Genomic DNA, 57,671 nt, shown 5'->3' on the forward strand with positions numbered 1-57,671 from the left:
CTAATAAGCTGCAAAGCACACCGCCGATAAAGCCTTCAATCGTTTTATTCGGACTGATGACAGGCCAAAGTTTATGCTTTCCTAATGTACGGCCGAAAATGTATGCGCCAGTGTCTGTTGTCCATACTACTAAGAACGCAAACAAGATATAAGCTAAACCTTCTTCACGTGTTTCGTAAAGGTACATAAACCCTATTCCTACGTATGCGACAGCCATTAAACAAAAGGCAGCATCTATAAAGCTGAAACGGTTCTTTGATGTCACAGTATAACTTAAAATGACAAAACTCATAATAATGAGCCCTTTTAACTGAACAGCTAATACCCATGAACCTAATCCTTGCGGCAGCATAATAATGACCAGAGCCAATGCACTGATAATCCCGGGTATAGAAATAAAACGGATTTTATTCATATTTAGTAATTCTTTTAATGCGATAAATGCTAGTAAAAATGAAAAGTACATGAGTACTTGTCCGCCGATGATTAAAATCGGTAAAAAGATGATTAGGGCAATAATTGCCGTGACCGTTCTAACTCTCATATTTTACTCCTACCTTAAAATTATAATAGCCCGCCGAAACGACGTTGTCTCTTTTGATAAATCTTAATACAATCATACAATTCATTTTCATCAAAATCAGGCCATAGTTTCTGATTGAAAATAAATTCACTGTACGAAATCTGCCAGATTAAGAAGTTGCTGATACGTTGTTCGCCTGATGTACGAATTAATAATTCAGGATCAGGATAGTTGCTTGTCATCAGATAATCGTGAATTGTTGCTTCAGTGATATCCTCGCTATTATATCCTTGTTTGACCATATCATCAAACATTCGACGCACACTATCGACAATTTCTGCTCTGCCGCCGTAGTTGATCGCGAAAATCAATTTCAAACCTTTATTATCAGCTGTCTTTTCTTTAGCGTGGTTGATTGCTTTCAACGTTGATTCTGGTAAATCATCCGTAAAACCGATTGTTTCCACTTTCACATCTTTCTCTATCAACTCAGGTAAAAAGGTTTTTAAGAAATTGACAGGCAGATTCATGATATAGTTTACTTCTTGTTCAGGACGGGACCAATTTTCTGTAGAAAAGGCATATAAAGTTAAATACTTTACGCCTATATCACTTGCTGCTCTTGTAATTTTCTTGATGGTTTGCATTCCCTCATAATGCCCTTTAATTCTTGGCATCTTACGTTTTTTTGCCCAACGGCCATTACCATCCATGATAATCGCTATATGTTCGGGTATATTATGTAAATCTAATTCTGAATGATAATTCTCGCTTTCAGATTGATTTTTATTTCTTAGCTTTTTAAACATGGTCTATCCTCCGAGCTCAATCTATCTCTGTTACATTATAATAGATTATTCATGCAATTATCTATCATTTTATCACACTCGTTAAACGCAATGAATAGAACAATTAAAAAACTGTACCAAAGTCTGAGTTGGTACAGTTTTTGTCACATTATTTTTAACTTTTCCAGTTAAGATAATTTCAATGAATTAAACAGACATAATGTCTTTTTCTTTATCTTCTAATACTTGTTCGATTTCTTTGATAGAATCGTCAGTAATTTTTTGAACTTTATCTGTTAATGTACGTAATTCATCTTCAGAAATGTCGCCGTTCTTTTCATCTTTTTTCAATTCGTCGTTGCTGTCGCGGCGAATGTTGCGGATAGAAACTTTAGCGTTTTCACCCATTTTTTTAACGTCTTTAACTAATTCTTTACGACGTTCTTCTGTTAAAGCTGGAACAGTAATGCGGATTACTTCTCCGTCGCTTGTAGGGTTTACACCTAAGTTAGCTGCGTTGATCGCACGTTCAATATCAGATAATGAAGTTTTATCATATGGTGAAACTACTAATAAACGCGGTTCAGGTACGTTGATGCTCGCTAATTGTTGTACTGGTGTTGGTGCACCGTAGTAATCAACATTAACGCCTGCTAATAAGTTAGAGTTAGCACGACCTGCGTTAATTGTAGCTAATTCACGTGATAAACTTTCAACTGATTTCTTCATTCTTGATTTCGTTTCGCTTAAAATGTCACTCATCTTTCTTACACCTCAAATTTATTTAGTTATTGTTGTTCCGATTTCTTCTCCCATTACTGCACGTTTAATATTACCCTCTTCAGTAATTGAGAACACATTCAACGGAATATTGTTATCCATACAGAATGATGCAGCTGTAGAGTCCATGATTTGAAGACCTTCTTGCAGCATTTGAATATATGTCAAATGCTCATATTTTACAGCATTTTCATCAACTTTAGGGTCAGCTGAATAAACACCGTCAACATTATTTTTACCCATTAAAATTACATCAGCTTCTACTTCAGCTGCACGCAATGCAGCTGTTGTATCTGTTGAGAAGTAAGGGTTGCCAATACCTGCAGCAAAAATTACAACACGTTTTTTCTCTAGGTGTCTGATTGCACGACGTCGAATATAAGGTTCTGCAACTTGTTTCATTTCGATTGATGTTAATACACGTGTATCACAGTCAAGTTGTTCTAAACTATCTTGAAGTGCTAATGCATTCATTACTGTTGCTAACATACCCATGTAGTCAGCAGTTCCGCGATCCATACCTAAATCGCTGCCAGTTTTACCTCTCCAAATATTGCCGCCGCCGACAATGACTGCGATTTCACAGTCTAATTCTACGACTTCTGCAATTTGTTTTGCAACACTTTTAATAATAATCGGATTAATACCGAATCCTTTATCTCCTGCTAGTGCTTCTCCGCTTAATTTCAAGACAACGCGATTGTATTTAGAAGTTTCAGCCATTTTCTTATCCTCTCTATAGTAAAAATATGTATGTGATACAAGTAAAGAAGACACATAGCGGTACGTCCAATACAAATGTGTGCATTTATATAGATATACAAGGGTGTCTTCTTTCTTGTTCAACATTTTAATAGATTATTATTTCATTTGTCCTTTAACTTCATCAGCAAAGTCTTCGCTACGTTTTTCCATACCTTCGCCAACTTCATAGCGTACAAAGTCAGTTAATTTACCGCCTTTTGATTTAAGGAATTGTTCAACTGTAACGTCTGGATCTTTAACGAAGTCTTGGTCAACTGCACAAATTTCTTGTAAATATTTGCGTAAACGGCCTTCAACCATTTTTTCAACGATTTTTTCTGGTTTGCCTTCGTTTAATGCTTGTTGTTTTAATACTTCTTTTTCGTGAGCAAGTTCTTCTTCGTTTACTTGGTCAGAAGAAACATATTTAGGATTGATAGCAGCGATGTGCATTGCAACGTCTTTAGCAGCTTCAGCATCAGTAGTACCTTCTACTACAGTTAATACGCTGATACGGCCACCCATGTGTTCGTATGCACCGAATGCATCGTTGTCGCCTTTAGTTCTGATAGCGAAACGACGTAAGCTTAATTTTTCACCGATAGTTGAGATTGCTTTGTTGATACGTTCAGAAACAGTGTCGCCTGTAGCTAATTTTGTTTCTAACAATGCTTCAACTGATTCTGGTTTAGTTTCAAGAATGTGTTGTGCGATTTCTTTAACTAGCTCTTGGAATCCTTCGTTACGTGCTACGAAGTCAGTTTCTGAGTTGATTTCTACGATTACAGCATCGTTGCCTTCAACTCCAACATAAGTGATACCTTCAGCAGCGATACGGTCTGCTTTTTTAGCAGCTTTAGCAATACCTTTTTCACGTAGGTAGTCGATTGCTTTTTCAATGTCGCCATCAGTTTCTACTAATGCTTTTTTACAATCCATCATACCTGCGCCAGTTCTTTCGCGCAATTCTTTAACTAATTTAGCTGTAATTTGTGCCATTCAATTTTCCTCCATTTATATAACATAATATAATCAGTCAAATATAGTATATCAGTTCTCTGTATAAATATAACTCTATTTGCCTTGCTTTAAACTTGCAATATCTGATTATTCTTTTATTTTCAAAATTCATGCTGTACACGTCAAGTGCATCAACATAATCTTCAAATTTTATTAATATTATTTTTAAAAAAAGGTGATAAGCCTCTAGATCTTATCACCCATTTTGAATTATTCTTAGTTTGATTCAACAGAAGTTTCTTCAGTTTCTTTTGCTTCACCTTTGTCATCTTCGTTTAAGTCGATGTTTTGTTCAGCAGCTACTTCTTCGTTAGAAACACCTTGTTGACCTTCTAAGACTGCGTCAGCCATTTTGCCTGTTAATAATTTAACGGCACGGATAGCATCGTCGTTTGCTGGAATTACGTAATCAATTTCATCTGGGTCGCAGTTAGTATCAACGATACCTACGATTGGGATGTGTAATTTACGTGCTTCAGCAATTGCGTTGCGCTCTTTACGAGGGTCAACTACGAATAATGCTTGAGGCATTGATTTCATATCACGAATACCACCTAAGAATTTGATTAAGCGGTCGTATTCTTTTTTGATTTCAACTACTTCTTTTTTAGGTAATACTTCGAATAAGCCGTCTTCTTCCATTTTTTCAATTTCAGAAATACGTTTAACTCGTTTAGAGATTGTTTTGTAGTTAGTCAAGATTCCGCCTAACCATCTTTGGTTAACGTAGAATTGACCAGCGCGCTCAGCTTCATTTTTGATAGATTCTTGCGCTTGTTTTTTAGTACCTACGAATAAGACTTTACCGCCGTCTTCAGATACTTGTTTTAAGAAGTTGTAAGCTTCGTCAACTTTTTTCACTGTTTTTTGTAAGTCGATGATATAAATACCATTTCTTTCAGTGAAAATATATTTTTTCATTTTTGGGTTCCAACGGCGTGTTTGGTGACCGAAGTGAACACCTGCTTCTAGCAATTGTTTCATTGAAATTACTGCCATGATTAAAATCCTCCAATTTGGTTATTTTCCTCCATAAACCGCTCATACAAAAACGACGAAAATCACATCGCACCCTTTGCATTTCAGCAGTTTATGTGCGTTATCGGCTCTATAGCCGTCATTAAATATAACATATTGCTCTGCATAAAGCAATATTTAAAAGTTAAGTTGTCTGTTAATCAACGATTATTTCGTTTTTTCCAATTCATCTAAGAATTGTTCTTTCTTAACTTTGATGAAAGTACCTTTCATACCAAGTGAACGAGACTCGATCACACCAGCACTTTCTAATTTACGCAAGGCATTAACGATTACTGATCTTGTAATGCCGACACGGTCTGCAACTTTAGATGCGATTAATAAACCTTCTTTGCCGCCAAGTTCTTCAAAGATATGCTCGATAGCTTCTCTTTCTGAATAAGACAATGAATTAATCGCCATGTTGATTGCAGCTTTATCGCGTGCTTCTTGCTCAACTTCGCTGTGTTTTTCACGTAAGATTTCCATACCTAATACAGTAGCCGCATATTCGCCTAAGACTAAATCATTATCGTCAAAGCCGTCTGTTACACGTCCAAGTACTAACGTACCTAAACGCTCACCTCCGCCAAGTACTGGGAAGATTGTTGTTTTGCTGTCGATAAATGCATCTCTGTTTTCCGGAGGGAATACAGATAACTCATCATCGATTCCGATATTTGATTCAGTTTGTTTAACATCCATTAATTTGTCAGTATATTCAGCTGGGATATGGCGGTCTTCTAACATTTGATTGATTCGACTGTTTTTAAGCAATTCATTTAAGCTTGCGCCAAGAATTTTACCTCTGCGTGAAACAATAAATACGTTTGTTACAGTAACCTCGCTGATTTTTCGCGCAACGTCTTTAAAGTCAACAGCAATTCCCTTATGTTTTTGCAACAGTGTATTCAATTCTCTTGTTTTTGAAAGTAAACTCATTTTTCTTCTCCTTTTGTATTTATAATTATAAGTTTATAAGATAAATGCACTTAAATCTTTATTCGTAGAAATAGATTTCAACTTGTCATCAACATATTGTGCTGTTATCTCTACTACCGCATTAGGCATTCCAGGTGCTTCGTATGAAAGATCTTCTAACATTTTTTCTAAAATCGTGTGTAAACGTCTTGCTCCGATGTTGTCAGTATCTTGGTTGACTTGGAAAGCAGTTTCAGCGAGACGTGTAATAGCTTCATCTGTAAAGTTGACCGTTACTTCTTCAGTTTGCAATAATGCTTCATATTGCTTGATTAAAGAAAGTTTAGGTTCTTTAAGAATATTCACAAAGTCTTCAACTGATAAACTTTCAAGTTCAACACGAATCGGGAAACGTCCTTGCAATTCAGGAATCAAATCACTTGGTTTTGATACGTGGAACGCACCTGCTCCGATAAAGAGCATGTGTTCAGTGTTCACACTGCCGTATTTCGTTTGTACAACGCTTCCTTCGACAATCGGCAAGATATCTCTTTGTACACCTTGTCTTGAAACATCTTGTCCACCAGCTTGATTATTGCTTGCTACTTTGTCTATTTCATCAATAAAGATAATACCCATTTGCTCAGCTAATTCCAACGCTTCTTGGTTTGCTGTCTCGTGATCGATAAGTTCATCTGCATAGTTATCTGCTAAAATCTTGCGTGCAGTTTTAACCGGAACTTCACGTTCCACTTTCTTCTTAGGCATTAATTGATTCATCATATCTTGAACTTGTTGATTTTGGTTGGTACCAAGCATACCCATTGCGCCAGGGTCTTGGTCCACTTTAATGCGTACTTTTTCTTCTTCTAATTCGCCGTTTAATAATTGTCTGCGAATTTCAGAACGTTTTGTTTTAATATCTTCTGTCGGCGGTTCTTCCTCTTCTTCATCATTATTGCCAAAGTTCGGCATCATGCCTCCGAATAATGATTCGAAAGGATTTCCTGCATTTTGATTCGCTTTTTTCTTCATACTTGGTACAAGTAATTTCACTAATTTATCATTTGCTTTTTTGACCGCTTCATCTTTAACTTGTTCTTTCCTGCCGTCTTTAACAAGTCTTACAGCTACATCAACCAAGTCACGCACCATGCTTTCGACGTCGCGTCCTACATAGCCTACCTCCGTGAACTTCGTTGCTTCGACTTTGATAAACGGTGCACCAACGATTTTAGCCATTCTTCTTGCGATTTCAGTTTTACCCACACCAGTTGGACCAATCATCAAAATGTTCTTAGGAACAATTTCTTGTTTTAATTCTTCGTCCAACTGACTTCGGCGATATCTGTTTCTCAAAGCAATGGCTACTTTTTTCTTAGCGTCATCTTGTCCGACAATGTACTCATTGAGTTGAGATACAATATCTTTAGGGGTAAGTTTAATAGCGCTAGCATCCATTCGTTGATCAACCTCCAATATATATTTTACCTTCTTCCCATGAACTGGAAAAAATAGCGTTGTCTTAATGTTTAATGTATTTATAATTCTTCGACAATAATGTTGTCATTTGTGAAGACACAAATCTCTGAAGCGACTTTCAAACTTGAATAAGCAATGTCTTTTGCTTCCATTTCCGTATGGCGTTTCAAAGCACGTCCAGCACTTAAAGCATAGTTGCCGCCAGAACCGATTGCAATTAAATCGTCATCCGGAGCAATCACTTCGCCTGTACCGCTGACAACTAAAATGGCATCTTTATTCATTACAATCAGCATTGCTTCTAATTGTCTGAGTTGTTTATCGCCTCTCCACTCTTGTGCAAGTTCAACCGCTGCACGTTCTAAATTGCCGCTGAATTCTTGCAACTTCGTTTCGAATTTTTCAAACAATGTAAATGCATCTGCTACACTGCCTGCAAACCCTGCTAAGACTTTGCCGTTATAAAGTCTGCGGACTTTGCGTGCAGTTTGTTTCATAATGACTTGTTGTCCAAGTGTCACTTGACCATCGCCAGCCATTGCCGCATGGCCGTTTTGCCGTACCGCAAATATTGTAGTCGCATGAATTGAATTATTCATTCCTATTTCTCCTTTTTAGCTCGAGGATGTGCATTTAAATACACTTTGCGCAATTGTTGATTAGAAACATGTGTATAGCGGCCAGTCGTCGATAAGTTAACATGGCCGAGCAATGATTGCACCGTTCTTAAATCTGCACCTTCATTCAGCATATGTGTCGCAAAAGTATGGCGCAGCTTATGCGGATGAATATCTGTCACGCCGGCAGTCCGCTTCACTATATCATTCAACACATAGCGTACGCCGCGTTCTGTAATCGGACGTCCATTCATATTAACCAACAGATAATCATGCGCTGCTTTCTTAATCGGCGCAAACTCAGAAAGATAACGTTCAATACTTTCTCTGCACATATTTCCAAAAGGAATAAAGCGCTCTTTATTCCCTTTACCTAATACTTTGACGCCCGGCGAATTTAAATCTAAATCCTCTAACTTGATGTTCACTAATTCTGAAACTCGAATACCAGTACCATATAATAATTCTAAAATGACACGATCTCGCATACCTTTTGTTCCATCTTCTTCTACGGTTTCAAAGAGTGCACTCATTTCTTCTTCATAAAAGAAATGTGGTAAGTATTGTTCTTTTTTCGGATGCACGAGTTGAACAAATGGGTTAATAATTGTGTCATCTTGTGTCATCCAATATTCATAGAAAGACCGTAACGTTGAAATTTTACGAGAAACTGTTGTTCTTTTCAAGCCTTTTGAATATAAATATGATAAATAATTTCTCGCATCTTTATATTCGAAAGATTTTAATTGTAAATGCTCTTGTTCTAAAAAGCTGTTAAATTGAATTAAATCATCATGATATGATTTCAAAGTATGTTTAGAAAAAAAGCGTTCAACTTTCAGCATATATAAAAAATTGTCTTGGATTTTATTCAATAAAAACCCCTCCATCATTTGCATTGTAGCATATCGACAGAGGGAGCTGCAGTGATTTAAGTCTCGAAACCGCAAACGTTTTCTAAACACAAATCCATTTTATCAAAATATTCATAATTTATCACAATGTTTGCTTAAAATTCTCTAAATACGTTAACGCACGATTTGCTTGTTGTTCATATCTCTCTTTTTTGTCTTTAATGCGTTTCTCTAATGAAGGCACTAAACCGAAGTTTGCATTCATAGGTTGGAAGTTCTTATTGTTTTTAGCATGAGAAATGTAATATGCCACGCTGCCGATCATTGTTTCGCGCGGGAAGATGACTTCTGCTTTGTTTTGAAGTTTATGTGCAACGTTGATGCCCGCAACTAAACCGCTTGCGGCACTTTCTACATAACCTTCAACACCAGTCATTTGACCTGCAAAGTATACTTTGTCGTGGCCTTTCAATTGATACGTTTCGCTTAATACATCCGGTGAGTTGATAAAGGTATTTCTGTGCATAACACCATAACGTACAATATCTACATTTTCTAAACCAGGAATCAGACGGATGACATCTTTTTGTGCACCCCATTTTAAATGTGTCTGGAATCCGACAATATTATACAACGTACCTGCTGCGTCGTCTTGACGTAATTGAACGACCGCAAATGGACGTTTGCCTGTCTTAGGATCTTCTAAGCCGACTGGTTTCATTGGACCGAACAATAGTGTTTTGCGTCCGCGTTCTGCCATAACTTCAAACGGCATACAGCCTTCGAAATATTTTTCTTTCTCAAATTCATTCACTGGTGCAGTTTCAGCTTTTAATACTGCATCGTAGAATCTATCGAATTCTTCTTCTGTCATCGGGCAGTTTAAGTAAGCTGCTTCGCCTTTATCATATCTTGATTTCAAATACACTTTATCCATATCGATTGTATCTTTTTCAATGATAGGCGCTGCTGCATCATAGAAGTAAAGCTGATCTTCGCCTGTAATATCTACAATTTCTTTAGCAAGTCCTTCTGTTGTTAAAGGTCCTGTCGCAATAATTGTATAGCCTTCAGGGATTTGTTCGATTTCTTCATTGATAACCGTAATATTCGGATGTGATTTCAACGTATCCGTAATATATCCTGCGAAATCATGTCTGTCTACAGCTAACGCGCCGCCAGCAGGCACACGTGCATTATCTGCCGCTCTGATAATCAATGAATCTAAACGGCGCATTTCTTCTTTCAACACACCTACCGCGTTTGTCAGTGAATTACCGCGTAAAGAGTTTGAACAAACCAATTCCGCAAATTTATCCGTATGATGCGCAGGTGTTTGTTTTACTGGACGCATTTCGATTAAATTCACTTTAATTCCTCTTTGTGCCAGCTGATACGCTGCTTCTGATCCTGCTAGACCAGCACCAACTACATTAACTGTGTCTGTCATTAATAATCCTCCTCAATCAGATGAAAAGAGGCAAGACGCAATTAGCGTAGTGCCGTTTTGTGTCCAACCTCTCAACTCTGGCTTTATTTTTGAACTTCTTCTTTATAATCGCAATTTGAGCAAACCACTTGGCTTGAACGTCCTTTTTTACGTACCACTAAGTGGTGGTCGCATTTAGGGCAATCTCTGCCTACTGGTTTATCCCATGAAATATAGTCGCATTCTGGATAGTTCGAACAACCGTAAAAGATTCTTCCTTTTTTAGATTTGCGTTCAACAACTTCGCCATCTTTACATTTCGGACATTTTACGCCGATTTCTTTAACGATAGCTTTCGTGTTTCTGCAATCAGGGAAGTTGGAACAAGCCATGAACTTGCCGTAACGTCCCATTTTAATGACCATCGGAGCACCGCATTTTTCGCAATCTTCTCCAGCCGGTTCATCTTTGATTTCGATTTTTTCCATTTCTTTTTCAGCACGTTCTACATCATCTTTGAACCCGCCATAGAAATTCGCTACAACATTTCTCCATTTTTCATCGCCGTCTGCGATTTTATCAAGTAATGTTTCCATGTTGACTGTAAATTCGACATCAATGATTTCAGGGAAGTATTCTTTTACTTGTTCATGCACGATTTCACCTAACTCTGTCGGCACAAACCGCTTACTTTCCAATTTAACATAGTTTCGCTTTTGAATGGTGTCAATCGTCGGTGCATAAGTAGATGGTCTTCCGATTTTAAGTTCTTCCAACGTTTTAACCAAGCGCGCTTCAGTATATCTTGGCGGCGGTTGTGTAAAGTGTTGAGAAGGTTCGATGTTTGTCGCTATAACTGTTTCGCCTTCTTCGATAATCGGCAAGCGTTTATTTTGCTCTTCTTCTTCATCTTTTGATTCCACATATAAAGTCATGAAACCTTTGAATTTGATAGATTGGCCATTCGCACGGAATTTAATATCGTTTTGTTCAATGTCCATCGCTACTGTATCAATTACAGCAGGTGCCATTTGACTTGCGACAAAACGTTCCCAAATCAATTTATACAAACGGTATTGATCTTTCGTCAAATACGCTTTCATCTCATCAGGTGTACGCAAAGTTTTCGTAGGACGAATCGCTTCGTGGGCATCTTGATCCCCTTGTTTACCTGATGCCTTGCGATGAGAAATATACTCTTTACCGTATTTTTCAGTAATGTAATCTTTCGTTTCTGCTTTTGCATCTGCAGAGATACGTGTAGAGTCAGTACGCATATAAGTAATCAAACCGACTGTACCTTGGCGTTTTAAATCGATACCTTCATACAGCTGCTGTGCAACCATCATTGTTTTTCTCGTTTTGAAGCCTAGTTTTCTAGAAGCTTCTTGTTGCAATGTAGAAGTTGTGAATGGATTTGCTGGATTACGTTTTTTCTCTTTGCGTGTCACTTTTGTCACTTCAAAGTTCTCACCATCAAGTTGGTCCGTCACAAATTTTACATCATCTTTATTTTTCAATTTATAAGGCTTGTGCTTATAATGAAGGAATTTTGCTGTGAAAATCGATTTTTTATAGCGGAATTTTCCTTCGATTTTCCAATATTCTTCTGGTTTGAAATTACGGATTTCATTTTCACGATCAATCACTAGACGCAATGCGACAGATTGTACACGTCCAGCTGAAAGTCCTTTTTTAACTTTTTTCCATAATACCGGCGAAATATTGTAACCTACTAATCTGTCTACAATACGGCGTGCTTGCTGTGCATCGACTAGATTACGCTCTAAACTTCTTGGCGTTTTAAAACTTTCTTTTACTGCATCCTTAGTAATTTCGTTAAATACAACTCGGTTTTTAGCATTTTCATCTAATTTTAAAATGTTTGCTAAGTGCCATGCAATTGCTTCACCTTCACGGTCGGGGTCACTTGCTAGGAAGATTTTCTTTGCTTTTTTAGCATGTCTCTTTAATTCAGCAACGACCGGTCCTTTACCACGAATCGTAATATATTTGGGTTCAAAATCATCTTCAACATCTACGCCCATTTGGCTTCTCGGCAAATCTCTGACATGCCCCATTGAAGCGATAACTTTATAACGTTTCCCTAAATATTTTTCAATTGTTTTTGCTTTTGCAGGCGACTCAACTATGACTAAATTATCTGCCAAAGTAGGATCCCCCTTTGCTCCAATTAAATGTTCCTTGTTACAAAGATAAATGATAAACGGTTTATTTTACATTTGTCAATATTTTAATTTACATGAATATCAACGATTGACATCAATATTAGTCATAATTCCATCTATTACATCACTCAATCTGTTGATAATCTTCAATAATATCTTGTGCACAAAGTACAATCTTTGCACCTTCTTGTGCACGCTTTAAATTACCGCGTGTCAATGATTGAAAGATACTACCAGGAAGTACATAAACATTGCGGTTTTGTTCCAATGCTAAGTCCACTGTAATTTGTGCTCCGCTTCTTTCTCTCGACTCTGTAATCATCACACCTTGTGCTAATCCGCTGATAATACGATTGCGTTCAGGAAACTTATATTTTTTCGGCGGGTCATTTGGAATATATTCACTGATAGTTAATCCTTTTCTTTCTATTAAAGAACGCATTGCTTTTGTTTCTTTCGGATAATGATGATAATGTCCAAACGCTAAGACACCTATCGTCGGCATATGATGATGCAATGCTGCTTGATGTGCAAAGCAATCTCCGCCTTTTGCTAAGCCGGAGACTATCACAAAAGGATACAAAGATAAATCAGCCATTAATACTTTCAAGGCTTTCTCAGTATATGCGGTCGCTTCTCTGGAACCTACAATACTTAAATAATTCTGTCCGCGCAATAAATCTAAGTTGCCTTTGCAAAACAAAATCAATGGAGGATCATAAATATTTTTGAGCAGTTTCGGATAAAGGGGATTAAAAATTGATATGGTCTCAATGTTTAAGTCAGCTAATTTGCGTCGGATTTGTTCAACATTGAGCGTACAATAGTTGTGATAATAAGTTGCGGCATAACGTGAAGTAGTATGATTTGAAAAATGTCGAAGATTTGTCATTTTTTCTTTAGGCGGCAAATCCAAATAATCAGGGGTACTGCTTAATAATGCATATATCTGCCTAGTGGAATAGCCGGCAAAGCGTAATTTGAGGAGTTCTGAATCGATTGTTTTATGAGGCATATCTTTCCTGCTTTCTATGTTGTTTGATGTCATTATACATAGAAATCAATATTTCAGACAACACTTTTCTAATCAGAACCTAATGTTAGGAGTTTCTACTATTATATGTAGGTAAAACGATAAATTAATCTATAGCTATAGGAATACTCAAGTATGAAAATGAAAAGACACAGATTTGCGAAAAAAGCAAACCTGTGTCTGACTATCTATTCATTTCAACGCAGCTTATGCGTCTTTTTTAACTGTTAATAATTGTTCGTAGATACCTGCTTCTTTTGCCGCTTCAATTAATGTTGAACCGATTTCAGAAGGTGTATCTGCTGTTTTAACACCATTTTCATTTAGTATTTTGATTTTTTCTTTAGCAGTACCTTTACCGCCAGAAATAATCGCACCAGCATGGCCCATACGTTTTCCTGGAGGAGCTGTTTGACCTCCGATGAAGCCTACAACTGGTTTAGTCATGTTAGCTTTAATCCATTCAGCCGCTTCTTCCTCAGCAGTACCGCCGATTTCACCGATCATTACAACAGCTTTTGTATCTTCATCTTTATTGAATGCATCTAACACATCGATGAAGTTTGTACCGTTGACTGGGTCGCCACCGATACCAACAGCTGAAGTTTGTCCGATTCCTTCTTCAGTTAATTGATGCACTGCTTCGTAAGTTAATGTACCAGAACGTGATACAACACCTACATGGCCTTTTTTGTGGATATAGCCAGGCATAATTCCGATTTTGCAATCATCTGGAGAAATAACACCTGGGCAGTTTGGTCCGATTAAACGTGTATGTTTATCTTCTAAATAACGTTTAACTTTAACCATATCAAGAACAGGAATGTGTTCTGTGATACAAATTGCTAAATCTAATTCAGCATCCGCACATTCTAAAATTGCGTCAGCCGCAAATGGAGCTGGAACGTAGATAACTGAAACGTTTGCTCCTGTTTCTTTTTTCGCTTCTTCTACAGTGTTGAATACTGGTACTCCTTCAACTACTTGACCGCCTTTACCAGGTGTAACACCTGCAACGATTTGAGTACCGTATTCAAGCATTTGTTTCGTATGGAAAAGGGCTGTAGACCCAGTGATACCTTGTACAATTACTTTTGTGTTCTTATCAACATATACGCTCATCTTAGTGTCTCATCCTTTCCTTAGACTTCTTTGACAAGTTTGACAATTTTTTGAGCGCCTTCAGCCATTGTTGCTGCCGGCTCAATTGCTAAACCTGAATCTTTTAAGATTTGTTTACCTAACTCAACGTTTGTACCTTCAAGACGTACTACTAAAGGCAATGTTAAGTCTACTTCTTTAACTGCTGCTACGATACCTTCTGCGATAATGTCGCAACGCATGATACCACCGAAGATATTTACAAAGATACCTTTAACATGATCATCGCCTAAGATGATTTTGAATGCTTCAGTAACTTTTTCTTTTGTAGCGCCGCCGCCTACGTCTAAGAAGTTTGCAGGATGGCCTCCGAAGTGATTGATTGTATCCATTGTTGCCATAGCTAAGCCGGCACCGTTAACCATACAACCGATGTCGCCATCTAAAGCAATGTAAGATAAATCGTATTTAGAAGCTTCGATTTCTTTTGGATCTTCTTCTTCTAAATCACGGAATTCTAAAATGTCTTTGTGTCTGAATAATGCGTTATCGTCAAAGTTGATTTTAGCATCTAATGCTAAAACATCTCCGTCGCCTGTAGTTACAAGCGGGTTGATTTCAACGATAGAAGCATCTTTTTCGATAAATACATTGTATAAAGCGATTAAGAATTTAGCCGCTTTGTTGATTGATTCTTTTGGAATATTGATATTGAAAGCAATACGACGTGCTTGGTATGGTGCTAAACCAACAACAGGATCGATAGTTTCTTTGAAGATTTTTTCTGGTGTTGAAGCCGCTACTTCTTCAATTTCAGTACCGCCTTCTTCAGATGCCATTAAAGTAACGCGATCTGTTGCACGGTCAATAACGAAACCTACGTAATATTCTTTTTGAATATCGCAGCCTTCTTCAATATATAAACGTTTAACTTCTTTACCTTGTGGTCCAGTTTGGTGAGTTACAAGAGTTTTACCTAATAATTCTTTAGCGTAAGCTTCCACTTCTGATAATGACTTAGCGATTTTAACACCGCCAGCTTTACCTCTACCCCCAGCGTGGATTTGTGCTTTTACAACATAAACATCAGTGTCTAATTCTTTAGCTTTTTCTACTGCTTCATCAACAGTGAATGCTACACGTCCTTCTGGAACTGGAACGCCCATTGAACGAAAGATTTGTTTTCCTTGATACTCGTGGATATTCATTCTCCATCCTCCTGTTTCTTAGGTTAAGTACACTGTTAATTATAGAAAATGAAAGCGCTATTGTAAACTGAAAGAGGCTTATTTTGTCAATTTTGTTAATTTTTTAATTACCCCTTGAAACCTTGGTAGATATGAGATTGTAACTATTATAGTAGTTTTTCAAATTACTCCGAATATTACACAAGGTTGGCACCAATTTTTACAATTTGCACCAACCTTATTTTTAATCATTTTTAGTTGTAAGTGATTTAATCGGTTCAAAAGTTTTTCTGTGTTCTGGAATTACCCCAAGCTTATCTATTCCTGCTAGATGTGCTTTTGTACCATAGCCTACGTTATGTTCAAAATCATAACCTGGATATTCTGCACTTAATTCACGCATATAAGCATCACGATATTCTTTAGCCATAATACTCGCAGCTGCAATTGAAACACTTTTCGCGTCCCCTTTGATAATTGCAGTTTGCGCAATATCTAAAGGCAGCTCCATAGCATCTATCAAAAGATGCGTCGGTTGTTTTGGCAAAGCTTCTATCGCTCGCATCATTGCGACTTGAGTCGCTTGATAAATATTCAAATCGTCAATCTCTTCAGGTGTTGCCAGACCATAAGCATACGTCGCATGTTGTTCAAGTGCTGTTTTAAGTTCCAGTCTTTTAGCTGATGAAACTTTTTTCGAGTCATCTAATCCATAATAAGCATGACCTGCATTTAAGATCACTGCACATGCGACTACCGGACCAGCTAATGGTCCTCTGCCGACTTCATCAATCCCGCAGATTACAGCTTGTGCATCTTGAGACAATATTTCATTTTCATAAACAGACATTGTTTCATATTTGTCTACCAACGCTTGTGCTTTTAAAAGTTGTTTCCTGCGGCTTAAAAGTGCTTGTTGTACACCTTTTCTAGTATCTTGGTTCCATTCATGTGCATCCAATGCCTCTATACTATCAATAGATTGAAGCAAGGCTTTGATTCCCTTAATCGACTGTCCCATTATTTGATTTCATCTGCCATATCTTTATAAATATCAAAACTTTGTGTACCTAGTTTGGCATTTCTGATGTCATTAATCAGCAATTCAATGACCGCCTCATAATCCACTTCATTTCCGCGCTGCAATAATCCGCGTCTGCGCCCTATCGCATCAAACCATTCTAAATTTTCTGCTTCAGCATCTAAATCCACATTATAATGCTTTTGCAGAGCTTCAATTGCATGTGCTTTATAAAACTCTAAACCATAAATCGCAACATCATCCAAATGCACAATGCTGTCTTTAATTGCACCTGTTAAGCTTAATTTCTTACCGACAATCTGATCTTCGAATTTAGGCCAAAGAATCCCTGGTGTATCTAATAATTGAAGCGACTTGCCGACTTTAATCCATTGCTGCTGCTTAGTAACACCTGGAGTATTACCTGTTTTCGCAATCGCTTTATTTGCTAATTTATTAATCAGAGTAGATTTCCCTACATTCGGAATACCGACAATCATGGCACGAATTGCACGCGGTTTTAAACCTTTTGCTTTATCACGTTCAAACTTTTCTTTTGTTGCTTCAATCGCTGCTTGTTCTACTTGTTTTAAACCTTTGCCATGCTTAGCATCTACGGCCACTGGGAAATAACCTTTACCTCTGAAATATTCTTCCCATTTGGCTAATTCATTTAAATTTGCCATATCTTTTTTATTCATAATCACCACACGCGGCTTATTTTGAATAACTTCATCAATCATCGGGTTTCTTGAGCTGTACGGAATACGTGCGTCTACTAATTCAAAAACAACATCAACTTTCTTTAATTGTTCAGACACTTCACGTTTCGCTTTCGCCATATGCCCTGGATACCATTGAATTACCATGATTCATCACCTTTCATTTATAACGTTCTTATTCATTCGCATTCTCTTTATTATACTATATTTTGAGAGTCATGAAAAAATGAAAATAGGACCTGAAACCATTACAGTTCCAGATCCAATGTTTTTATACAAAGTTACGTTTATATTTTTTACGCCATTCTTTTTCAAAGCATTGTTCACCATTGTTATAAGCAACAAGTTGATTATACAAATAGAAATATTCTTCATCACACCACATATCGCTGATGGTTTCGACTTTAGTATCTATATCGTTATCTTTAACAATGACATCCCATGTACATCTTACGTGTGCTGATAACGGATCATCTTCAATAATAATAAAATCATTATAATTCTCTGTACCATAAGTAATATTAAGGTGCGGTAAATTTCTTAGCCCCTCATCAGAATAATCCGCTAATACCCATTTGTCTTCTGTTAATTTTTTGATGACATCTCTTGTTCTGCTTCCTTCTCTAATCACTTCTTTTTCTAATGGTTCAGCTGTTTCTGAATTCGGATAGTCTAATGAGACAGGTTCAAATGTGTTAACATGCGGCAATTCAACTTTCGAATGTTCCAAATCCACATCTAAGTTCACCATCTCAGGCGAAGGCCAAACTTGCGGCCAGTATGTCGGAGACATAGTTATCTCAAGATGATGTCCCTTCGGCAGCTGATAACCGACAACATCTAACGGAAATTCTACATCCACATATTGATCTGTCGGCAAAGCTTCAGGGAATTCATGACTCTGATAATGATTAATATTAAATTGTCCTCTTGTAATTAATGTTTTCTTGCCGTTAGGGTGTACATCTGAAAGACGAACATGAATATTTGCTTGTTCTTTATCTGATTTTACCCTTAATTTTGCAATAGGCATACCAATTATATTGATTGGTTCATCAAACATTTTACAAGAAATCGTAGTAGCTAATGAATTATCAATTGTTTGATCGTCAGGTAAATCGCCTTCTTGGCCAAATGGACAAAATACACCTGAATAAAGTCCGTGATGTTGGCAATTCAACAATCTGACAGAACCCTCTAAATCTTTCAAAATATTTTGATGTTCCACTTTTTCACGATATAAATCCATCCACTCTCCAGAGCGGTATGCATATGAAGTTTTGGGTTCGACAGAATCTTGCAGATAAACTAAAAACTCATCTTGGTGTGCTTTATAATCTGGATTTTCCATCCATTTATCCAGCCATTCCAACACTTCTTGCAAGTAACCGATTTGAGGTCCAGGAATTGCAAGGTCTGGGAACTCATGCGCCCAAGGCCCAACAATTGCCTTTTTAGGTACATTTAAATTTTCCATCAAGCGAAATAGTGCATTCGGGTATGCATCTGCCCATCCACTCATCGTCAGCACAGGTATGTTGATATCCGAATAATCTTCATTGACTGAACCATGTTTCCAATAACTGTTTCTCGTTTGATTTTCTACCCATCTTTCCACAAATGGCGGTGTTTTATCTAATCTGTCAATCCACATATCATACCAGCGATCGCCTACAAATTTAGGAAACGGCGGACGAGCATTATATGCAAACATTGTTGATGCCCACCAAAGCATATCTGATGCCATCATAGTGCCGCCGCGATAATGCACATCATCAGCATATCTGTCATCAGTAGAACATAATGTAATAATTGTTTTTAACGCTTCAGGACGTCTTGCAGCAATTTGCAGACCATTGAATCCTCCCCAGGATTTTCCGATCATAGCCACTGAACCGTTGGACCAAGGCTGTTTTGCAATCCATTCGATAATCTCTATACCATCATCTTGTTCGACTTTAGGATATTCATCATCGATAATGCCTTCTGAATCGCCAGTCCCTCTTATATCCACTCTGACAGATGTATAACCGTGTCCTGCAAAGTACTTATGTCTTATTTCATCGCGCAAAGCAGTAAAATCATCTTTTCTGTACGGTAAATATTCTAAGACAGTACCTTTATTCTTACCTTCCATCACAGGTGCCCAAATTTTTGCTGAAAGTTTTGTGCCATCTGACATAGTTATCCATGTATGATGTGTAATTTCAACTTCATAAGGCATATCTTTCACAATATTAATTTTGTTATAATCTACATCAAATACTCCCATTGATTATGAGTCCTCCTTTTTAATTGGAAAATCTTGTTTAAACCATCTGAACAACGAAATAATCAATAAAATATAAATCAAAACAATAGGGACAGAAACCACAACTGCTGAAGTTTGAATGACATCAAGCCCTCCTATCAACAGTAAGGAAATAGATAACAAGGCCATCAATACGCCCCAAACGATTGTGTGCCACATAGGCGGTTCTATACCGCCTCCGACTTTTTTAGATGCAGTCGAAGCCAAAATATAAGCAGCTGAATCTAACGACGTTGCGAGGAAAATAAATCCTAATATAACGAAGAAAGGAATCACTAGCCAACTTACCGGCAATGTTTTTAATATTTCAATTACCGTTGCAGCATCACCATTCTCTGCCATAGATTTTACAACGTCAAATTTTTCAGTGATTTGCAAATTAATAGTATATCCGCCAAACACTGCAAAGTACAGCCAGCTTCCTAACGTTCCCCATGCAAGGACATTTAAAATAAGGTTCTTTAATGTACGCCCTTTAGCAATTTTGGCAATGAACAAGCCCATGAAAGGTGCAGTGGTCGCAAACCAAGCAAAGTAGAACACTGTCCAAGATTGCGGGAATCCGCTTTGCTTAATCGCATCTGTATAAAAGCTCATACGTAAAAAGTTGTTAGACATAATACCCAAGCTATCTGTAAAGTACGTCAAAATGAATGATGTAGGTCCGACTATAATGACGAATATGGCTAATGCGAGAGCTAAATAAACGTTGAAGTTACTAAGATTTTTAATACCTTTATGGAGCCCAAGCGAAGCACTCGTAATATAAATCGCTGACCAGATCACAATAATAATAATGTTCAATAAAGTAGATTGTTCTACTCCTAAAACTTCCCCGATACCTGCTGAAATCATCGGTACTCCTAAACCTAGGGATGTCCCAAGACCTCCGACTAAACTCCAGATCACTAGAATATCAATGATTTTGCCAATGACACCGTCAGAGTATTTTCCTAAAGCACCTTTAACAGATTGACTGACTTTTAGAGAAGGATTTTTCTTTATATAGAATGAGTATGCAATGACTATCGTCGGCAATGCATAAATGCACCATGCAGAAATTCCCCAATGGAACATACCATAAGCTAATGACCATTCAGTAGATTCAGGTGATTTCGGTTTCAAACCAAATGGCGGACCTTGGTAATAATACATAGGTTCTATCATTGACCAGAACATTATGCTAGTCCCCATACCAGCACAGAACAACATCGCACCAAAACTAAAGTTGTTGAATTCCGGTTTAGAATCCCCGAGTTTTATTTTTCCATATCTGCTGAACACGATATAAAGCAGAATAATAAATAAACCGAAAACTAAAAACTCAAAGACCCAATCCATACGGTTGTTAATACCAGTTAAAATATGATTTAAAACAACCTCTGCCGAATCTTTTGTAATAATCAAAGTCACGGTTATGATTAACAAAACGATTAGTGACGGCCAAAAAATAACATGATCTAATTTAGCTTTTTTCATATATCAATTTCCCCCTTTGTTTGTAGATATACACCCTTAGCATATAGTGATGAGATTTTTATATCAACTTTTAATAAATAACAAATTATCATTGTTAACACTTTTAAATTTATTCTCATATGTTTTTCTTTATATACAATCTTTTCAAACTTCATACCTGGAGTTGCGATACAAGATGAGACATGTTTAGAAATAGAAAAAGAAACATTCCACGTCTAACCATGAAATGTTTCCTATTACTCTCTGGGTTATTTAAATTTTACTCTTAACTATGCATTTAATGATTCGATTAATCCTGGTAATTCTTCAATACTGTAAATAACATGATCTGCGCCATTGGCTTCGAATTTTGCTTTGACCGCTTTACCGATTTCAGTACGTTCATCTACTGATAGTTGTTGCCAGTCTGATTCGTTATAACCTGATAGTGAACTGCCTTTGATGACACCTACTGTGATTACGCCTGCGTTAACACCTTCTTGTATATCAGAAACTGTATCGCCGACTTTAACGACATGTTGGACATTTTGCAGTTCAAGTACTTCCATATTTTTAAATATCATATAAGGATAAGGTCTGCCATGATTGCCGACTAAGTCTGCAGTTGCTACAAAGTCTGGTTCATAGCCTTGCTGTGCGGCATTAGGTTTTACAACCTCCATCATTTCAGAAGTATAACCTGTAGTAGAACCGACTTTGATACCTTTTGCTTTTAACCAATGTGCTGTATCTACAGCGCCTTGTATCGGTGTAGTGAAATCTTCAAGTGTCTGCATCAATTGTGTTTCGAATTGATTATAAAGCTGATCAATGTCTTGTTCTTCTGGTGATTTGCCGTGTTTTTCTTCCCATAATCCTTTAATACGCGGCATTTCTAACATTGCTTGAATATGATCACGTTTCAGCATTCCCATAGGTTCTCTTGCTTCTTCAATCGTTACATCAATTCCTGCATCTTTAAAGATATTAACGAAAACGTGTACCGGCGCAAAACAGCCGAAATCAATCATTGTACCTGCCCAATCGAAAATGACACCTTCTATTTTATTAATCATGTTGCACTTCCTCCTCTAAAATATATTGACGGATATTACGAATTAATTTACTTAAGTCTTCAACGTTTAAATCTCCAATGTTACCGATTCTGAATGAAGGAATATCCATTAATTTCCCTGGATACAATACAAATCCTTCCGCTTTCATTTGATTATAAAAGTCTTCAAAATCAAATTCTGGATAAGGGTATAAAAATGTTGTGATAATCGGCGATTGATATGCTTGTTTGATATACGGTGTGAAGCCGATATCTGCTAAATGCTTTCTTAAATAGGCATTATTTTCTTGATAGCGTTGATGCCTTGCTTCTATGCCGCCTTCTTCTTCTAGTTCAACTAATGCTTCTAAGAATGCCGCAACTACATGTGTCGGTGATGTATAGCGCCATTTGCCTTCATCTTTGTCCATTACTTGCCATTGATCATATAAATCCAGCACTAAACTATGCGCATTCCCTTTCGTTGCTTTTAATGTATCCTGTTTTGCGATAACAAAACCAAATCCTGGAACACCTTGAATACATTTGTTCGCACTGCTGATAATGTAGTCGATATCTAATGATGCGACATCAATAGGCAAACCGCCGAAACTGCTCATTGCATCTATAATAATTTTCAGATCAAAGGATTGTGCAATTTGTGTTAAAGGTTCAATAGGATTAAGCATTCCGGTTGTCGTTTCGCAGTGTACCATCGCAATATGCGTAATTGTCTTATCTTCTTGTACCAATGCTTTCACATCTTCGAAGTCCGGGACTTTGTCATATGCAAATCTTAAAGCCGTCACACGCTTGCCGATACGTTCTGCCATTTCAATCATACGGTTGCCGTATGCACCGTTGCTGAGGATTAAGATATGATCATCTTGGCTTAATGCTGTCTGCAACACACTTTCTACAACAAAACTTCCGCTTCCTTGTTGTAAAACTGTCGTATATTCATCCGCATCGACACCTGCTAAATCTAATAGGCGCTTGCGAATATCTTGTGTAACTGACTTATAATCATTATCCCATGTACATCTATCCTCTAACATTTGTTCCTTTACTTTCTTTGTTGTCGTCAATGGTCCTGGTGTTAATAATTTATAATCATGTGCCATGATTATTTGCCCCCTTTTTGTTCTTTTTTAATATCCGCTTCTTTCTTAGCTTCATTAAAGATGGTTTGATGCTGATCTAATAACTTCACAGTTAAAGGCGTCGGCCATGCTTTTGGATGACTCGGCTTCATCGCTTCATCTACTTTTTCACCTTTATATAGCGGTACTGGATATTCTTTCAATAAATCTTTTCGTCCATACTTTTGAATCACTGCTACCATTTTTTGTGCTTTTTGCTGGCGTTCTCCGCCTTTTTTCACAACTGCCGCTGCTTCTGTCAAAGCAAAGTTGCCTTCAGTCGGATCAATATACTTAATCGGTTCTCCCTCTTTCTCGGCATCAATAGCTTGGTTTCTTAATCCCGCACCTACTGTCGCTTCTCCGGATTGAACTTTTTTCAACGGTCCTGAACCTGAGCTTTCTAAATGCGGTCCGGCATTGACAATAAGCTGCTCAATAATGTGTTTGCCTTCTTTTTCTCCGTATTGATCAAGCACACCTTGCAACAAGAGCCAACCTGTTGAAGAATCCATAATATTCGGGAAGGAAATTTCATTTTTATATTCCGGCTTCGTTAAATCTTTAATTGTATGCGGCATCGGCAATCCTTTTTCTTTAAGTGCTTTCGTATTTACAAACAATGAACCCATATTACCTAAAATAGGAGTCATATAGCCGGGATACTGTTTGATTTCTTGTTGCTGAATAGAAGATGGCATTGTCGCAAACATATCATGTTCTTTTTGTGCACTTTCTAAATAGTAGCTTGCTTGTGTAATGATATCCGCTTCGATATTTTTGCCTTCTGCCATAATTTTCCCGCCTAATTCAGATGTAGACTGCGGCTGAATAATATATTCTCCTTTATAGCCATGTGTATCTAAAGCTTTCTCCATCGCAGCAATCGCTTCTTCATCGGCATTGGTTTGAATAATCACTTTATCGGAAGAAGAGCCTAAACCAACATATGAGAAATACAGCAGCACCAAACACAGCAAACTGACTAACACGATTTTAATTTTCAACGCAATTCCCTCCTTTTGTCATAACGCAACCAAAGGTGACTGATTACGCGTACTATAATATTCGTCAGTAAGATTAAAATAGATAGAATAAAGATATCTGTGAATCTATTAAAGTGCTGCAGCTGGTTGATTTGTGTCGAAACAATTTGAGTGGACGTCGAAACTAAGAAGATAACACCGCTGATAGTTACCATTGCATTTATAAAATAGTAATTAATCATTTCAACAATGGTAGTCTTCATATTCGGTAAAATCACTTTAAAGACCGTTTCAAACCAGCTGTCTTTCAATAACATACTCGTCACATCCCATGACTTATCTAACTTTTCCATGGCACCTTTAGCCATTAAATAAGGCGTTGTAAAATAATGCACCACGATACTGAGAATCACAATTAAGAATGTGCCTTTTAACGTACTGTTTTGGAAGAAGAGCAAATATGCTAAACCTAAAATCATACCCGGCACTGTATTCGTCAGCATAGCGATCACATTAAGTCCTTTTCTACCGGCTAATTGTGTACGTGTGCTGATAATCGCACTGAAGAAAGCGATAATCGTACCAAATACAGCTGTACAAACAGCCACAAAGACCGATTGCATATACACATGAACTAAGACTTCATCTTTCAGTAAATTAATAATATGTTTTAATGTAAATTGCATATTGTAGGGATAATTAGTCGTGAAAGGTACGACAAACATCACCATAAATATCACTAAAATAATCGTACTTAAAATAAAAGTAAGTGTGCCGATAATACTGTCGTGTATTGGCTTTTTGTTCGGACTGTATTGTTGTGCAAAGCGATGTTCGACATTCCATCTTTCAATCACTGTCAAAAATATAAATCCGAGCAATGCAGGAAGCAGCATAATCATCGCAATGACTGCACCTTGTGCAAATTTAGGAATCGAACCTAAGATCGTCTGATAGAGCAAGATAGAAATCACTGTATCGTCCGCTCCGATTGAAGCAGGTATACCAAAATCTGTGAAACTTAAAATAAATGACAAGATAAAGGCATTGCCGATAGGAATGACTAACGGTCTTAACAATGTATGATAAAATCTGCGCAGCCCATTATCATGCATGAGTTGAGAAACATAGAAAAAACGATGATCAATATAATTAAATGCATTATTGATGATAATAAAAGCTGCCGGCAACGTATAAATAATGTATCCGATAAGCATCCCCTTTTCACCATAGACAGTGAATAATGGTTCGCCTAAAAACCGAGCAATAATACCTTCATTACCGAATAAATACATCAACAAGAAACCGTAAGTAATCGTCGGTACTAACATCGGCAGCATCACCATGCCATGTGTATATTGTTTAAGCATACGCGGCAGCGCTGTGACTTGAAGCGCATATGCAGTCAAAAATGCTAAAACCGCTGTAATAAATGCGGCGATGAAAGACAATTTCAAACTTCGAAACAATGCTTTCGTCACTTCAGGATTCGTTAATACTTCTTTAAAATACACACCGCTTAACTGCCCGTTATCTACTACTGAACGCCCCAGCAGCAACAGTATCGGCAAGATTAAAAAGATAATAAAGAATGCTAATAATAAGATTTGTATAATGCGCTGACTCCATAATTTATGCACCATGTTGTTCACCAAACAATTGATAAATATGATGACGCTTGATTTCCAATTGGTTCAAAATAAATTGCCTTACAAACTTTGAATTCGGACGATGAATTATATCTTCCGGTGTACCGAATTGTGCGATTGTTCCTTCTTGAATCACCACAATTTTATCTGCCATTGTCAATGCTTCTTCTGGATCATGTGTCACAATAATCGTTGTTAGATTTAATGATTTTGCTACTTTGATAATCATGTCTTTAATACGTTCTTTAATCATGCCGTCCAGCGCACTTAAAGGTTCATCCATTAATAGTACTTTCGGTTCCATAACAATTGTGCGTGCAATCGAAACTCTTTGCTTTTGTCCGCCTGATAATTCATGAATCTTTTTGTATAAATGCGGACGTAATTCTAGTAATTCGATTAAATCCGAAACTTCTTTTGTATTCGGATCTTTCTTTAAATTGTTCAAACCATACATAATATTGTCGCGTGCATTTAAATGAGGGAATAAACAATAGTCTTGAAAGACAATGTTAAACCCTCTTTTTTGCATTGGTACATGATGAATCGGTGAATGATTAAAATGAATTTCACCGCTTGTTACTTCTGTTAATCCTAAAATCATATTCAGTAAAGTCGTTTTGCCGCAACCGCTTGGTCCTAATAGCGCTACGATTTCTCCATTTTCGATATCCAAGTTAATGTCCTTTAATACTTCATTGTTGTCGTATTGCTTTGTCACATTTTTTAAACTGAGCATAATAAGCACCTCCGCTTTGGTATACTCAAAGTATAAGAAATGATTATTAAGTCAGTGTTAAAAATGTGTAAGTATTGATTAAGTTATGACTATATTATTACCAACTTTGTTTATTTCTAATCATTTCGGGGGTATGATGTTAGTAATACGATAATGAGGTGAAACGACGATGCTTCCTACTGAAAGAAGAGCTGAAATTATACAAAAACTAGAAAAAAATAACTTCCTGGAGTTAAAGACCTTACATAAGGAACTTAATATCTCTATGGAAACTTTACGCAGAGATGTGCAACAGTTAGTCAAAGATGATTTAGTGATTAAAGAATATGGCGGAATCAGAATCAATAAAGAACAAAATGGAGAATCTGCGATTGAACGCAGATTAGATCGTCATTTAGACAAGAAGAAAAGTATTGCTCAAAAAGCATTAAAAGAGATTCAAGACGGAGATTGTATTTATTTAGACAGCGGATCTACCACTTTGCAGATTGCTAGAGGATTAGACAGTAAAAGCAACCTTACCATTGTGACGAATTCTATTCCTGTTTTAATACAATGTATGGAGTATGGGCATAACTTAATTTCTATCGGAGGCAAAATCAGAGCGTCTGAACAATCATTGACGCAATTTGACTTTCTATTCAATTTTGAACGGTTGAATATTAATAAAGGGTTCTTTTGCTGCAGCGGTGTATCTGCTCAATATGGTATTACTGATTACAGCTTAGAAGAAGTTGCAACCAGAATCCGTCTGATGCATATTTCGCAGCAATGTTACCTAACAGCAGACAGCAGTAAAATCAATAAAGTCGTTACTGCTAAAATCAGCGATGCAAAAGATTTTAATTGGTTCATCACTGATGATGCAATTGATCATAAGGATAAACAAGCATTAGAAACAGCAGGACTTAAAGTGTTATAACTTAAAAAATGAAATACAATAAATAAAAACAGGATGTATATGCAAAAAGTCTAGTTGTCTCTTTCGCAAATACATCCTGTTTGTTTAAATACTATCTATTCTTCTACAGGTACATATACTTTTGCTGCATAGTCATCTGCCATAGGATTGCCATGCGGGTAAAATTCAATACCTGGTGCTTGTCTCATCTTGAAACCTAATTCACTTAAGTAGTGAGGATTATATACCTTTTCACAGACACGCTGTATTGCCTCAGGAACCGGTCCTTTTGCATCTGCGACGACATATTTCCCTGCAGGCAATGTATAGGGGTGCAGTCCTGCTTCTGATTTTTTATCTGATGTTACTGCAATCAAATAATTCATCCCGCTTTCTGTCGGAACAATCACGCCTAAGAATCCATCCAATTTATTATTACTAAGCTCTGTTAATACTTTGTCTTGTCCATTTTCATTAAATGCCTGCCATGCTTTCGGCAAACCTTGTTGTGCATCTTGCATTGTCGCAAATTTACTTAAATAACCGATTACATTCATCTCTTCAAGTGTTTGAACTTCATATTCCATACTATTCACTCCCATGATTTTTCATTATTAACATTCATTACCCTATTTTGCTGAAAATCATTGAATAAATAAAAAAAATAACACCAAACAGCACCTTGGCTGCTTGATGTTATGAATAGTATATCTAACTATTCTTCAAACTTAGTTAAGTCCTCTGCGATATATTCAGAAGCAATGACACCGCGAGATTTTGCCCAAAGTTCACGGCTGACGAAATGAATGCGGTTGTTTTTCTTCGCATTGATTGTATTATAAACCTCAGATTGACGTAATTTTTCAAGCGCTTCTGAGTTTTCATCGTCTACCATCAGAATTAAACGTTCTGGATTTAATGTTTTTAATTGTTCATCTGTTAATTTCAGATACGGTCCATCTTTATATTCTGGATATGTTTTTGAATCTGCTTGTGTGATTGCCATTTTAAAGCCTAGACGTTTTAAAAATTGACCGACATAACTGTTCGCATCATGACCTACGATATGATTGTCTGTTACCACTGCAGCAAGTGTACCTAAATGTTTGTCGACAGTGATTTCATCTTCGATTTGTTTGATTTTTTGTTCATGAATTGCAACACGTTTTTTCGCTTCTTGTTCTTTTGATACTGCTTTACCGATCAGTTTGAATGATTCTACGTTTTGTTCATAGTTGCCATCAAAACTTTCAAGTAAAATTGTAGGGGCAATTTTTTCAAGGTCTCTATAAATTCTGTGATGGCGTTCACCGTCAGCAATGATCAGTTGCGGTTCAGCTTCTCTTAATGCTTCAATGTCCGGATTCTTTCTATCCCCTAATGAAACATAGCTGCCGATTTGTTCTCTGACTGCGTCAAATAAGTTTTCTGCATTGCCGTCATCAGCAATAGCAGCTGGCTTAATACCTAATGCCAGTAAATCTTCTACAAATGAATACTCTAATGCTGCCACTCTATCAACATTAGCTGCAACTTGTGTAATGCCTGATTCATTTCTTACTTCAACCATATTATTATTACCTCCATATTAATGTATCGGTTTATTGTTTACCCATATTAACTATTCCTATACTTTTATTCCCTATCCGCTTGAGAATATGCGTGATTCATTAATGTCTTAATTTACAGAACATTGTCAACTACTAAAACATTTCCTTTCCTTATCAAGTTACTGCTAAAATTAAAGAGGGTATATAGAGTACATTAATAATGTTCAATATATGTATTTTTAATTCAGGAGAGACAGACAATGAGATCAAACATAAAGCAAAATTTCATACGTTTTCTTAAAATCGCCGGCACAGCTGCAGTGATGATGTTGATAATCTTTTATCCGGCACTTCGTGCTTACATGAAGCATCAGATTGTATTCAGCGGTGTTGGAGACGGCTTCAGACAAATGATGCCGTTTCAAAAATATCTTTATCAGCATGTGACGCACTTTGCCAGTTTCTATGATATCTCATTCGGTTTAGGCGGAGACTATATTACCGATTTAGCGTATTACTATTCCACTTCACCGCTCACGTATCTGAACTTTTTCTTTGTGTGGTTAGGTGAACATCTCTTACATATGAATCCAAGCAGTATAGAATTTTGGCCAGGCAACCAATTATTATTTGCGATAGTCAAAGCTATTTTGACATTTATCGCAGCGTACTATATGATGCGCTATTTCAAATTACAACGTTATACTGCTTTAATCGGTACGATTTTGTACACTGCATCTAACGTTATGCTGTATTTCAATTTTACTTGGTCATTTTACGGAGATGTACTCATTTATCTTCCAATCACCTTGCTCGGTGTTGAAAAATTATTCAGAGAACGACGTGCGGGCTGGTTGATTGTCGGCTTAGCCTTAACATTGATTTCAAACTTTTACTTCAGTTACTATGAAGCGATTATTATCGGCGGTTATCTCATTTACAGAACGCTCTTCCAATATAAAGAGGATATTTTAACTAAGACACAAAAAATATACATTACAGCAATAACATTCATTTTAAGTCTGATGATTTCAAGCTATGGTTTTTATACAGGTGTCAGTTCGTTTTTACACAATGACAGAAAACAAAATCCATTGCTGGAATTTCCGTTCTTCGTAGATTTATTGAACACACAAAAGCAGACTTTTTTATCAGGGTTCCATATTATACTTTCAATACTTGTAATCATAGCCCTGCTGCAATTTAAATTGTATCGCCATTATTACTACCGTTTGTTTGCGATTATCACTTGGATCTTTATCTTAGGTTCATTTACCAACGCATTCGACAGTTTCTTTAACGGCTTTTCAATTCCGCAGCGCAGATGGGTGTATATTCTTACCATGGCCGCAGCTCTTTTAGTCGCACTCATGATTCAGCATATTTCAGAGATGTCGCTTGTTTCACTGATTGTTGCTTGTATTCCAGCTTTCGGTGTTTTATATTTCTCTTCTCGCTTTGCTAAAGGAGATTGGGACTGGTGGATCAGTACAGTGCTGATTATCATTGTATTAGCTGTCATAATAGTGATGTTTAAAGGCAAAACAAACCGCTGGCTCAAAATCAGCTTAGTCCTGCTTATCTTGCTTCAGCAATATTGGCAGCTGAAAGAATATAAGCACAATACACTCTCAGAATATGAAACTGATATTGCTCAAGTTACCAAACATGATTATTTCAGCCAGCCGTTGAACAAGAAAATCAAAGCGCTGCAAGCCCAAAACAAGGATGATTTAATGCGTATTGACTATATGAGCGGTTATGGACTGAACTCGCCTTTCATTTACGACTATAACGGCATTTCACTCTATTCAAGTATCTTTGATGGTGAAATCTTGAAGTACTATGACAAAACTATGCAAATCAATATGCCTGTCGATAAAAACAGTACTTACCGTTTATTTAACAATCGTGCAAATTTAATGGCACTTTGGGATGTGACGGATCGTTTCAAAATGGAATCTGATAAGAATATGCCTTACGGCTTTGAGCAGCAAGACAAGATTAAAGATAAAGATGCGACATTTATTCATTCACATAATCAAATCGATTATCCTGCCGCACATATTACCAACAACACATTTAATATGGATCAATTGAAATCACCTTTAGATAAAGAACAAGCCATGTTAACTGGTGTGGTTTGGGAGCATCAAAAAGGTAATTCTGATTTTAAACCGAATCAAAATTTATTGTCTCAATCTCAAACTGATTTACGTGATGCCAAACAAGTGGATAGCAACCACATACAAGTGCAAAAAGATAAAGGCGGTGTCACATTATCATTGCCGCCTGCCCTAGCAAATCAGTATCAAGATATGTATGTAGAAATGGACGTTGAACGTATCTCTCCTTCAACAGAACATTATGTAAAATTAAACGAGTATAAACAAAAACGAAATGAACTTGATTATAAATACCGCAGATTTGTCTCACCGGTGACGATGAGAGTAAAAGCATCACCAAAATTAAAATTGCAATTGCCGAAAGGCAAATACCGTTTAAATATCAAAGGTATTTACGGTGAAGATTATGCAACTTTAAGAAATGCAAAAAAATCATTAACACCGGTTAAGGTTACAAAAGCAAAGGATGGTCTGCATATCAAAAAACCAAAAGCAGCCTCTGGAAATTTAGTATTGCCTACTGCTTATAGAAAAGGCTTATACGCAGTAATTGACGGTAAGCAGCAAGAAGTAAAACAAGGTAATGGTATTATGACTGTAATTAAAACAGAAAAAGGTCAAACAGATATTCATCTGAAATATCAACCGCCTTTATTCAAAACGTTAATCTTAATCTCTATTATTGGTTTGGTATTAAGTATTTTTTGGTGCAGACTCCTATCAAAACGCAAAATCAAATCATAAAAAAATTTTAGTACTGGTATGCAAAGTGAACCGCTTCTGCATACCAGTATTTTTTATATACACACTATTTTTACTAGTCGCTTGCATTTATTTTACTGAGTGCTTTAACAGTCTATGCAAACATTGCTCTGACTTTTATACTATTCTCATGAAATTTCAGAAAAAACAATAAAATTCAGAAAGGTTTGGTACAATACTGTGAAAGATGAAAATTATAAAGAAGAAAGCAAGCAACACCTATTAGAATTACTGCAGCAACTGACAACTGATGTATCCAACGATTCAGCACCTTCATTCAAAGAAAGCACTTGTACCTACGAAGCTCTGATGCAGCGCTATATAGATATGTTGTATTTAGCAGAAAAAGAAATCCTTCATTCTGCTTTAAAAAATCAACATTCTATATATACACTGACAAGATCCCAATATGATAAGCTGGTACATTTAAAACAATCCAAATTTTTGATGCCCTTCGGCAAAAACCGCTATTTCATCTCACACGAACTATTAAATTTCTATAATCAGCATTATCTTAATCATCAATTTGAAACCTTACCCGAATTGAACAGTTTTGCCAAAAAAACTATCCATCGATTAACAGAAACAGAAAAGCATTGCAGAAGTTATGAAACTAAAAGATTTAATGATTGTATAGCAGAAAATATAGATGCGAAAACACTCGAACATTTATGCAAGATAACACAGATTAATGATTATGAACGTCTCACACATGAAGAAAAATGTGCACGACTCGCACAAAAAATACTCAATGAGTTTGATTTGATCGAAAAGTTAATCAAAAATATTCCGCCGATACGTGTGCTCTTTTCATTGATGGTATTTGAAGATAGAAACAGTTATACAGGTGCAGAAGTACCTGGAAAGAATCGTGCGTTGTTTTTCCTTTTCAGTAATCCTGAATATGATATTTTGTACTTGCCTATTGAATTATTTGAACAATTAAAACATTTTTTCAAAACAAATAACATAGATCCGATGGCCATCCTCATTCACACACTAAAAGATTTCACCGGCAAAGAACTGGAACCTCAGAAAGAAAAACAATGGATAACAGATCTGTGCCAAAATCGTTTGACTGACATAGAAACAGAAACATTATTAAATGTTTTAACTAAAGATTATGTATACGCTGAGATACTCGATAGAATGTACAATGAAGAAAAATCAAGTTTTTTCATTAACCTGATCAGTGTTTATGGTTTCTTGCCTTTATCCTTAGTCACAACCTTATACAACCGCTTCTTTGAAGCCGATGAAACTGCAACGTCAATTAAGGCTCTGATTTCTAAAGTTTACTTCAAATGCGAATATGCACTAGAACAAGGTTATTTAGCTAATGCGACAATACAAGAAGTCATTCCGGAATTGGATATGATATATGTCGATATTCCATACTATATACCTGAATCCCTTGAGGAGTTAGATACCGTTGCAAACAGTTACAATTATTTTGAAGAGACTGATTTCTTAAAGAGTTACGACTTTTTAATGATGAATGTAAATGTGACAGAAGATATGATTACAGATTGCTGCACTTATATAGAAGTTGCGGTTATCGAAGATTTCCTTCTGCCTCAAATCAAAATGCTGCCGAGAGAAGAAGACATTGAAGATTGCGTCAACCAATGGAAACTAGACGGACTCTTTAAAGGTATCCCTGCTAAATCTATTATCAAACACATTACCGTTATGTATAACACACTGAACCTTTGGTCACTTAGAGGCTATACTAGAAAAGCCTATCAAGCCCTACAAAAGCAAAACGGCACCGCTTCAAACCCTACTAATATCATTGACCTCGATGAATTTATCTAACTAAAACAAACACGTTCTCATCCTAGTTGAAAAGGAGAGAACGTGTTTGTTTTTTTAATCTATTGTTTAACAAGTATACTATTATTCAATCAGATTTTATGCTTCTGTTTCTTCTTTCACATCATCTTGGTCTTCTTCTGCCTCAATAATGTAAGTATTACGGTTGAGTTTATCATTCCATTCAATGATTCTCGCACCTCGTTTTAATTTACCATATGCATTATAACCTGTTACTCTGCCGTAATTTAATTGAATACCGTAATAATTAGATACAAAGTCATTATTATGATCGTGGCCGCAATATACACCGTTGATAGTTGTATTGTAATAAAGTTGGTACCATAACCCGCTATTTACGTGTGGTGGGCATACATCTTCGTTAAAGTTTCCGACATAGCCTTGTTGTGCCGCATCCGTATACTCAGGTAATGGCATATGCATAAATAGTTGGTCTGGCATTGTTCTGTTTTTAGCACGATTAACCAACCATTTTTGTTGTTCATAAGTCACAAAAGCATAACCGTCAAACGGTGCTCTTGCATAGTCGCCAGCATCAAGCATATAAATTCTGATGCCATTGTCTAAAGTATAGAAATAAGAGTAACAGTCATTATAAACTGCGCCGCCTTCACGTTTTACATGCATTACTGATTTATCAATGATTTCCCATAAACGCATTCTGTTATAATTTGATTCACTATCATGGTTACCTAAAGTCACCGCAAATGGTACTTTCAAACTATCGAAGAAGTCAATCACAGCTTTAAATGTTTCGAGTGCACCTTCTTCTTTACTCCAAATCAAATCACCTGTAATAACAATCACATCAGGTGTTTGTTCTTTCACCATTTTTTCAATCAGCTTGAATGTTTTCACATCTTCTTCCTTAAATGGCTGACTGCCGATATGTAAATCTGTTAGTTGCATGATTTTCATAGTTGTTCACTCCTAGTTGATGGTTTGTCGCATCATAAACAGATGTTCCAATTTCTTTTTAAATTATATTAAACCACTTGTATTGTGGCACATATTGAACGAAATGTATAGAAAAAAAGAACACTAATTTTGAACGCGTGACAAAAAAGCAGAGAGATGAAACATTTCGGCTTACTTTTTCATTGTCAGTTTTAATAAGACTGCTCTACTTGATACGGCAAAGATTTAACATAATGCATTTCTTTAACATATTTACCTTTATGAACAATCACCACATATTGCTTATTCGGATCAAAACCTAAGAAATCTAATTTATAAGGTACAAATTCACCGCATTTTGAGTAGGCTTGGATATTCTCATACCTTTGCGTGCCCTTGTCTACTTGTGCATATGAATATTCCATGCGCAAGAAAGGATTAAATCGATCTGTGAATTGATTTCTAACTGTAGTCACCGCAAATATACCGATGATAATTAACACACTTAAACTTAATATTATTACCTTCTTCATTCGACTTTCCAACTCCTTCTGGGTGTATTGAACTCTGATGTACAAAGTCATATAGACAGAATATTCAGATAAATAGTTGTACTACTCTGAATACTGCTTCCACTTAGTTTACTATATATCATTTTTATTTACTAATATTTATATATCATTACCTTTCTAAAAGAACAAAAAAGACTGTCCCTCACTAGGAACAGCCTGGTTTACTCGTATGTCTATCTGTCTAAAATTAGCGAATTTCTTTAATTCTAGTAGCTTTACCACGTAAGTTACGTAAGTAGTAAAGTTTAGCACGTCTAACTTTACCGCGACGAGTTACTTCGATTCTTTCAATTTTTGGAGTGTGTACAGGGAATGTACGTTCAACACCAACACCTGAAGAAATTTTACGAACTGTGAAAGTTTCTGAAACTCCGCCACCGCGGCGTTTGATTACTACACCTTCGAATACTTGGATACGTTCGCGAGTACCTTCGACGATACGTACGTGTACACGTACTGTGTCTCCGGCACGAAAGTTAGGTAAGTCTGTGCGTAATTGTGATTTAGTAACTGCTTCGATTAATTTGTGATTACTCATTATTTATTCTCTCCTTCAAACTATGTTCTTGCCTCGACAACAAAATAGCAGCGGACCATAGTGATTTTTCGTGCTTAGCACACTTAAATAATATTAGCATACTGCTATTTTGTTTTCAATTGGTTTTTGTAGTTTTCAAGTATTTTTTCATCTTCTGATGATAATGGATACTTTGTTAGTAAATCTGGTCTTTTGACAAATGTTCTGATCAGCTTTTGTTCGTGTCTCCAAGCATCGATTTTAGCGTGATTGCCTGATAATAACACATCAGGGACTGTCATCCCTTCGAATTCTCTTGGACGTGTATATTGCGGAAACTCTAATAAGCCGTCTGAGAAAGAGTCATCTTGGTGAGACTGCTCATTTCCAAGCACGCCTGGAATTAATCGTACAATCGCATCTGTCATGCTCATCGCAGGCAATTCCCCGCCAGTTAATACATAATCTCCGATGGAGATTTCGTCTGTGACTAAATGCTCTCTGATACGTTCATCATAGCCTTCATAATGACCGCAGATAAATACTAAATGTTCTGCTTGGCTTAATTCTTGCGCGACTGCTTGTGAGAAAGGTTTGCCTTGCGGACACATTAAAATTACACGTGTCTGTTCTGTTGTCTCAAGGTCTTTCATCGCATTAAATACAGGTTCTGGTTTCAATACCATCCCTTGACCGCCGCCGAACGGATAGTCATCAACTTGGTTATGCTTATTCACCGCATAATCTCTGAAGTTGACTGTATTCACTGATATGATTGACTTATCTTGTGCACGCTTTAAAATAGAATGATTCAGTACGCCATCAAACATTTCTGGAAACAGCGTTAAATAATCAATTTTCACTCGTCTAACATTCCTTCCAATGGCGTAATTTGAATACGGCGTCCAGATACATCTACATCTTGTACCACATCTGCAATATAGGGAATCAAGTATTCTTTATCGCCTTGAACTACCCATACATCATTAGCGCCGGTTTCAAAGATTTCTTTCACGCGACCAATCGGTGTATCACCATCAAAGACAGTGCAGCCGATAATATCGGAATAGTAATACTCATGTTCATCTAATTCAATGGCTTCGTGATCTCGTTCTTGTGTTAAGATATCACCTTTTAAATGCTCAATATCATTGATATTGTTAATACCTTCAAATGTAAGCATATGGAAGTCTTTATGTTTGCGGTAAGATGCCACAGTTAACTCAAGTGTGTCACCTTTATGATTGACTGTTAAAACTTCGCCAGGTTGAAAACGTGTTTCTGTAAAATCTGAATTAGATTTGACTCTAACTTCGCCTTTAATACCATGTGTATTTACAATTTTGCCGACTTCTACTTTCATATGCACTGGGCCTCCAATATGTGGTCTTGTGTTAAAAAACATTTCTACTTAATAATAACCCTAAGACAACTGTATTGTCTCAGGGTTATGTGATTAAAGCAACTTATTGCTTAACTTACTTAGAATGACGTTGTTCTTCGAATTTTTTCAAAATACCTTCTTTAGATAAGATATTGTGAACTGTGTCAGTTGGTTTCGCACCGTTAGTTAACCATTTAAGTGCTAACTCTTCGTCGATTTTAACTGTTTGAGATTTGTCTTTAGTTACCGGATCATAAGTTCCGATTTGTTCGATAATACGACCATCACGTGGCGCACGAGCATCAGCTGCTACGATACGGTAGAATGGATTTCTTTTTGAGCCTAAACGTGTTAAGCGGATTTTAACTGCCATGTATAATTCTCTCCTTTGAGTCTTTGTTTTCTTTTCTACAAGAAATAATAATAACAGGTATCAGAAACTTTGTAAAGAGGTTTCTCTTTACCATTTTTATTTTTTTATATATTTCGCGTAAAAAAAGTGCTGTGCGGATAGACACAACACTAATTTTACCTATTAGAACGGCAAATTCATGCCTTTCATCATATTTTCAATTTGACTGCGTTTGCCTTTTTTGCCTTTGCCTACGCCAGTAAATTGTTTCATCATTTTCTTCATGTCATTGAATTGTTTCATCAGACGATTGACTTCTTGAAGAGAACGGCCTGAACCTTTTGCGATACGTTTCTTACGGGATACGTTTAAGATTTCTGGTCTTTCGCGTTCAGCTAAAGTCATTGATTGGATAATTGCTTTAATATGATCGATTTGTTTTTCGCTCATATTCAGTTTATCCATACCCTTCATTTTGTTCATACCTGGAATCATTTTCATGATTTCATCTAGTGGACCAAGGTTTTTAACTTGATCAAGCTGTTCTAAGAAATCATCCAGCGTAAATGAAGCAGTACGCATTTTCTTTTCTAAGTCTTTTGCTTTTGACTCATCGACATCTTGCTGCGCTTTTTCAATTAAGCTCAGCACATCACCCATGCCTAAAATACGTGATGCCATACGTTCTGGATGGAAGAGTTCTAAGCCATCTAATTTCTCGCTCACACCGACAAATTTAATAGGTTTTTGTGTAACAGAACGAATTGAAAGTGCCGCACCACCGCGTGTATCACCATCAAGTTTTGTTAACGTAACACCTGTTACTTCTAATTGATCATCGAATGATTGTGCAACGTTGACCGCATCTTGACCAGTCATCGCATCTACAACCAGCATGATTTCGTTCGGCTTAGATATTTCTTTAACCTCTGCCAATTCATTCATCAATGTTTCATCGATATGCAGACGACCTGCTGTATCAATGATAACGAAGTCTAAATGTTCTTCTTTTGCATGTTTTAATGCATTTTCAACGATTTGTTGCGGCTTAACTTGATCGCCTTCACTGTATACAGGAATATCTAATTGCTTCCCTACAGTTTCTAATTGGTCAATCGCAGCCGGACGATAGATATCGGCCGCAACAAGTAATGGTTTTTTATTGTATTTCTTGCGCATTAACAAAGCAAGTTTACCTGCAGTTGTTGTTTTACCTGCACCTTGCAAACCTACCATCATTACAACTGTCGGCGGTTTATTCGCCATGTTGATTGTCGAATTTTCTCCACCCATTAATTTCGTCAATTCATCTTGTACAATTTTAATAACCTGTTGTCCAGGTGTTAATGATTGCATGACATCCGAACCTAATGCACGTTCAGAGACAGTTTTAATAAATGATTTAACGACTTTAAAGTTAACATCGGCTTCAAGCAATGCGAGACGTACTTCACGCATCATCGCTTTAATATCCGCTTCAGTCACTTTCCCTTTTCCTCGCATTTTCTGCATGGTCGCCTGCAAGCGATCGGATAATCCTTCAAATGCCATCCAAGTGACCTCCTTATTCTAATTCTTCTAGTTTCTCAATATATTGTTTCAAGGCATCCGGATCTTCAATAGATGCTTTCATTTGATTATAAATTTCACGACGTTGTTCAAACTTTGTATAAAGCTCTAATTTCGCTTCATAGTCTTCTACTAAATCACCAGTTCTTCTTATGTTATCATACACTGCTTGGCGACTCACATCAAAAGTATCCGCGATTTCGCTCAATGAATAATCTTCAAGATAAAATAATTCCAAATAATTACGTTGTTTCTTAGTAAGCAGGGATTGATAAAAATCAAACAAATAATTCATGCGCAGTGTCTTAACTAAATCATTTTTGCTCATCAGGTGTCTCACCATCATTTGTTTCATGATCATCCGCATGCTCTTCAACTGTTTCTTCAATCATATCCGCAAACAAGCCGTAAACGTAACTTTCTGGGTCGAACGGTTGTAAATCATCCAGCTGTTCGCCTAAACCAACGTATTTTACCGGTATATGCAATTCATTACGGATTGCTAAGACAATACCGCCTTTCGCTGTACCGTCAAGTTTTGTCAAGACAATACCTGTCACGTTTGTGACATCTTTAAAGTTGCGTGCTTGAGACAATGCGTTTTGTCCTGTTGTCGCATCTAAGCATAATAATACTTCATGCGGCGCGTCCGGTACTGCACGTCCGATAACACGTTTCATTTTCTCCAACTCATTCATTAAGTTGGCTTTGTTTTGCAGACGTCCTGCAGTATCGCAGATTAAAATGTCGACACCTTTATGTTTGGCCGCATTAATCGCATCATACATTACAGCTGCCGGATCTGAACCTTCGCTTTGGCTGATGACATCCACATCTACGCGTTCGCCCCATACTTTCAATTGATTAATCGCACCGGCTCTGAATGTGTCGCCTGCTGCTAACATTACTTTCTTGCCTTCTGCTTTATAACGATGTGCTAATTTACCGATTGTTGTTGTTTTGCCGACACCATTCACACCTACCATTAAGATAACGTTTAAACGGCCGTCTTCAATATTCATAAGTTCTGAGTGGTCATCATCTTGCTGATAGATTTCAACGATTTTTTCTACGATAACTTCTTTTAAGTCTGCAGTTTCTTTAATGTTGCGGCGTTGTGCTTCTGTACGCAATTCATCTACCAGTTCCATTACCGTATTGAAACCGACATCGGCTGTGATTAACATTTCTTCTAAAGCTTCGAAGAAGTCTTCATCTACTGTACGGTAACGTGCAATCAAATTGTTCAGCTGTTCTTGGAAGTTTTCACGTGATTTTTCCAAACCTTGTCTGAACTTCGCACCCAATTTTTGAGATTCGATTTCTTCAAATTCTTCAATCGAAATTAAGCCGTCATCGAAATCAAAATCGTCTTTTGTTTCTTCTTTCGGCTGTGCTTCAGGCAATGTAGAGCGCTGCTCGGTTTTTTCAGAAGAAACGGTCTCTTCTTCTTTCTTTTCATCTTCAGATTGCTCTACGTCTTGCAGTTCTTCTAAGTCTTTTTTTTCTTCTGAGGGTTTGCCTGCAAACTTGTCTTTTAGTCGTTTAAAAAAGCTCATTCTTGTTCCTCCTTCAACACTTCATCAATTGTATTTAAATTCACACTTACAAGTTTAGATACGCCGGATTCTTGCATCGTAATACCATATAAACGATCAGCTGCTTCCATTGTGCCTTTGCGGTGAGTAATCACAATAAATTGTGTTTTCTCAGATAACTGTCTTAAATAATTCACATAACGAATCACATTAGCTTCATCTAGTGCTGCCTCTACCTCATCTAGTATAACAAATGGAGCTGATCGCACTTTTAATAATGCAAAAAGCAATGCAATGGCACTTAAAGCACGTTCTCCCCCGCTGAGTAATGAAAGGTGCTGCAGCTTCTTGCCTGGGGGTTGTACAATAATATCCACACCGGCAGTCAAATAATCATCATCCGTTAATTTTAATTCTGCATAACCGCCGCCGAATAACGATTTGAACACTTCTGAGAAATAACCTTGTACCGCATGGAACGTTGTTTTAAAGCGCTCCATAACCGCTTGGTCCATTTCTAGAATAATTTGTTCTAATGTCGCTTTGGCCTCTCTTAAATCTGTACGCTGTTCATCTAAGAATGTGAAACGTTCATTCACTTCTTCGAACTGCTGAATCGCATTTAAATTCACAGGCCCCAGTTCTTCAATCGACATTTTCGTCAATTTCACCTTTTGACGCAATGCATCAATCGGCTCATCTTGTTCATACATGTCTTTCGCTGCTTCGAATGTTAAATGATAATCATCGGTTAAATGATCGATACAATGTGAGATTAACACATCAAGCTTCGATTGTTCTGCTTTAATATCTTGATAGCTGTTTTCTATAGATAAGATATCACGATGTGCTTCTTGAAGCTTGCTGTCGAAGTCATCAATCGATGCATTGATTTCTTGTCGGTCTGTTTTCAAAGTATTCAACTTTTCGCTTAAAGCTTCTTTTTCTTCTTGCTTAGCTTTGATATCTTTTTGAATCGTTTCGAAAGCTTTCTGTCCTGTCACTTCATCCGAATTGAACAATGCAATATCTTCTTCTAGTTTTTCTTGCTGCTGCTGATTTTGCGTGATTTGATTAGCAAGACGTTCTAATGCTTGGCGTTGTGTTTTGCTGCGTTCTTTGAGTACTGCCAAATCAGATTGTTTTTGATGCAATTGCTGCTGTAATTGAGCCGAGTTGGCTTTTCCTTCTTTAGACAATTGCGTTAAATTTTCAATTTGCTGTTCTAAAGCTTGCAGTTTCTTTGCGATTTCTTGTTTTTCTTGTTCTTTGGTTTCTAGCGTTTCGCGGCTGGTCGCACTTTGATAGCCGTCATTCTTCTCAAATTCAAACTCTTCATGTTCATTTTTGAGATGTGCTTCGCTTTTACGCAAACGATCGAGTTCCAGCGATAAATCATGCATTTCTTGTTTCGCTGTATTATAGCTTTTGCTGATATGCAGGTAATTTTCGCTCAATTCATTCGCATGTGCTTTCGCTTTTTGAACTTCTTGTTCGAATTGTGCGGTTTGCTGCTCATAGTCTTTTAATTGCGCTCTTAATTGTGTCAGTTCATCACGTTGTGCCAATATACTCTTCGTTTGACGCTGCCCGCCGCCTGTCATAGAACCGCCTGGATTGACGATATCTCCTTCTAACGTCACGATACGTGTACGATAGCGAATGGCTTGTGCAAGGTCATTGGCATGTTTCAAATCATCTACAATAATCGTATTGCCGAGTAAATTATAGATAATATTGTTATATTGCTGATCAACTTGAATCAAGTCAGCCGCAATACCCATAAAGCCGGCTGCTTGTTGTGCAGTATGCATAATATCTGAGCTTAAACGTCTCGGTTGAATGACATTCAACGGTAAGAACGTTGCACGTCCTAAACGATTTTGTTTTAAATACGCAATCGCTTGTCTGGCATCTTTTTCATTATCAACGATAATATGCTGCATAGATGCACCTAATGCTGTTTCAATCGCAGTCGTCAATTCCGACGGTACTTCGATAATTTCTGCCACTGCACCATGAATGCCTGATAATTGGCTGTCTTTTGCTTTTAAGATGTGTTTGACACCATTAAAGAAATACGTATAGTCTTCTTCCCGACTATTCAAACTCTCGATTTTCGCTTTCAGTTTATCTGTATAGCGATAGGCTTGATACAGTTTTTCTTCATCTGCATTTTGCTGATTTTTGCTTGTCGTTAATTCTGCTTCGCATGATTTCAACTGATTTTCCAGCTTTTCGAATGCTTGCTGCTTCTCTTGGTGCTGTTTAGATAACGTATTGATTTCTGATTGAATAGCTTTTAATTGATTGAAAGCTTCTAATAAGCGGCTGTCTAACCGATCTTGCTTCGCTTCGTTTTCTTCAATCGTACGCTGCAAGAAACGAATATCATTATTCACTTCTGATTGTGCTGACATTAAGTCATAGTAATCATTTTTAATTGCTTCTAATTCTTCTTCATGATCACCGTCAGCCACATACAACTGATCTTCGAGCTTTTTAATCTCAGCTGACAGTGCTTTTTGTTTTTCTTGAAGTGATTGTTTTTCTTCTTCAGCTTGTGCTTTTTCTTCAATCAGCTGGACTTCTTGTGCTTTTAACGCTTCTTGTTCTTCTTCATAGCGTGCGTTGGTTTGAGATTGGTTGCGTTTACGTTCTTCTAATACATTCAGCTGCCCTGATAGCTTTTCGGCTGCTTCTGTCGTTTGAACCAAATCATAGTTCAAGCGTTCAATCTCATCATTCTTTTGATTCAATTCAGCTTTATATTTGGATAAAGTACGTGAATAGCTGTTTTTATCCGCTTCTTTTTGTGCTTGCTGACTCTTTAATATATTTAAGCGTTCATCTGCTTTATGAATAGCTTCGCTGTAGTCATTAATATCATGAACAGTTACCAGCACATCGCTTTTCTTCATTTCTTGAGACAAGTGCTGGTATTCTTTAGCAATGGCTGCTTCTTCTCTTAAAGGTTCAACACGCCCTTCTAAATCATACAGAATATCCTCCACACGATTTAGGTTTTCTTCTGTTTGATCCAGCTTTTGAACCGAAGCTGCTTTACGCTTTTTATATTTCAAGACCCCTGCTGATTCTTCGATGATTTGACGTCGATCGACAGGTTTCGCATTTAATATTTCATCTACACGGCCTTGTGAGATAATACTGAAAGCCTCTTTTCCTAAACCTGAATCTAAGAAAAGATCAATAATATCTTTTAAGCGTGCACGGTCATTATTTAAATAATATGCACTTTCACCGCTGCGATACAATCTGCGTGTCACGATGATTTCATCTTGTTCGACATTCAGCTGATGGGCGTGATTATCTAGTTTTAATCGTACTTCTGCATAATTTTGAGCTTTACGATGTTCGGCACCGGAAAAAATAATATCTTCCATTTTAGAACCGCGCAGAGACTTAGCTGATTGTTCACCTAAGACCCATTTAATCGCATCGGTGATATTACTTTTGCCACTACCGTTTGGACCAACAATCGCCGTCACACCTTGATCAAAGTGGACTTCAGTGTGTTCTGCAAACGATTTGAATCCAAATGCATTAATTGATTTTAAATAAACCATACTTCACTCGTTCTCCCTGTCGCTGCACTCAGCAGCTTGTTCATTGTTTCTGTTTCATCTCTGTATAAGCCTTTTCAGCGGCTTTTTGTTCTGATTCTTTCTTCGTTCTGCCTTGCCCCTCCGCAATAGCTTCTCCTTCTAATAACACTTCAGAAGTAAATAGGCGGTGATGTGCAGGACCTTCTTCATGTATCAAGCGGTACGTCACGCTGCCTTTGTTCAGGCGATGGATATACTCTTGGAATTGTGTTTTAAAGTCAATAACACCCATCAATGCATTATCTTCTACATATGGGAAGATAACAACTTGTGCAAAATGCCAAACTGCATCTAAACCTTGGTCTAAATATAAGGCACCTACAAAAGCTTCAAATGCATCCGATACCAATGACGGTCTTGTACGTCCGCCGGTTTTCTCTTCGCCCTTGCCGAGCAGAATAAGTTCGTTTAATTTGATTTTATTCGCAAATATTACAAGTGAGGGTTCACAAACGATGGTCGCGCGCATTTTTGTAAGATTGCCTTCAGGCAGTTGTGGATACTTATCAAATAAATAGCGTGAAACCGTCAATTCTAATACCGCATCTCCAAGAAACTCCAGACGCTCATTATGCGCCAGACGATCCATATTGAAATCATTAATAAAACTTGAATGTGAAAATGCTTGCTGATAGAGAGGTAAATTATCATATGAGAGTTGCAATGCATGCATTTTATTCGCAAACTTCTCGTTAAAAGCTTGCAACAATGCATCTTTCTTATGTTTGGCCAAAAAAAGACCTCCTTTAATTATTTCGAAAACGAACGATGTCGTTAAATTGCTTATGTGTCCCATTTTACGTGAATTTCAAGCAAAACAAAAGAAAAATCTGAGTCGGTCAAAGAGACGACTCAGATAGTATTGTTCATTATTTTTCAAGGTTGTTGATGAAATTAACTGCGTCACCAACTGTATTGATTTTTTCAGCTTCTTCATCTGGAATTTCAGTACCAAATTCGTCTTCTAATTCCATAACTAATTCCGCGATATCAAGTGAGTCAGCGCCTAAATCATCTTTGAAAGATGCATCTTCAGTTACTTTGTCAGCATCAACACCTAAACGGTCAACGATGATATCTTTAACTTTATCGAAGTTTTCCACGTCGATTCACCTCCTTTAACAAGCCTATATGACTCTATTATTTTCCCATTATATCATTAAGAATACAAGTGGGATAGCTCCATAAAATAGTGTAATCCCACTACTTCTCATGATTTAACGGCAATTATTCCATAAACATACCGCCATTGACATGGATTGTTTGGCCAGTAATGTATTTTGCTTTGTCAGATGCTAAGAAAGATACTGTGTTCGCAATATCTGTATCTTGACCAAAGCGGCCTAATGGAATTTGACCTTTCATTTGTTCTTTAATGTCATCGCTTAAAGCATCTGTCATATCAGAAACAATAAATCCAGGTGCTACAGCATTCACTGTAATATTACGCGAAGCAAGTTCGCGGGCTACAGATTTTGTTAATCCGATAACACCGGCTTTTGTCGCAACATAGTTTGTTTGACCCGGGTTGCCGACAGCACCTACTACACTAGATAAGTTGATGATTGCACCGCTTCTTTGTTTCATCATTTGACGCGATACTTTTTGGATGCAGTTGAATGTACCTTTAAGGTTCGTATCAATTACGTCATCCCATTCTTGTTCTTTCATACGCATTAATAAGTTGTCGCGTGTAATACCTGCGTTATTAACTAGTACATCCACTGAACCGAATTGTTTTACGACTTCTTGAATCATGTCTTTGACTTCATCAGGGTTTGCGACATTCGCTTGAATTGCGAAAGCTTCCACACCTTTAGCTTTGATTTCTTCTACGACTGCTTCTGCTTTTTCTTTGTTGCCGGCGTAGTTCACCGCAACATTATAACCGTCTTCTGCTAATTGCAGCGCAATACTGCGTCCAATTCCTCTAGAAGCTCCTGTTACTAATGCACTTTTACTCATGTTCATTCCATCCTTTGACATCTTCGAGTGTTTGAATCGAAGTTAATTTAACATCTCTGTTGATTTTCTTAATTAAACCGGATAATACTTTGCCTGGTCCGATTTCAATAAAGTGATCGACACCTTGTTCAATTAAATACTCTGTAGATTTAATAAACTGCACTGGAGAATACAATTGTTTCACCATGTTTTGTTTAATTACTTCTGCGTCTGTTTCTGCTTGTGCATGATAGTTTTGCACGACAGGAATTTCTGCATCATGCCATTCGAATTGATTGATATAGTCTTCAAAATCTTTCTCAATCACTTGCATCATTGAAGAGTGGAAAGGTCCTGAAACTTTTAAAGGCATCACACGTTTTGCGCCTAAAGATTTACCTTGCTCTACAATTCTGTCGATAGCTGTTTTATGACCAGACACAACGACTTGACCTGGCGAATTGATATTTGCCGGTTCAACAATAGAACCTTCTTCAGATAAATCTTCGCAGATCTTCGCAACTTCATCATAATCCAAACCAAGTACTGCAGCCATGCTGCCGACACCGCTTGGGAAAGCCTGTGCCATTAATTCCCCTCTTTTGCGTACGATTTTTACCGCATCTTCAAAAGAAAGTACTTTAGCCGCAACTAAGCTTGAATATTCGCCGAGGCTATGTCCCATTGTATAATCTGCACCTAAATCATTCAAAGCATTAAACAATGCAATACTGTGTGTTAATAAGGCAGGTTGTGTATTTTCAGTTTCACCGAGTTTGCCTTCTTCATCTGTGAACATTGTTTCTAATAAATCAAAGCCTGCTGCTTCTTGTGCAGCGTCTAATGTTTTTGTTGCATTTGTATCTTGTTGGTACAAGTCTTGTGCCATACCTACTTTTTGCGCACCTTGACCTGGAAAGATAATCGCTGTTTTACCCATTTTGTCCACCTACCGTTTCTCTCATAATATCGACAATATGATTTTCTCCTGCGATTTTCGCTTGGCGAATTGCAGAATAAAATGCTCTTGCATTTGAGCTGCCGTGTGCTTTAACGACAATACCGTCTAAACCTAGCAGTACTGAACCGCCGTATTCAGCATAGTCCATTTTCTTCGTCATTTTATCTAAATCTTTCTTCAATACCAATGCTGCAAGTTTGTTCTTGAAGTTGGCTAATAATGCAGATTTCAGCATTTTACCGATAGATTTCGCAGTACCTTCTAAGTTCTTTAAGACCATATTGCCTGTGAAACCATCAGTAACTACAACATCTGCGGCATCTTCCATCAATGTTTTTGCTTCAACATTGCCTGAGAAGTAGAAAGAAGGATCTTCTTTCATCAAATTATAAGCTTCTTTCGTTAAGTTATTGCCTTTTTTAGGTTCCGTTCCAATATTTAACAATGCTACTTTCGGTGCACCGATACCTCTGATTTTTTCAGCGTAAATATTGCCTAATTGCGCATATTGCAATAAATGTTCTGGTTTAGCATCCGCATTGGCACCGACATCTAAAAATACAAAACCTTTGCCGGAAACAGTCGGAAGTGTCACCACTAATGCTGGTCTTGCTACACCTTTAATACGGCCTACTATGAAGAGTCCAGCAGACATCAGCGCGCCTGTATTGCCTGCAGAAACACATCCTGAAGCTTCCCCGTCTTTTACCGCTTGTGCCGCTCTGACCATAGAGCTGTCTTTCTTTCTTTTTATGGCACGTACCGGCTCATCTTCCATTTCAATTTCTTCAGTAGTATGACGGAATTCTAAGCGCTCATGCTTGATTGTGCACTGTGCTTCATCTCCGAATAAAATAATATGTAAATCTGGGAAGTCGTTCAACGCTTTTTCTACCGCTTCTAAAACGATACCAGGCGCGTCATCTCCGCCCATCATATCAATGGCTAATGTCACCATCTCGTGATCACTCCTCATTATAATAATACATTTTGAATGTACCTCTGAATACGCATTTGTCTTTGACATATGACGATACTGCAACCGTAATATATTTTGATCCGAAATCAACCACTTGCGCAAAAGCATGTACGGTATCATGCAATTTCACTTGTTTTAAAAAGTTGACTTGGCTTTCTCTTGTCAGCACCATATTCTTTTGAATCAATGCTACACATAATGAATTGGCTTGTGCAAACAATATATGTCCGCGCGCAATATCATTACGCGTAAAGACCGAATCTTCCGTAATATAAATCAAAGATTCAGCAGTGACATTTGGTTCTACCCGAATCAAGTCACCGATAATTTCATTTCCTTCAATTGCACGAATATGTTTGTAGTTATGTTCTGCTACAGATTTAATTCGTTTACGCAATTCCGGTATTTTCAAGTAAGTTCTATCCAGTCTTATCGTTTGGATACTGACAGAAAATAAATCGCTCAACTCATTATCAGTCATAAAGGGGTTCTCTTGCAGACGTTGTTTGATTGCATCACGGCGTTCTTGTTTTTTCAACTTCATTGCTTTACCCCCCCTAATTTAGTACCAAGTCTTAAGACTTCCTTACATATCATATCATTTTCTCTTAAAACAGCTCAACAAAAAACACAACAGATTAATTAATTACAGTTTATCGAAATTAATCTGATGTGTCATGTATTGCCAGGCGCTATGAATGACACTTGCAAATGATTTTGTATGCCATTCACCCATCGCCTTGCATCTTATTTTGTTAGATTTAATCAAAACTTGTGTGTAATAGATTTTGTTCTACGAAATTGCGCAGAATGTCATACTGTTTTGTAAAGAAAGCACCAGATTGAATCAATTCAGCTGCTTCATCTCTTGCTACTTCTAACATACGATAATCTTCAACGATATTCGCCACTAAAAAGTCAGGCAAGCCGCTTTGTTTCACACCAAAGAAATCACCCGGACCGCGCATTTCCAAATCACGTTCGCTCAGTTCGAACCCATCTGTAGTTTGCGTCATAATATTCATACGCTCAATCCCTGTCTCGGTTTTCGGCGATGCAATCAAAACACAGTAACTTTGATGTTCGCTGCGTCCGACACGGCCGCGTAATTGGTGGAGCGTGGAAAGTCCGAAGCGATCAGCATCATAAATAATCATAAACGTCGCATTAGGGACGTTTACCCCAACTTCCACTACAGTCGTCGAAACTAAAATATCGATTTCATGTCGATTAAACCGCTGCATGACGTCATCTTTATCATCGGCATGCATTTTACCATGCAATAATCCGACACGGCCGACACCATAATGCTGCTCCAGCGATTCATATAATTCAATCACATTTTGTACATCTTCGAGATGTTCTGAGCTTTCAATCAGCGGACTGATAACATAAGCTTGTCTGCCTTTATTCAATTCTGCAGTCATTTGATTCAAGACAGATTCATACGCTTCATGTTTTGCCCACATGGTCTTAATTGGTTTTCGTCCTTTCGGCAATTGTTTGATTGAAGATACATCCATCTCGCCGAATACTGAAATGGCTAATGTTCTAGGAATCGGTGTCGCAGTCATAAACAACACATTCGTCATTGCACCCTTTTCTCTTAAGGCTTGACGCTGATTCACACCGAAACGGTGCTGCTCATCCGTAATCACTAATCCGACATTTTTAAACGACACATCATCTTGAATCAAAGCATGCGTTCCGATTAAGCAATCAATTGTACCGTTTTCTAATTGCTCTAATAACAATTTGCGCTTCTTGCCTTTGACAGAACCCGTAAGCAAAGCAACGTTCATACGATCCCCGAACAATTTTGTTAAACTTTCCGCATGCTGTTCTGCTAAGATTTCAGTCGGTACCATGAGTGCAGATTGATAGCCCGCTGTTTTCAAGGCATACATACAAAGTGCTGCGACTACAGTTTTGCCTGAGCCTACATCCCCTTGCAACAGACGATGCATACGTATCGGTGCTTTTAAATCTCTGAAGATTTCATTCACTGCTGTTTTTTGTGCGTCTGTTAATTCGAACGGCAAATCATCGATAAATCCTTTGACTTTGTTTAAATCATAATCGATTTCAATCGCATCATCACTTGCTTTTTCAAGACGATTCAGCCACTGCATTCGCAGCTCGAATAAGAATAATTCTGTAAAAGCATACGTTCTGCGTGCTTTTAACAACGCTTTTTTATTATCTGCATAATGCAGCGCGCGTATAGTTGAAGCGAGTGATTCTAATTTATATTTTTCGCGCAGTTCATCTGACAGCCATTCTTTGATTTCTATGTCATCTAAGACTTTGCGGATAATATCTCTCAAAGTTTTTTGTTTAATGCCTTCTTTGATGCGGTAGACCGGTTCAAGCTGTTCTTGGTCTTGGCTCATATCCGGCTGTTCTGTGGTATACATTCGCATACCATTGATTTCTTGTTTGCCGCGGTTCCATTTGCCTTTAATGGTCACATAGTCGTGCAGATTGACTTTCTTTTTTAAGTAAGGCTGATTGAAGAAGACTGCTTTCACCGCAATATTATTTACCATTAAATGCAGTGTTACTTTTGAACGGTTTCTTCCAAAAAAAGCGACAGTGGGCGTAGTATACACTTCGCCGACCACTGTCACGGTTGATTGATCTTCTGCTTCATTTAAATCTACCACGCTGTTATCTTCATAGCGCACAGGCAAATAAAGCACTAAATCTTCTACGTCATATATATTCAGTTCATTTAATACGCCGATCCGCTTCGGACCAAGTCCTTTGATTTGATCCAGCGAATAGGGTTGATCAATGAGGTTTACTTTAGTCATGTTTAATCACCAAATATTTGTTGTTTTAAGCGTTGGCCGGTTGGTGTTCCAGCGAGTCCGCCGCGTCCTGTTTCACGCAGTGCTGAAGGCATCGTCTGCCCGATGCGATACATTGCCAAAATCACTTCGTCTGTAGGAATACGCGATGAAACGCCTGCAAGTGCCATATCCGCTGACACAATTGCATTCGAAGCCCCTGCTGCATTACGTTTCACACAAGGCACTTCAACCAATCCCGCTACCGGGTCACATACTAAACCTAGCATATTTTTCATACAAATTGCAAAAGCTTCAGCTGATTGCTGCGGTGTCCCGCCGGCCATTTCAACTGTTGCAGCTGCAGCCATCGCTGCAGCTGAACCGACTTCTGCTTGGCATCCGCCTGCAGCACCTGAAATCGATGCATTATTTGCTACGACAAAGCCGAATGCACCAGCAGTTAATAAAAAGTTCAGCATGTCTTTGTGAGAAGGGTTGAAGCGGTGTTTAATCGCAAATAATACTCCTGGTACGACACCCGCAGAACCAGCAGTCGGCGTTGCACAGATTTTCCCCATCGCCGCATTCACTTCATTCGTCGCAACTGCTTTGCTGACCGCATCTAATAAAATCGGTCCGGAAAGCGCTTGTCCGCTTTCTAAATACTTTTTAATTAAAACAGCGTCGCCTCCTGTTAATCCAGTAGTCGAGGTCACACCATTCAAACCTTCATCCAAAGCATTTTCCATCGTTTTAAAATGATGGCCCATACCTTCATATACTTCATCAGCCGACACCCCGGTTACTGACATTTCTTGCTCCAGCATAATTTCATGAATGGCTTTGCCTTCTGTTTCACATCTCTCTACTAATTCTTCAACAGTCTTAAACATGTGTATGCCCCCTCCCATATTAATCTTCCATCAATGAAACAGCTGTCACGCCGTCCACCGCTCTGATTTTATTAAGTATTGCATCATCTGGTTCTTCATCTAATTCGCAAGTCATTAGCGCAGAATCCCCTTTTTCTTTACGTGCTACTTGCATGGACCCTACATTAATACTCGCATCGCCTAATATATTCGTCACACGTCCGATGGTACCGAATGTATCACGGTGAAAGACTAATAATGTCGGATAATTGCCTGAAATACTGATTGGGAATCCATTGACTGCGACAATCTCAATTTTACCGCCGCCGATAGAAACCCCTTCTACAGAAATAGTTTTATCACCTTTAGTCATACTCAGCACTGTCGTATTCGGATGCGGTTTATCTTCATGCACCTCGATAAAGTTGACCTTCATTCCTTCTGCCGCTGCCGTTTCTAAACTGGTTTTAATACGATCATCATCCGTATCATAACCTAACAATCCGCCCACTAATGCAACATCAGTACCATGACCGCGATAAGTTTCCATAAACGAACCGTATAAATAGATATCGACACGTTCCGGAAAATCGCCGAATAAGTCCCGTGCGACTAATCCGATTCTTACAGCCCCCGCTGTATGTGATGATGATGGTCCTACCATAGTCGGCCCGATAATATCAAAGACACTTTTAAACTTCATTGAAACTCCCCCTTACTCCATTGTGTTATTTGATTATTGCAACTATTTCAAATATTATAACAATTTATCTGACAAAACAGTACTATTTTTCATTTCCTTCTCGCAAAATCGAGTTGAATGCATTCTAATAGTGCATTTAAAGCTTATATATTTTGTATTGTTCTGACTTCACACAGAAAAATTCACTTAGGCTGTCCTTTGAACCTAAGTGAATTCATTACATCTCTGCTATGTGATTTTCAATCTTATTCAACTGAGAATAAATACGGATAAATCGGTTGATCTCCGACTTGTTCATCTACTTCAACATCAGGATATTCTTCTTCTAACCACTCTGTTAAAGCTTCTGTTGTTTCTGATTCTGCTTCTTCTCCTGTAAGTACAGTGACAATTTCAGAATCATCATCAATCATATCCGCTAATAGAGCTTTAGCTGCTTCTAATTGCGTTGTTTCGCTCGCAACAATTTTACCTTCTTTAAGGCCCATAAATTCGCCTTCTTTAATCGCAATACCGTCAATTGTAGTATTACGCACAGCATTCGTAATCGCACCTGAAACGACATCATTTAAAGCCTCAGTCATTGTAGCTTGATTATCTTCTAATGCTGCGTCTGGTAAATAATGGAACAATGCAGCGATACCTTGCGGAATAGATTTTGTCGGAATCACGACTGTATCTGCTTCGACAATTTCAGCTGCTTGGTCGCTAGCCATTTGAATGTTTTTATTGTTCGGTAAAATAATCGCTTTTTTTGCACCTGATTGTTCAATGACTTTCACAATATCTTCTGTTGAAGGATTCATTGTTTGACCGCCATTGATAATAGATGTTGCGCCCATAGATTTGAAGATTTCAGAAATACCTTCGCCCATAGAAATCGCAATAATTGCTGTTTCTACTTGTTCAGCGTTATTATTTTCTGCTTTCTTCTCTTTATTGACCACATTACGGTGTTGTTCGCGCATGTTTTCAGCTTTGACTTTAATTAATTCGCCGTATTCTTGACCGTAATTAAAGACTTCGCCTGGATGTTCAGAGTGAACATGGACTTTTACAATCTCATCATCATTAATTACTAGTAATGAGTCGCCGAACTTCGTCATATCTTGACGGAATTCTTGTTCGTCGAATGGACGTTTATTTTTATCGAAACGTACCATCATTTCAGTACAGTAACCATATACAATATCTTCTGTATTGATAATACCTGAGAAATCATGGTCATCGTTGACGAAAGTTTCAGTATCCAGTTTAGGTGCAGCAGCTTCTACTTTTTCACCTTTCAAACCTTTTAAGAAACCTTCATACACACATAATAAACCTTTACCGCCGCTGTCTACAACGCCGACTTCTTTTAATACTGGTAATTGGTTCGGTGTATTATCTAAAGCAATACCGCCTTGTTCGATAATAGCTTCTAATACTTCTGTACAATCTTCTGTTTGTTTTGCTTTCTCTACACCAGCTTTAGCCGCTTCTTTTGCTACAGTTAAGATTGTTCCTTCTACTGGTTTCATCACTGCTTTATAAGCTGTGTCGATACCTGCTTCAAAGCTTTCTGCGAATGCTTTCGCATCCACTGTTTCATAATCTTCCATATTTTGGCAGAAGCCTCTGAAGATTTGCGAAAGAATTACACCTGAATTCCCGCGTGCACCCATAAGCAAGCCTTTTGAGAAAGTCTTCCCTAAAGCGCCAATGTGATGAGATGCATTATGTTCGACTTCTTCTCTCCCTGAAGTCATTGTCAGATTCATGTTCGTACCTGTATCGCCGTCTGGAACAGGATAAACATTTAATGCATTGATTACCTCTGCATTATTAGATAAATTTTGTGCCCCTTGGATTACCATATCGGCAAATAATTTACCATCTATTTTGCTGATCATCATGTCGTCCTCCTAATGTTTCTTGCCGTAATTATTCATACGTACACCCTGTACATAAATATTGATTGAATTCACTTTTAGATTTAATGTTTTTTCCAAAGTATATTTAACAGTAGATTGCACATTATTCGCAACTTCTGAAATTTTGATTCCGTAACTTACAATAATATACATATCAATGTCGATTGCTTTATCATGCGAACGCACCACGATACCGCGTGCATAATTCTCATGTCCTAAAATTTCCGCAATCCCATCTCTTACTTGTTGTTTGGATGCCATTCCGACAATACCATAACATTCTACGGCTTTTCCGCCTACTACTGATGCAATCACTTCGTTTGAAACGTCAATATTGCCGTATTCATTGGTAATTTCTAATGTCATTATGAGTTCCTCCTTAAGATAGGTCTAACAAGCACATTTAAAAGGCTTGTATCTATTACTTACTATTATATAATGAATAGCGTAATAATGCCTTTTTTTCAATGCCGGATAACTCTGGCACATCCCTTTAATTCAATTGAGTGGGTGATGAAGTCCACATAATTGCTTTTAAAGTAAAACGCATACATAGACATTTACAAATTATAACACAATTTTGTTCTTTATTTAGAATAACTTAAAAAATTCTTGCACTGCAACAAATTTTGGTTGCCAATTTGTGAAATCTGTGCTAAATTAGGAAAGTATATCATAAGTCCGTGTGTTTATATTTATTAAAGGAGGTACTTTCATGGGTAAACAATGTTTCGTAACAGGTCGTAAAGCTTCGACTGGTAATCGTCGTTCACACGCTTTAAACTCTACTAAACGTAGATGGAATGCTAACCTTCAAAAAGTTAGAATCCTAGTAGACGGAAAACCTAAAAAAGTTTGGGTTTCTGCACGTGCTTTAAAATCTGGTAAAGTTACTAGAGTTTAATAAATATAAAGCACATGAACAAACGACTCGTATGTGGCGGGTCGTTTTTCTTTTGTCTTTTTTTAACAAAAAGGATTGGCTTGCATTTTTAATGCGCCAATCCTTTTATTTTGTTTAAAACACTTATATTTCATGTGTACCTGTTAATCATGGCTGCGTACACAAAGCACACCGCCCGCTTCTACAATGACTTCTGCTTTTTCAGCTTCAATCTCATTTGAAATCGTTAATGTAGACCCTTGATACAAAGTTTGATGGTCTAACGGATACTTGAAACCATTTAATGAAATCACAGTATGATCTCTTTGCGGCACAAACGAGGTATATTTGAAATCTGCATCATACGTCATTTCATGCGTCCCTTTACCTAGATATACAATCTCATTTTGCTTATCAATCAGACGCACGACTACACCTGCATCCAAGTAGTCAGGTTCTTGCAGTAATTGGACAGCACCTAAAAAGTGATCCAGTCTGCCGCCGGTCGCACCGTAAATATTAATTTCATTAAAGCCGCATTCTACGGCTTCTCTGACACCTAAGCCTAAGTCTGTATCTGCTTTTTCAGCTTTTACCGGATGAATATCTAATTGATTTTTCAAATCTATTCGTTCTTCTTCTGTGACAGAATCAAAGTCACCTAATGAAAATATCGGTTGAATATCATGTTCTACCAAAATGAGTGCGCCTCTGTCGATACCGCCCCATTCTTCGTCTGCTTTTCGTTGTAAAAGATGATGCGGCAAATGGCGATCACCGCATAATAGATTGATTTTCATAAGCTCCCCCTGCTTTCGCTTGCCTGCCTTTACTTAGAAGATGCGTCTGCACCTTTTAATGCTTCTGCCACTGATTGATAGTTGGCTTGTTTAAAGAAATATGAACCTGTCACAAGCATGGTTGCACCTGCTTCGACACATTTTTGGCCAGTAATCGCATTGATACCGCCGTCGACTTCAATATCGAAATCTAAATCGAATTTCTCTTTATATGCTTGTAATGCGGCTACTTTTTCAACACTGTTTGAAATGAAAGCTTGACCGCCAAATCCAGGATTGACTGTCATCACTAATACATAGTCGACATCATGCAAAATCGGTTCAATCGCCGCTGCGGATGTACCAGGATTAATCACTACGCCTGCTTTAACGCCATGTGCATGAATTAATTGAATCGCACGATGAATATGCGGTGTTGCTTCAAAGTGGACGGAAATCATATCTGCCCCTTTATTCGCAAACTCTGCGATATACGCTTCTGGATTTTCAATCATTAAATGCACATCAATCGGTAAATCTGTACCTGCATTGACAGCCTCTAAAATCGGAAGTCCGATTGAAATATTCGGCACAAATTGGCCATCCATGACATCAAAGTGCACACCATCGACACCTGCTGCTTCTAACGCTTTCAACTCATTGTGCAGATTTAAAAAATCTGCTGATAATAGGGATGGAAATACTTTAACCATTAATATCTTTCCTTTCGTGATGCAATTTCTTCAAATAATTGTACATAATGCTGATAACGAAATTGCGCTATATTGCCCGCTTCTACTTGTGCTTTCACATTACACTTCGGTTCTTTCATATGGTTGCAATTTCTGAATTTGCAATCTTGCCCGTATGCTTGGATCTCTAAAAAGTAATCTTTGACCTCATCTTTATGGATATGGTCAAAATCAAGTGCACTGAACCCAGGCGTATCTGCCACAAAGCCGTCTGCGCGTTCAAACAATTCTACGTGACGTGTTGTATGTTTACCGCGGTTTAAAGACTTTGAAATTTGGTTCGTCTCAAGCTTCAAGTCAGGACGATACGCATTGAGCAGTGTAGATTTGCCGACACCAGATTGCCCGCTCAGCACCGCAAGACCTTCGCCCCATGCATCAAATACCGCTTCAATTGAATCCTCTTTGCCGACAAATTGCGTCGCATAACCGATGTCTTGATACACTGCTAATGCTTGTTCAATACGTTCGATTTGCTCCTCATCAGCCATATCTTTTTTCGTTACTACAATACGCGGATTCAACCCGTATGAATGCGCAATGACTAAGAAGCGATCTACCAATTGCGTTGAAAAATCCGGTTGTACCGCACTCATCACAATAATCAGATGATCGATATTGCTGACTGGCGGCCGCTTCAGCTCATTTTTTCTTTCATGAACATGATGGATATAGCCTTCTGTCACATTTTCA

General features: G+C 37.6%; 54 protein-coding genes (2 of these 54 cut by a window edge). 4 read left to right on the forward strand and 50 right to left on the reverse strand.

Annotated features, from left to right (window positions below; all coding sequences use genetic code 11):
• The 24 genes from C7N65_RS02895 to C7N65_RS03010 form a co-directional block, all read right to left on the reverse strand.
• Positions 1-544 carry the 5' portion of a phosphatidate cytidylyltransferase gene (locus C7N65_RS02895; RefSeq protein ID WP_105992962.1) on the reverse strand. It extends 239 nt beyond the left edge of the window, so 544 of the gene's 783 nt are visible here — the first part of the coding sequence; it begins with the start codon at positions 542-544; its stop codon lies beyond the left edge, outside the window.
• Between the two features lie 20 nt (positions 545-564).
• Positions 565-1,332 (reverse strand): isoprenyl transferase, encoded by a 768-nt coding sequence (locus C7N65_RS02900; RefSeq protein ID WP_105992963.1) that lies wholly within the window; start codon positions 1,330-1,332, stop codon positions 565-567.
• A 186-nt stretch (positions 1,333-1,518) separates the two neighbouring features.
• Positions 1,519-2,073 carry a ribosome recycling factor gene (gene frr, locus C7N65_RS02905; protein ID WP_105992964.1) on the reverse strand — a complete coding sequence of 185 codons (555 nt, stop codon included), beginning with the start codon at positions 2,071-2,073 and terminating at the stop codon, positions 1,519-1,521.
• A gap of 18 nt (positions 2,074-2,091) precedes the next feature.
• Positions 2,092-2,814 carry a UMP kinase gene (gene pyrH, locus C7N65_RS02910; protein ID WP_105992965.1) on the reverse strand — a complete coding sequence of 241 codons (723 nt, stop codon included), beginning with the start codon at positions 2,812-2,814 and terminating at the stop codon, positions 2,092-2,094.
• 138 nt (positions 2,815-2,952) lie between these two features.
• A complete protein-coding gene (gene tsf / locus C7N65_RS02915; RefSeq protein WP_105992966.1) occupies positions 2,953-3,834 on the reverse strand; it encodes a translation elongation factor Ts in 882 nt (293 codons plus the stop codon).
• A 237-nt stretch (positions 3,835-4,071) separates the two neighbouring features.
• Positions 4,072-4,854 carry a 30S ribosomal protein S2 gene (rpsB, locus tag C7N65_RS02920; protein WP_105992967.1) on the reverse strand — a complete coding sequence of 261 codons (783 nt, stop codon included), beginning with the start codon at positions 4,852-4,854 and terminating at the stop codon, positions 4,072-4,074.
• A gap of 186 nt (positions 4,855-5,040) precedes the next feature.
• Positions 5,041-5,814, reverse strand: coding sequence for a GTP-sensing pleiotropic transcriptional regulator CodY (gene codY, locus C7N65_RS02925; RefSeq protein WP_105992968.1), 774 nt, complete (start codon positions 5,812-5,814; stop codon positions 5,041-5,043).
• 33 nt (positions 5,815-5,847) lie between these two features.
• A complete protein-coding gene (gene hslU, locus C7N65_RS02930) occupies positions 5,848-7,254 on the reverse strand; it encodes an ATP-dependent protease ATPase subunit HslU (protein WP_105992969.1) in 1,407 nt (468 codons plus the stop codon).
• A gap of 80 nt (positions 7,255-7,334) precedes the next feature.
• Entirely contained in the window at positions 7,335-7,874 is a 540-nt protein-coding gene (hslV, locus tag C7N65_RS02935) for an ATP-dependent protease subunit HslV (RefSeq protein WP_105992970.1), read from the reverse strand.
• A 2-nt stretch (positions 7,875-7,876) separates the two neighbouring features.
• Entirely contained in the window at positions 7,877-8,767 is an 891-nt protein-coding gene (gene xerC, locus C7N65_RS02940) for a tyrosine recombinase XerC (protein WP_105992971.1), read from the reverse strand.
• Positions 8,768-8,888: 121 nt separating this feature from the next.
• Positions 8,889-10,196 (reverse strand): FADH(2)-oxidizing methylenetetrahydrofolate--tRNA-(uracil(54)-C(5))-methyltransferase TrmFO, encoded by a 1,308-nt coding sequence (trmFO, locus tag C7N65_RS02945; protein ID WP_105992972.1) that lies wholly within the window; start codon positions 10,194-10,196, stop codon positions 8,889-8,891.
• Between the two features lie 83 nt (positions 10,197-10,279).
• The gene (topA, locus tag C7N65_RS02950; RefSeq protein ID WP_105992973.1) at positions 10,280-12,346 is read right to left on the reverse strand and encodes a type I DNA topoisomerase; all 2,067 of its coding nucleotides are present in this window, start codon (positions 12,344-12,346) and stop codon (positions 10,280-10,282) included.
• A gap of 142 nt (positions 12,347-12,488) precedes the next feature.
• Positions 12,489-13,379, reverse strand: a complete 891-nt coding sequence (gene dprA / locus C7N65_RS02955) for a DNA-processing protein DprA (protein WP_105992974.1) — start codon at positions 13,377-13,379, stop codon at positions 12,489-12,491.
• 225 nt (positions 13,380-13,604) lie between these two features.
• Entirely contained in the window at positions 13,605-14,519 is a 915-nt protein-coding gene (gene sucD / locus C7N65_RS02960) for a succinate--CoA ligase subunit alpha (protein ID WP_105992975.1), read from the reverse strand.
• 20 nt (positions 14,520-14,539) lie between these two features.
• A complete protein-coding gene (gene sucC, locus C7N65_RS02965) occupies positions 14,540-15,706 on the reverse strand; it encodes an ADP-forming succinate--CoA ligase subunit beta (protein WP_105992976.1) in 1,167 nt (388 codons plus the stop codon).
• Positions 15,707-15,929: 223 nt separating this feature from the next.
• Entirely contained in the window at positions 15,930-16,706 is a 777-nt protein-coding gene (locus C7N65_RS02970; protein WP_105992977.1) for a ribonuclease HII, read from the reverse strand.
• On the reverse strand, positions 16,706-17,575 hold the full coding sequence (gene ylqF, locus C7N65_RS02975; RefSeq protein ID WP_105992978.1) for a ribosome biogenesis GTPase YlqF: 870 nt from the start codon (positions 17,573-17,575) through the stop codon (positions 16,706-16,708). Before ylqF ends, C7N65_RS02970 begins: the two co-directional genes overlap by 1 nt.
• Before the next feature lie 124 nt (positions 17,576-17,699).
• Positions 17,700-19,700, reverse strand: coding sequence for a CocE/NonD family hydrolase (locus tag C7N65_RS02980; protein ID WP_105992979.1), 2,001 nt, complete (start codon positions 19,698-19,700; stop codon positions 17,700-17,702).
• Between the two features lie 3 nt (positions 19,701-19,703).
• Positions 19,704-21,218, reverse strand: a complete 1,515-nt coding sequence (locus C7N65_RS02985; protein WP_105992980.1) for a BCCT family transporter — start codon at positions 21,216-21,218, stop codon at positions 19,704-19,706.
• Positions 21,219-21,487: 269 nt separating this feature from the next.
• Positions 21,488-22,273 carry a phosphonoacetaldehyde hydrolase gene (gene phnX / locus C7N65_RS02990; protein WP_199790643.1) on the reverse strand — a complete coding sequence of 262 codons (786 nt, stop codon included), beginning with the start codon at positions 22,271-22,273 and terminating at the stop codon, positions 21,488-21,490.
• Positions 22,266-23,375, reverse strand: coding sequence for a 2-aminoethylphosphonate--pyruvate transaminase (gene phnW / locus C7N65_RS02995; RefSeq protein ID WP_105992981.1), 1,110 nt, complete (start codon positions 23,373-23,375; stop codon positions 22,266-22,268). The genes phnX and phnW overlap by 8 nt, the downstream gene beginning before the upstream one ends.
• A gap of 2 nt (positions 23,376-23,377) precedes the next feature.
• On the reverse strand, positions 23,378-24,400 hold the full coding sequence (locus C7N65_RS03000) for an extracellular solute-binding protein (protein WP_105992982.1): 1,023 nt from the start codon (positions 24,398-24,400) through the stop codon (positions 23,378-23,380).
• Positions 24,397-26,022: an ABC transporter permease subunit gene (locus C7N65_RS03005; RefSeq protein ID WP_105992983.1), complete on the reverse strand. Its 1,626-nt coding sequence runs from the start codon at positions 26,020-26,022 to the stop codon at positions 24,397-24,399. Before C7N65_RS03005 ends, C7N65_RS03000 begins: the two co-directional genes overlap by 4 nt.
• Positions 26,012-26,767, reverse strand: a complete 756-nt coding sequence (locus C7N65_RS03010; protein ID WP_105992984.1) for an ABC transporter ATP-binding protein — start codon at positions 26,765-26,767, stop codon at positions 26,012-26,014. Before C7N65_RS03010 ends, C7N65_RS03005 begins: the two co-directional genes overlap by 11 nt.
• Before the next feature lie 169 nt (positions 26,768-26,936).
• Between C7N65_RS03010 and C7N65_RS03015 the strand changes: the two genes are divergently transcribed.
• Positions 26,937-27,689, forward strand: a complete 753-nt coding sequence (locus C7N65_RS03015; protein ID WP_105992985.1) for a DeoR/GlpR family DNA-binding transcription regulator — start codon at positions 26,937-26,939, stop codon at positions 27,687-27,689.
• Positions 27,690-27,784: 95 nt separating this feature from the next.
• Here the strand turns inward: C7N65_RS03015 and C7N65_RS03020 are convergent, their stop codons facing one another.
• Positions 27,785-28,255 carry a GyrI-like domain-containing protein gene (locus C7N65_RS03020; protein ID WP_105992986.1) on the reverse strand — a complete coding sequence of 157 codons (471 nt, stop codon included), beginning with the start codon at positions 28,253-28,255 and terminating at the stop codon, positions 27,785-27,787.
• Between the two features lie 128 nt (positions 28,256-28,383).
• A complete protein-coding gene (locus tag C7N65_RS03025) occupies positions 28,384-29,238 on the reverse strand; it encodes an ABC transporter substrate-binding protein (protein WP_105992987.1) in 855 nt (284 codons plus the stop codon).
• A 240-nt stretch (positions 29,239-29,478) separates the two neighbouring features.
• On the opposite strand from C7N65_RS03025, the gene C7N65_RS03030 reads away from it, so the two are divergent.
• Together C7N65_RS03030 and C7N65_RS03035 are read left to right on the forward strand one after the other, a co-directional pair.
• Positions 29,479-32,088 carry a YfhO family protein gene (locus tag C7N65_RS03030; RefSeq protein ID WP_105992988.1) on the forward strand — a complete coding sequence of 870 codons (2,610 nt, stop codon included), beginning with the start codon at positions 29,479-29,481 and terminating at the stop codon, positions 32,086-32,088.
• A 198-nt stretch (positions 32,089-32,286) separates the two neighbouring features.
• A complete protein-coding gene (locus C7N65_RS03035; protein ID WP_105992989.1) occupies positions 32,287-33,924 on the forward strand; it encodes a hypothetical protein in 1,638 nt (545 codons plus the stop codon).
• A 96-nt stretch (positions 33,925-34,020) separates the two neighbouring features.
• Here C7N65_RS03035 and C7N65_RS03040 read toward each other — a convergent pair whose 3' ends face one another.
• From C7N65_RS03040 to C7N65_RS03140, 21 genes are all read right to left on the reverse strand, one after another.
• On the reverse strand, positions 34,021-34,860 hold the full coding sequence (locus C7N65_RS03040) for a metallophosphoesterase family protein (protein ID WP_105992990.1): 840 nt from the start codon (positions 34,858-34,860) through the stop codon (positions 34,021-34,023).
• 191 nt (positions 34,861-35,051) lie between these two features.
• Positions 35,052-35,372 carry a YxeA family protein gene (locus C7N65_RS03045; protein ID WP_105992991.1) on the reverse strand — a complete coding sequence of 107 codons (321 nt, stop codon included), beginning with the start codon at positions 35,370-35,372 and terminating at the stop codon, positions 35,052-35,054.
• Between the two features lie 226 nt (positions 35,373-35,598).
• Positions 35,599-35,949: a 50S ribosomal protein L19 gene (gene rplS, locus C7N65_RS03050; RefSeq protein WP_105992992.1), complete on the reverse strand. Its 351-nt coding sequence runs from the start codon at positions 35,947-35,949 to the stop codon at positions 35,599-35,601.
• Positions 35,950-36,053: 104 nt separating this feature from the next.
• Complete coding sequence (trmD, locus tag C7N65_RS03055; protein WP_105992993.1) at positions 36,054-36,791, reverse strand: tRNA (guanosine(37)-N1)-methyltransferase TrmD; 738 nt, start codon at positions 36,789-36,791, stop codon at positions 36,054-36,056.
• Positions 36,788-37,291 carry a ribosome maturation factor RimM gene (gene rimM, locus C7N65_RS03060; protein ID WP_105992994.1) on the reverse strand — a complete coding sequence of 168 codons (504 nt, stop codon included), beginning with the start codon at positions 37,289-37,291 and terminating at the stop codon, positions 36,788-36,790. The genes trmD and rimM overlap by 4 nt, the downstream gene beginning before the upstream one ends.
• Before the next feature lie 115 nt (positions 37,292-37,406).
• The gene (rpsP, locus tag C7N65_RS03065) at positions 37,407-37,685 is read right to left on the reverse strand and encodes a 30S ribosomal protein S16 (protein ID WP_105992995.1); all 279 of its coding nucleotides are present in this window, start codon (positions 37,683-37,685) and stop codon (positions 37,407-37,409) included.
• Between the two features lie 162 nt (positions 37,686-37,847).
• A complete protein-coding gene (gene ffh, locus C7N65_RS03070; RefSeq protein WP_105992996.1) occupies positions 37,848-39,215 on the reverse strand; it encodes a signal recognition particle protein in 1,368 nt (455 codons plus the stop codon).
• A 13-nt stretch (positions 39,216-39,228) separates the two neighbouring features.
• A complete protein-coding gene (locus C7N65_RS03075; protein ID WP_105992997.1) occupies positions 39,229-39,561 on the reverse strand; it encodes a putative DNA-binding protein in 333 nt (110 codons plus the stop codon).
• A complete protein-coding gene (gene ftsY, locus C7N65_RS03080; protein ID WP_105992998.1) occupies positions 39,548-40,792 on the reverse strand; it encodes a signal recognition particle-docking protein FtsY in 1,245 nt (414 codons plus the stop codon). The genes C7N65_RS03075 and ftsY overlap by 14 nt, the downstream gene beginning before the upstream one ends.
• The gene (gene smc / locus C7N65_RS03085; RefSeq protein ID WP_105992999.1) at positions 40,789-44,358 is read right to left on the reverse strand and encodes a chromosome segregation protein SMC; all 3,570 of its coding nucleotides are present in this window, start codon (positions 44,356-44,358) and stop codon (positions 40,789-40,791) included. The genes ftsY and smc overlap by 4 nt, the downstream gene beginning before the upstream one ends.
• A gap of 40 nt (positions 44,359-44,398) precedes the next feature.
• Positions 44,399-45,130: a ribonuclease III gene (gene rnc / locus C7N65_RS03090; RefSeq protein WP_105993000.1), complete on the reverse strand. Its 732-nt coding sequence runs from the start codon at positions 45,128-45,130 to the stop codon at positions 44,399-44,401.
• A gap of 136 nt (positions 45,131-45,266) precedes the next feature.
• Positions 45,267-45,500 carry an acyl carrier protein gene (locus tag C7N65_RS03095; protein WP_002480667.1) on the reverse strand — a complete coding sequence of 78 codons (234 nt, stop codon included), beginning with the start codon at positions 45,498-45,500 and terminating at the stop codon, positions 45,267-45,269.
• Positions 45,501-45,624: 124 nt separating this feature from the next.
• On the reverse strand, positions 45,625-46,362 hold the full coding sequence (fabG, locus tag C7N65_RS03100; RefSeq protein ID WP_105993001.1) for a 3-oxoacyl-[acyl-carrier-protein] reductase: 738 nt from the start codon (positions 46,360-46,362) through the stop codon (positions 45,625-45,627).
• A complete protein-coding gene (gene fabD / locus C7N65_RS03105; protein ID WP_105993002.1) occupies positions 46,355-47,281 on the reverse strand; it encodes an ACP S-malonyltransferase in 927 nt (308 codons plus the stop codon). The genes fabG and fabD overlap by 8 nt, the downstream gene beginning before the upstream one ends.
• On the reverse strand, positions 47,274-48,260 hold the full coding sequence (plsX, locus tag C7N65_RS03110) for a phosphate acyltransferase PlsX (RefSeq protein ID WP_105993003.1): 987 nt from the start codon (positions 48,258-48,260) through the stop codon (positions 47,274-47,276). Before plsX ends, fabD begins: the two co-directional genes overlap by 8 nt.
• A gap of 7 nt (positions 48,261-48,267) precedes the next feature.
• A complete protein-coding gene (gene fapR, locus C7N65_RS03115) occupies positions 48,268-48,825 on the reverse strand; it encodes a transcription factor FapR (RefSeq protein ID WP_105993004.1) in 558 nt (185 codons plus the stop codon).
• Between the two features lie 217 nt (positions 48,826-49,042).
• Entirely contained in the window at positions 49,043-51,097 is a 2,055-nt protein-coding gene (gene recG, locus C7N65_RS03120) for an ATP-dependent DNA helicase RecG (protein WP_105993005.1), read from the reverse strand.
• A 2-nt stretch (positions 51,098-51,099) separates the two neighbouring features.
• A complete protein-coding gene (gene sdaAA, locus C7N65_RS03125; RefSeq protein WP_105993006.1) occupies positions 51,100-51,969 on the reverse strand; it encodes an L-serine ammonia-lyase, iron-sulfur-dependent, subunit alpha in 870 nt (289 codons plus the stop codon).
• A gap of 19 nt (positions 51,970-51,988) precedes the next feature.
• Complete coding sequence (gene sdaAB / locus C7N65_RS03130) at positions 51,989-52,651, reverse strand: L-serine ammonia-lyase, iron-sulfur-dependent subunit beta (RefSeq protein WP_105993007.1); 663 nt, start codon at positions 52,649-52,651, stop codon at positions 51,989-51,991.
• Positions 52,652-52,896: 245 nt separating this feature from the next.
• Positions 52,897-54,543 carry a fatty acid kinase catalytic subunit FakA gene (gene fakA / locus C7N65_RS03135; protein ID WP_105993008.1) on the reverse strand — a complete coding sequence of 549 codons (1,647 nt, stop codon included), beginning with the start codon at positions 54,541-54,543 and terminating at the stop codon, positions 52,897-52,899.
• Positions 54,544-54,555: 12 nt separating this feature from the next.
• Positions 54,556-54,930: an Asp23/Gls24 family envelope stress response protein gene (locus C7N65_RS03140; protein ID WP_105993009.1), complete on the reverse strand. Its 375-nt coding sequence runs from the start codon at positions 54,928-54,930 to the stop codon at positions 54,556-54,558.
• Positions 54,931-55,279: 349 nt separating this feature from the next.
• Between C7N65_RS03140 and rpmB the strand changes: the two genes are divergently transcribed.
• A complete protein-coding gene (gene rpmB / locus C7N65_RS03145; protein WP_000517908.1) occupies positions 55,280-55,468 on the forward strand; it encodes a 50S ribosomal protein L28 in 189 nt (62 codons plus the stop codon).
• A gap of 143 nt (positions 55,469-55,611) precedes the next feature.
• On the opposite strand, the gene C7N65_RS03150 is transcribed toward rpmB, so the two are convergent.
• The 3 genes in view from C7N65_RS03150 to rsgA are tightly spaced (at most 29 nt apart) and all read right to left on the reverse strand, a layout consistent with a single transcriptional unit that may run on beyond the window.
• Positions 55,612-56,247: a thiamine diphosphokinase gene (locus tag C7N65_RS03150; protein WP_105993010.1), complete on the reverse strand. Its 636-nt coding sequence runs from the start codon at positions 56,245-56,247 to the stop codon at positions 55,612-55,614.
• Positions 56,248-56,276: 29 nt separating this feature from the next.
• A complete protein-coding gene (rpe, locus tag C7N65_RS03155) occupies positions 56,277-56,939 on the reverse strand; it encodes a ribulose-phosphate 3-epimerase (protein WP_105993011.1) in 663 nt (220 codons plus the stop codon).
• Positions 56,939-57,671: the 3' portion of a ribosome small subunit-dependent GTPase A gene (gene rsgA / locus C7N65_RS03160; protein ID WP_105993012.1), read on the reverse strand. It continues 143 nt past the right edge of the window; the window shows 733 of its 876 coding nt (coding positions 144-876); the start codon falls outside the window, past its right edge; its stop codon occupies positions 56,939-56,941. The genes rpe and rsgA overlap by 1 nt, the downstream gene beginning before the upstream one ends.

This window comes from Staphylococcus simulans, from assembly GCF_002994445.1.
Taxonomy (GTDB): Bacteria; Bacillota; Bacilli; order Staphylococcales; family Staphylococcaceae; genus Staphylococcus; species Staphylococcus simulans_B.

What these genes read in the sequence shown, in the direction of transcription:
- C7N65_RS03045 (WP_105992991.1), bottom strand. Translation starts at nt 35,372, where the DNA reads ATGAAGAAGGTAATAATATTAAGTTTAAGTGTGTTAATTATCATCGGT.
- dprA (WP_105992974.1), bottom strand. Translation starts at nt 13,379, where the DNA reads ATGCCTCATAAAACAATCGATTCAGAACTCCTCAAATTACGCTTTGCC.
- recG (WP_105993005.1), bottom strand. Translation starts at nt 51,097, where the DNA reads ATGACTAAAGTAAACCTCATTGATCAACCCTATTCGCTGGATCAAATC.
- rpe (WP_105993011.1), bottom strand. Translation starts at nt 56,939, where the DNA reads ATGGTTAAAGTATTTCCATCCCTATTATCAGCAGATTTTTTAAATCTG.
- C7N65_RS03025 (WP_105992987.1), bottom strand. Translation starts at nt 29,238, where the DNA reads ATGGTTGAAGTAAGAAATGAATCAGGCATTACACAAGTTGCAGCTAAT.
- phnW (WP_105992981.1), bottom strand. Translation starts at nt 23,375, where the DNA reads ATGGCACATGATTATAAATTATTAACACCAGGACCATTGACGACAACA.
- C7N65_RS03015 (WP_105992985.1), top strand. Translation starts at nt 26,937, where the DNA reads ATGCTTCCTACTGAAAGAAGAGCTGAAATTATACAAAAACTAGAAAAA.
- hslV (WP_105992970.1), bottom strand. Translation starts at nt 7,874, where the DNA reads ATGAATAATTCAATTCATGCGACTACAATATTTGCGGTACGGCAAAAC.
- C7N65_RS03150 (WP_105993010.1), bottom strand. Translation starts at nt 56,247, where the DNA reads ATGAAAATCAATCTATTATGCGGTGATCGCCATTTGCCGCATCATCTT.
- sucD (WP_105992975.1), bottom strand. Translation starts at nt 14,519, where the DNA reads ATGAGCGTATATGTTGATAAGAACACAAAAGTAATTGTACAAGGTATC.
- rpsB (WP_105992967.1), bottom strand. Translation starts at nt 4,854, where the DNA reads ATGGCAGTAATTTCAATGAAACAATTGCTAGAAGCAGGTGTTCACTTC.
- trmFO (WP_105992972.1), bottom strand. Translation starts at nt 10,196, where the DNA reads ATGACAGACACAGTTAATGTAGTTGGTGCTGGTCTAGCAGGATCAGAA.
- fapR (WP_105993004.1), bottom strand. Translation starts at nt 48,825, where the DNA reads ATGAAGTTGAAAAAACAAGAACGCCGTGATGCAATCAAACAACGTCTG.
- sdaAA (WP_105993006.1), bottom strand. Translation starts at nt 51,969, where the DNA reads ATGTTTAAGACTGTTGAAGAATTAGTAGAGAGATGTGAAACAGAAGGC.
- rpmB (WP_000517908.1), top strand. Translation starts at nt 55,280, where the DNA reads ATGGGTAAACAATGTTTCGTAACAGGTCGTAAAGCTTCGACTGGTAAT.
- C7N65_RS03140 (WP_105993009.1), bottom strand. Translation starts at nt 54,930, where the DNA reads ATGACATTAGAAATTACCAATGAATACGGCAATATTGACGTTTCAAAC.
- C7N65_RS02985 (WP_105992980.1), bottom strand. Translation starts at nt 21,218, where the DNA reads ATGAAAAAAGCTAAATTAGATCATGTTATTTTTTGGCCGTCACTAATC.
- C7N65_RS03010 (WP_105992984.1), bottom strand. Translation starts at nt 26,767, where the DNA reads ATGCTCAGTTTAAAAAATGTGACAAAGCAATACGACAACAATGAAGTA.
- C7N65_RS03005 (WP_105992983.1), bottom strand. Translation starts at nt 26,022, where the DNA reads ATGGTGCATAAATTATGGAGTCAGCGCATTATACAAATCTTATTATTA.
- frr (WP_105992964.1), bottom strand. Translation starts at nt 2,073, where the DNA reads ATGAGTGACATTTTAAGCGAAACGAAATCAAGAATGAAGAAATCAGTT.
- hslU (WP_105992969.1), bottom strand. Translation starts at nt 7,254, where the DNA reads ATGGATGCTAGCGCTATTAAACTTACCCCTAAAGATATTGTATCTCAA.
- plsX (WP_105993003.1), bottom strand. Translation starts at nt 48,260, where the DNA reads ATGGTGACATTAGCCATTGATATGATGGGCGGAGATGACGCGCCTGGT.
- fabG (WP_105993001.1), bottom strand. Translation starts at nt 46,362, where the DNA reads ATGAGTAAAAGTGCATTAGTAACAGGAGCTTCTAGAGGAATTGGACGC.
- smc (WP_105992999.1), bottom strand. Translation starts at nt 44,358, where the DNA reads ATGGTTTATTTAAAATCAATTAATGCATTTGGATTCAAATCGTTTGCA.
- phnX (WP_199790643.1), bottom strand. Translation starts at nt 22,273, where the DNA reads ATGATTAATAAAATAGAAGGTGTCATTTTCGATTGGGCAGGTACAATG.
- C7N65_RS03020 (WP_105992986.1), bottom strand. Translation starts at nt 28,255, where the DNA reads ATGGAATATGAAGTTCAAACACTTGAAGAGATGAATGTAATCGGTTAT.
- C7N65_RS02900 (WP_105992963.1), bottom strand. Translation starts at nt 1,332, where the DNA reads ATGTTTAAAAAGCTAAGAAATAAAAATCAATCTGAAAGCGAGAATTAT.
- tsf (WP_105992966.1), bottom strand. Translation starts at nt 3,834, where the DNA reads ATGGCACAAATTACAGCTAAATTAGTTAAAGAATTGCGCGAAAGAACT.
- ffh (WP_105992996.1), bottom strand. Translation starts at nt 39,215, where the DNA reads ATGGCATTTGAAGGATTATCCGATCGCTTGCAGGCGACCATGCAGAAA.
- fakA (WP_105993008.1), bottom strand. Translation starts at nt 54,543, where the DNA reads ATGATCAGCAAAATAGATGGTAAATTATTTGCCGATATGGTAATCCAA.
- pyrH (WP_105992965.1), bottom strand. Translation starts at nt 2,814, where the DNA reads ATGGCTGAAACTTCTAAATACAATCGCGTTGTCTTGAAATTAAGCGGA.
- ftsY (WP_105992998.1), bottom strand. Translation starts at nt 40,792, where the DNA reads ATGAGCTTTTTTAAACGACTAAAAGACAAGTTTGCAGGCAAACCCTCA.
- C7N65_RS03075 (WP_105992997.1), bottom strand. Translation starts at nt 39,561, where the DNA reads ATGAGCAAAAATGATTTAGTTAAGACACTGCGCATGAATTATTTGTTT.
- sucC (WP_105992976.1), bottom strand. Translation starts at nt 15,706, where the DNA reads ATGAATATCCACGAGTATCAAGGAAAACAAATCTTTCGTTCAATGGGC.
- rplS (WP_105992992.1), bottom strand. Translation starts at nt 35,949, where the DNA reads ATGAGTAATCACAAATTAATCGAAGCAGTTACTAAATCACAATTACGC.
- sdaAB (WP_105993007.1), bottom strand. Translation starts at nt 52,651, where the DNA reads ATGAAGTTTAAAAGTGTCTTTGATATTATCGGGCCGACTATGGTAGGA.
- C7N65_RS02970 (WP_105992977.1), bottom strand. Translation starts at nt 16,706, where the DNA reads ATGGGACAGTCGATTAAGGGAATCAAAGCCTTGCTTCAATCTATTGAT.
- fabD (WP_105993002.1), bottom strand. Translation starts at nt 47,281, where the DNA reads ATGGGTAAAACAGCGATTATCTTTCCAGGTCAAGGTGCGCAAAAAGTA.
- ylqF (WP_105992978.1), bottom strand. Translation starts at nt 17,575, where the DNA reads ATGGTAATTCAATGGTATCCAGGGCATATGGCGAAAGCGAAACGTGAA.
- rpsP (WP_105992995.1), bottom strand. Translation starts at nt 37,685, where the DNA reads ATGGCAGTTAAAATCCGCTTAACACGTTTAGGCTCAAAAAGAAATCCA.
- C7N65_RS03040 (WP_105992990.1), bottom strand. Translation starts at nt 34,860, where the DNA reads ATGAAAATCATGCAACTAACAGATTTACATATCGGCAGTCAGCCATTT.
- C7N65_RS02980 (WP_105992979.1), bottom strand. Translation starts at nt 19,700, where the DNA reads ATGGGAGTATTTGATGTAGATTATAACAAAATTAATATTGTGAAAGAT.
- rimM (WP_105992994.1), bottom strand. Translation starts at nt 37,291, where the DNA reads ATGAAAGTAGAAGTCGGCAAAATTGTAAATACACATGGTATTAAAGGC.
- codY (WP_105992968.1), bottom strand. Translation starts at nt 5,814, where the DNA reads ATGAGTTTACTTTCAAAAACAAGAGAATTGAATACACTGTTGCAAAAA.
- C7N65_RS03030 (WP_105992988.1), top strand. Translation starts at nt 29,479, where the DNA reads ATGAGATCAAACATAAAGCAAAATTTCATACGTTTTCTTAAAATCGCC.